A 57,671-nucleotide genomic window follows, 5' to 3' on the forward strand; every position below is an offset into this window, starting at 1 on the left:
GTACTTGTGGATCGGCATCCCGGAGGGGCGCTGCGTGTTCTGCATGGTGGTCACTCGCTTCGTTGCTGGTCTCGTGTCGGCCGACGACGGACTCCGCGACGAGGGGGGCCGGTGGTCAGGCCTCGTCGCGGCGGCGAAGGAGGAGGAGTGCAGCGTGCATCGGCACCCACGGTAGCACCGCAGCGGCCACCGTGGGCGATGACGCCCAGGTGGCCGCGACCGGGAGGCCCCACCCCTCAATCGACCGCGAGGGCCTCACGCGGTGTCACCCGCATCGCCCGACGCACCGGAGCGACGGTCGCCACGACGGCGAGGAGGAGCGCGCCGCCCACCACCACCGCCACGGTCACCGGTGGCAGGACGGGCGTCAGCGGGAAGTGCAGCGTTCCGAGCAGCGTCCGCGCCGCCAGCCAGCCGTAGACGACGCCGAGCACCAGTCCGGTGACGACGGCGGCGGCGACCATCTGGACGGCCTCGGTCACGATCATGCGCCGGACCTGTGACGCGGTCAGGCCGAGCACGCGGAGGAGGCCGAGCTCGCGGCGCCGCTGCACGACCCCGAGCGCCAGGGCGTTGACGACACCCACCGCGGCGAGGACGCCGGAGAACCCGACGAGTGCGCTGACGACCGCGTTGAGCTGGGCGAAGAAGTGGTCCTCGGAGCGGATGGTCGCCGCGGACGCCGCCGAGCCGCCACCGAGTTCCCGCACCGAGAGCGCCGAGACGTGCTGGAGGATCCCGAGCGCGACCGCGAACGTGACGAGCAGCGTCACGCCGATCACGAGTCCGATCACCGCGCGTGCGGTGCGTCCCGGGGCGCGGAGCGCGTTCCGCCCCGCGAGCAGCACGACCGGGTCACGGGATCCGATCCGTCCGGCCAACGCGAGGACCGGCGGCATGACGAGCGGTGCACCGACGACGACGCCCGAGAACGAGACGAACGCGCCGAATGTGCCCGGCAGCACGGCGAGCACGGTGACGCCGCCGAGCGCGACGGCGAGGAGCATGGACGCCGCGCCCACGACGAGCAACGTGATCGCGACCGCGCGGCGACCACGACCGGCGCGGAGGTCGGCGGCGGTGGGTTCGACCGTGTTCGACAGCGCCTGCAGGGGCGTCACGGCGAGCACGCGCCGGCTCCCCGCCCGGAACGCCGCCCAGGTCGCGACGACCACCGCGCCGACCGGGAGCACGATGCCCGCGGGCACGAGGTCGTACGTGGTGTCCGGCAGGAAGTGTCGGGCACGCAGCATCGCGACGACGACGGCGGCGACCCCCACGCCCAGGACACCGCCGAGGAGCGCTCCCACCACGCCGACCAGGACCCCCGACCGACCGATGCCACGCCGGAGGGCCGCCCCGGTCGCCCCGACGAGCCGCTGCAGGGCGAGGACCCGCGTCTGCCCGGCGATGATCGTGCTGCAGGTGTTCGCGGTGACGATCGAGCCGACGTAGACGGCGACCGCGAGGAACACCCACCCGACCACCGACAACACGGCCTGGACCGAGCCGACGTCCTCGAGCCCGATGGCGCGCAGTGCGTCGGCGACCACACCGGGCGTGATGACGAGCACCGTCCCGAACATCGAGGCGAGCGCCGCGACGAGCAACGTCGGGCGGAAGGCGCGCAGCGTGTCGAGTCCGCGAGCCGTCGGCCGTCGGGTCGCGCGTCGGATCGGCCGTGGCGTCCGGGACGCGGTGGCCGCGTCCGTACCGCTGGTCGAGCTCATGCCGCGGCCTCCATCCCGAGCATCGTCGTCGAGATCTCCGCCGGCGTCATGGACGGCCGGTCCCCGACCACCCGTCCGTCGGCGAGGAACAGGATGCGGTCCGCGTTGGCGGCCGCGACGGCGTCGTGCGTCACAAAGACGACGCTCTGTCCCCACTCGCCGACGGCACCGCGGAGGATCGCGAGGACGTCCCTCCCGGTGCGGGAATCGAGGGCTCCGGTCGGCTCGTCCGCGACGACGACGGCCGGACGGGTGGCGAGCGCGCGCGCGATCGCCACGCGCTGCTGCTGGCCGCCCGACAGCTCGTGGGGTCGGTGGTCGAGTCGATCCGCCAGGCCGAGGCGACCGACGAGGTGGTCGATGAAGTCCCGCTCCTCGGCGGTCGGACGGCGGCCTCCGAGCAGGAACGGCAGCTCGATGTTCTCGAGGACGTCGAGCGTGGGGACGAGGTTGAAGGACTGGAACACGAACCCGAGGCGGCGTCGGCGCAGGTCGGTGAGTCCGCGGTCGTCGAGGGTCGTGAGGTCGGTGCCGTCCACCACGACCCGGCCACTCGAGACCGAGTCGAGGCCCGCGGCGACGTGCATCAACGTCGACTTGCCGGAGCCCGAGGGACCCATCACCGCCGTGAACGCACCAGCGGCGATCGTGACGCTGACGTCGTCGAGCGCGACCACCGCGCGGCCGTCGCTGCCGTACTGCTTCCGGACGTGTTCCAGACGGATGATCGGTTCGTTCATGCCTCCGAGCCTGGCGGCCGGGAGGCCCGGCGCGCGTCCGTCCCGCGGCGCGCGCCCGTCATCCTCGCGGCTGATCCGACGGCTCTCGAGGGACCAGGCCGTGCTCGTGCGCGAACACGACGAGGCGCACACGGTCGCGGAGCCCGAGCTTCCCGAGGACACGGGAGACGTGGGTCTTCACGGTCGCCTCGCTGACGAACTCGTGCCGGGCGATCTCCGCGTTGCTCAACCCACGCGCGGCGAGGTCGAAGACCTCGCGTTCCCGCGGGGTCAGGTCGGCGAAGGCAGCCGGAGGTGCCGGCGGGGCGGACCGTTCCTGGAACCGGCGCAACAGGTCGCGCGTGGCCGCCGCCGCGAACACCGTCGTTCCTGCGTGCACGGTCCGGATCGCCGCGAGCAGGAACTCCGGGTCGGCGTCCTTGAGCACGAAGCCGCTCGCACCGGCACGGATCGCCCGCGCCGCCGCCTCGTCGAAGTCGAAGGTCGTGAGCACGAGCACCTGCGGGCCGGCACCCTGGGCACGCGCCTCGACGATGCGGGCGGTCGCCGTGATGCCGTCCATGACCGGCATCCGGACGTCCATGAGCACGACGTCGGGCCGCGTCCGTCGGACGAGCTCGACCCCGGCGGCGCCGTCGCCCGCCTCACCGACGAACAGCAGGTCGGGTTGCGACTCGACGAGCATCGTGATGCCCGTGCGGAACAGCGCCTGGTCGTCGACCAGAGCGACCCGGATCGGTGCGGTCATCGTGCGCCTTCCTCTCGGCCATGTCGGGGCAGCGGGACGGCCCCGGTGCTCCCGGCGGTGGGCAGCCGGACGGCCACCCGGAACTCACCGTTGGTCGGCCCCGCGGACATCGTCCCGCCGGACAACGCCGCGCGCTCCCGCATCCCGACCAGACCGTGCCCGACGCCCTGGCCGCCGTGGCCCTCGGGCGGGAGCCGGTTCGCCACCGCGACCTCCACGTGGTCGGGGGCGTATCGCAGCGCGAGTCGGACGGGTCCGCTCCGGTCGCCGTGCTTCAACGCGTTCGTCAGGCCCTCTTGCACGACGCGGTAGACGGCGAGCTGCGATGTGGTGGGCAGGTGCTCGGGTTCGCCCGCGCGCTCGACCTGGACGTCCAGGCCGACCTGCCGCATGTCCCGCACGAGCTGGTCGATGTCGTCCAGGGCCGGCGTCGGACCCGGTGCCTCGTCGTGCCGCAGTGCGCCGAGGAGTTCGCGGACGTCGCCGAGGGCACGGCGGGCGGTCGCGCCGATCGTCGCCAGGGCGGCGTCCGCGCTCTCCGGGGAGGACCGCATCGCGTAGCGGGCGCCGTCGGCCTGCGCGATCACGACCGCGAGCGAGTGCGCCACGATGTCGTGCATCTCGCGGGCGATGCGCACCCGTTCCTGCTCGACCGCCACGGCTCGGTCCGAACGGGCCGCGTCGCGCTCGGCGAGGAGTTGGGCCTCGAGACTGACGCGCGCCACGCCGCGGGCGCGGGCCACCGCGCCCGCGAGCCACGGCAGGACGAGCAACGCCACGATGACGACGAAGTAGCCCGTGCCCTGTGCCGCCTCGCGCACGAGCTGCGTGGGGTGCTCGATGAGCGAACCGACGAGGTCGTATCGCTGGAGGTACTCCTTGACCGTCAGGTACAGCGCGCCGACCACGGACCCCACCAGCGCCGACGTGAGGCCGAACCGACGCACCCGGGGTGAGCCGTAGAGGGCCGTCCCGTAGAGCACGCCGGGGATCATGAGGTCGGCGACGGCGACGTTCGCGCTGACGTACATCTGGACGAGTGCGCCCACCCACGCGATGGCGAGCCCACGCCCGGGCGCGAATCGTCGGAGCGCCAGGGCGAGTCCGAACAACCCGCCGAGCAGCCAGGTCAGACCCGACCACCGGTCGCCGCCCAGGACCGCGACGACCGCCGCGACGAGCGCCAGCACGACGTCGAACGCCATCTGGCTGCGCAGCATGGTCCGGAACACGCCGACAACGCTACGGCCGCTGACCGGCCCCACGCAGCCGTCGTCCGGGATGTCCCCCGCGAGGCGCTCCGGCGTCATCCGATCGGATGACGCCGGACTGGCGATCAGAACCCGAGACGACCGAGCTGCTTGGGGTCGCGCTGCCACTCCTTGGCGACCTTCACCCGGATGTTCAAGTAGACGTGTCGCCCGAGGAGCCGCTCGATCTCCGCGCGCGCCCGGGAGCCGACGTCCCGCAGGCGTTCACCCCCGCGCCCGATGACGATCGCCTTCTGGCTGTCCCGCTCGACGAAGAGGTTCACGTACACGTCGAGCGTGTCGTCGTCCTCGTCGTCCCGCTCGACCATGTCGTCGATCACCACCGCGAGGGAGTGCGGCAGTTCGTCGCGGACGCCCTCGAGCGCGGCCTCGCGGACGAGCTCGGCGACGCGGTCGCTCGCGGTCTCCTCGGTCACGGTCTCGGCGTCGTAGAGCGCGGGCGACTCCGGCAGCAGCCGCACGACCTCGTCCAGGAGTTCGTCGAGCTGGGTGCCGCGGATCCCCGACGTCGGCACGATTGCGTCCCAGTCGCGCAGTTCGGACACCGCGAGCAGTTGCGCCGCCACCTGCTCATGTGAGGCGCGGTCGGTCTTCGTGACGATCGCGATCGTGCGCGCGCGCGGGTGGGCGTCGAGCTGCGCGTTGATGAACCGGTCGCCGGGACCGATCGGCTCGTTCGCGGGCACGCAGAACCCGATGACGTCGACGTCACCGAGGGTCGCCTGCACGAGGTCGTTGAGGCGCTCCCCGAGCAGCGTCCGGGGCCGGTGGACCCCGGGCGTGTCGACGATGACGACCTGCCCGTCGGGCCGGTGCACGACGCCGCGGATCGCGCGTCGGGTGGTCTGGGGCTTCGAGGAGGTGATGGCGACCTTCTCGCCGACGAGGGCGTTCGTCAGGGTCGACTTGCCCACGTTCGGGCGGCCGACGAACGAGACGAACCCGGCTCGGAAGGGGGTCCCGGCGGCATCGCTGGTGGATCCGGTGGTGGTCATGCGGTGTGGTGTCCCGTCGTCGTGGGGGTCGGTTCGTCGTCGAGTGCCGGGGCGTCGTCCGGCGTCGGTGCCCGCTCGACGAGCAGGGTGACCAGGTCGCGACGTCGGCCTTCCACCCGCTCCGCGGTGAGCTCGACGCCGGACACCGTGGCGGTGTCCCCCGCGGTGGCCAGCTGGCCGAGCTCCTTGACGAGCAGGCCACCCGCCGTGTCGACGTCGTCGTCGTCGAGCTCCATCCCGAAGAGGTCGCCGAGCTCGTCGACCGGAAGCCGTGCCGAGATGCGCCAGACGCCCGGGCGGATCTCGGTGCGGTCCACGACGGTGCGGTCGTACTCGTCCGAGATGTCTCCCACGAGTTCCTCGATGAGGTCCTCCATGGTGACGAGTCCCGCGACGCCGCCGTACTCGTCCACCACGAGGAGCAGGTGGTTCTTCACCGCCTGCATGAACCGGAGGGTCTCGTCCGCCGGTTTCGACTCCGGCACGAACTCGGCGGGACGCAACACGGTCGTGACGTCAGCGGTGGCGGATCCCGCGCGCTCGTACAGGGCGCGGGCGACGTCGCGCAGGTGGACGACCCCGAGGACGTCGTCGCTGTCACGGCCGATGACCGGCATGCGGGACACCCCCGACCGCAGCGACCGCTCCATCACGGTGGCGAGGGTGTCGTCGACGTCGACGGTCGTCATGTCCGTGCGCGGGACCATGACCTCGCGGACGAGCGTGTCGCTGAACTCGAACACCGAGTGGATGAGCTCGCGGTCGTCCGCCTCGAGCACGTTGCTCTCGGCCGCCTCGTCGACGATGCTGAGCAGCTGCTCCTCCGTCGCGACGCTCGACCCTCCGCTCCGCCCCGGGGTCACGCGGTCCCCGATCGCGACGAGGACGGTCGCGAGCGGCCCGAGCACGATGCGGACCGCGTGCACGAGGCCGCCCGTCCACGCGATGAGCTGGCCGGCGTGGGCACGGCCGACGCTCCGCGGACTCGACCCCACGAGGACGAAGGAGACGGCCGTCATGACCGCCGCCGAGACGAGCAGCGCGACCCACCAGACCGCGAAGACGCGCACGAGCGCGACCGTGACGAGCACGGCCGCCGCCGTCTCGGCGAGGACGCGGAAGAAGTTGAGGGCGTTGAGGTGCGCTCCCGGGTCGTCGGAGATGGCCTCGACGGCCCGGCGGTACCGGCTGTGCTCGGCGATCTCGTCGAGGTCCGCTCGGGACATCACCGACAACGCGGCGTCCGAGGCGGCGAGCAGACCGCCGAGCACGACCAGTGCGGCCGCCACCGCGAGCAGCACGGCGACCAGGAGCACCGGGGTCACCGGCCTCGACGCTGCGCCGCGAAGGCGCTGAGGATCTCGCCCTGCAACCCGAACATCTCGGCCTTCTCGTCCGGCTCGGCGTGGTCGAAGCCGAGCAGGTGCAGCACACCGTGGCAGGTGAGGAGGAGGAGTTCGTCGAGCGTCGAGTGACCGGCCGTCCGCGCCTGCTCCGCCGCGACCTGGGGACACAACACGATGTCGCCGAGGAGTCCGGGAGGTGTCGGGTCGTCCTCGGTGCCCGGCCGGAGTTCGTCCATCGGGAAGCTCAGGACGTCGGTCGGGCCGGGCTCGTCCATCCACTGGACGTGCAGCTGTTCCATCGCGCCCTCGTCCACGAGCACGATCGCGAGCTCGGCGTCGGCGTGGACGTGCATGGCATCGAGCGCGAAGGCCGCGAGACGTTGGACGGCGTCCTCGTCGACCTCGACGCCGGACTCGTTGTTCAGCTCGATGCTCACCGGCTGCCTCCTCGGGCGCTGGTCGGGTACGGGCTCTGCTGGCGGTCCTGCGGCGGTCGCCCACGGCGCTCCGAGCGGTTCGTCCCGTCGGGGTTGCCCCGGTACGCAGTGCCACGACCGCCCGGTCGGTCGCCCGCCTGCTCGGCGAGGCGCTCCTCGTCGTAGCGCGAGTAGGCGTCCACGATGCGGCCGACGAGCGTGTGACGGACGACGTCGTCACTCGTCAGGCGCGCGAAGTGGATGTCGTCGACCTGGTCGAGGATCTGGGTCACGAGCCGCAGACCGCTCACCTGCGCGGGCAGGTCGACCTGCGTGATGTCGCCGGTGACGACCATCTTCGAGCCGAAGCCGAGCCGGGTGAGGAACATCTTCATCTGCTCGGGCGTCGTGTTCTGCGCCTCGTCGAGGACCACGAACGAGTCGTTGAGCGTGCGACCACGCATGTACGCGAGCGGTGCGACCTCGACCGTGCCGGACGCCAGGAGCTTCGGGACCAGCTCGGGGTCCATCATCTCGTTGAGGGCGTCGTACAGCGGCCGGAGGTACGGGTCGATCTTGTCGGTGAGGGTGCCGGGCAGGAACCCGAGCTTCTCACCGGCCTCCACCGCCGGGCGGGTCAGGATGATCCGGTTGACCTCACGTCGCTGCAGCGCCTGCACGGCCTTCGCCATGGCGAGGTAGGTCTTGCCCGTGCCGGCCGGTCCGATGCCGAACGTGATCGTGTTCTCGTCGATCGCGTCGACGTAGGCACGCTGGCCGTCCGTCTTGGGCCGGACGGACTTGCCGCGGCTCTGCACGATGGGGGTGCCGAACAGGTCGGTCGGCCGGCGGTCGTCCTCGATGACGCGGGCGGAGGTGGCGACGTCCGCCTGTCCGATGTCCTGGCCGCGACGCACCATGGTGATGAGCTCGTCGACGAGGACACGGGCGTGTGCGACGTCGCGCTCCGGACCGGTGAGGCTGACCTCGTTGCCGCGGACCAGCACGCGGACGGTCGGGTACTGCCGCTCGACCGTGCGGAGCAGGCGGTCCTGCGGCCCGAGGAGTTGCACCATGGCGATGCCGTCCACGGCGAGGTCGACGGTGACCTCGGGCTCGTCGGACGAGGATGCGGGGTGTGCGGTGCTGCTAACCGGCAAGGGTGCCTTCCTGGAGGTCGCCCGCGAGGACGTGGGCGTGGACGTGGAACACGGTCTGTCCGGCGGACGCACCGGAGTTGAACACGAGACGGAACTGGCCCCCCGCACGCTCGTCGGCGACGCGCTGGGCCATCGCGACGAGGTCCGCGAGCAGCGACGGGTCGCCGGCCGCGAGCTCCGCCACGGTGGCGTACTGCTCGGTCTTCGGGACGACGAGCACGTGGACGGGCGCCTTCGGAGCGATGTCCTCGATCGCGATGAGGCGGTCGTCCTCGGCGACGACGGTGGCGGGGATCTCGCGCGCGACGATCCGCGAGAAGACGCTCGGCGAGGTGCTCATCGCTCCATCGTAGGGCGTGCTGGCGACACCGTTCCGAGCTGTTCGCGCTGGGCTTGCGCTGCGCCGGGCGCCCCGACGGTGACAGCCGTCACCAGCGGCCGAGCCGCGCCTGGAGCACGGCGAGCGCCGCAGGCCCCGCGGTGCTCGTGCGGAGGACCGACGCACCGAGCCGGACCCGCGTGGCGCCCGCGTCGGTGAGGCGGTCGAACTCGGGGTCCGCGATGCCGCCCTCGGGACCGACGACGAGTGCGATCGCCCCCGCGCCCTCGGGAACGGCCACCGAACTGAGCGGCTGCTCCGCGAGCGGATCGAGCACGAGGACCGTCGTCGAGGGCGGGAGGCCCGCCCCGTCGGCCAGGGTCGCGGTCGTGACGAGCGGTCCGACGTCGGGCACCCGGGCCCGGAGCGACTGTTTCGCGGCCTCCCGGACGATCGCGCCCCAGCGGGCACGGCCCTTCTCGGTCTTCGGACCCTCCCACCGGGACACGCTCCGTGCGGCCGACCAGGGCACCACGCCGTCGACGCCGATCTCGGTCGCCGCCTGGACCGCCATCTCGTCACGGCCGCCCTTCGCGAGTGCCTGGACGAGCACGAGCCGTGGCGAGCCTTCAGGTTCGACGTCCACGGACCGGACCGCGAGCGTCAGCGCGTCGCGGCCGACCTCCGCCACCGCGCCGCTGACGACGGTGCCCCGACCGTCCCCGATCCGCAGCGCCTCGCCCTGGCGGATCCGCGCGACCGTGACGGCGTGCCGACCCTCGGCACCGTCGAGCGACACGACGTCGCCGGGACGGACGCCCGCGAGGTCGTCGACCAGGTACAGGGACGCCACGGATCAGAAGGTGAAGAAGCGGTCACGGAGCTTGCCGAAGAGCCCCTGCTGGAACCGGGCGAGCTGCGGCGCCGGCGCCTTCCGGGACTTGGCGAGTTGTTCGACGAGACCGCGTTCCTTGTGCGAGAGCTTCGTCGGCGTGACGACCTGGACGCCGACGCGCAGGTCGCCCCGACCCCCACCGCGCAGTCGCGTCACCCCGCGGTCCTTGATCGTCAGGACGTCGGCGCTCTGCACCCCCGGCCGGATCTCGAGCTCGACCGGCCCGTCGAGCCCGTCGATGGTCGTCGTCGTGCCGAGGATCGCGTCGGTCATCTGCACCTCGAGTGTCGCGAGGAGGTCGTCGCCGTCGCGGCTGTACACGTCGTGGTGCCGCACCTTGACCTCGAGGTACAGGTCGCCCGAGGGTCCGCCCGCCGGCCCGACCTCGCCCTGACCGGGCATCTGCAGCCGCAGACCGGAGTCGACGCCCGCGGGGATGTCGACGGGGAGCGTCCGGCGGGCGCGCACGCGGCCCTGGCCCTGGCAGGTCGGGCACGGGTTCGGGATCACGGTCCCGTACCCGCGGCAGGTGCCGCAGGGCGCGCTCGTGACCACGTTGCCGAGGAGCGACCGGACGGTCCGTTGCACGTGCCCGGTGCCCCCGCAGATGTCGCAGGTCACCGGGTGGGTCCCAGGCGCGCTGCACGAGCCGCCGCAGGTCTCGCACAGCACGGCCGTGTCGACCTCGATGTCCTTGTGCGTGCCGAACACGACCTCCTCGAGGTCGACCTCGACACGCAGCAGGGCGTCCTGGCCGCGCTCGGCGCGCGACCGTGGCCCGGTGCCGCGCGCACCGAATCCGCCACCGCCACCACCGAAGAAGGCGTCGAAGATGTCGCCGAAGCCACCGGCTCCGCCGCCGAAGGTGCCGTCCTGCGGACCGGCGTCGTAGCGGCGCCGCTGCTCCGGGTCACTGAGGACGTCGTAGGCGTGGGTGACGTCCTTGAACCGCTCTGCCGCCTCCGGGCTCGGGTTGACGTCCGGGTGGAGTTCCCGGGCCAGGCGTCGGTACGCCTTCTTGATGTCCGCGTCGGCGGCGTCGCGTGCGACGCCGAGGACCTCGTAGTGGTCTGCCACAGCACCTCAGTCTGTCGGAGTGGTCGGCGTCCGCCGCACGGTGGTCCCGATCCGGGACGACCGGCGGTCCGGACGGATGGTCAATTGTCGGCCAGGAGCCCCGAGAGGTACCTGGCCACCGCCCGGACGGCGGCCATGTTCGTGCCGTAGTCCATGCGGGTCGGGCCGAGCACGCCGAGCCGGGCGACCTCGCCCCCGGCCGCGGTGTACCCACCGGCCACGATGCTCGTCGCGTCGAGTCCCCCGGCGGTGCCGAGGTACGCGGCGTTCTCCTCGCCGATGCTCGCGGCGACGGCGACCGCGTCGAGCTGCATCTCGCCGAAGAGCCGGAGCAGGGTCACCTGTTCCTCGATCGCCTCGAGCACGGGGAACAGGCCGCCGGCGAAGTCGTCCTCGCTCTTCGCGAGGTTCGCCGCACCCGCCATGACGAGCCGGTCCTGGCGGTTGGCCCGGACCTGCTCGACGAGTGCCGCGACCACGACGGCGGCGAGTCCCTGCAGCTCGGGGCGCACGCGTTCGGGGATGCCGAGCAGCACCCGGGGGACGTCCTGCAGCAGCAGCCCGACGGCCGCGGAGCCGAGCACGGCGCGGAGTTCGGTGAGGGCGTCGTCCTCGACGCGGAGATCGGTCTCGAGGATGCGCTGCTCGACGCGTGCGGTGTCCGTGATGAGCACGCTCATGAACCGGGTCTCGCTGAGCCGGACGAGTTCGACGTGCCGTACCCGGGCGCGGATCATCGAGGGGTACTGCACGAGCGCGACCTGGTTCGTGAGCTGGCTGAGCAGACGTACCGTGCGACCGAGGACCTCGTCGAGGTCGTTCGACCGCCCGAGGAAGGTCTCGATCGCGTGCCGCTGGGCGCTCGACAGCGGGCGGGCCTCGGTCAGGTGGTTGACGAACACGCGGTAGCCCTTGTCGGTGGGCACCCGCCCCGACGACGTGTGCGGGGCGACGATGAGCTGTTCTTCCTCGAGGGCGGCCATGTCGTTCCGGATCGTCGCCGACGACACCCCGAACGCGTGCCGCTCGACGATGGAGCGGGATCCGACGGGCTCGCGGGACGCGACGTAGTCGCGCACGATCGCCTTGAGCACCTCGAGACTGCGTTCCGACACCATGACGCGCCCTCCCTCCTGCCACTCGTGCGCGATGTGCGCCCAGAGGGTCCGGCGGTGGTCGCACCGTCCGCTGTGCCACAGGGCTGGCACTCTCCGGGTCCGACTGCTGATCCTACGCCGAACCTCCGACCGACCGGGCCTCGAACCGGTCACAGCGAGCCGTTACGCTTCCGGCATGAGCACGACGCCGCCCTACGGACAGCAGCCGGACCCGCAGTGGGGGCACTACCAGCCGCCGCAGCCGATGCGCCCCGAGGACCAGCGCCTCTGGGCGACCCTCGTGCACGTCGGCGGGATCTTCTTCCAGTTCGTCGTCCCGCTGGTCGGGTACCTCGTGCTGCGCGACCGGGGACCGTTCGTCCGCGAGCACACGCGGGTCGCGTTGAACTTCCACATCACGATGGCGATCGCGTACGCGGTCGGCGTCATCACGTCGTGGCTCGGCATCGGCGTCCTCATCCTGTTCGCCGTCGCCGTGATCCAGGTCGTGTTCGGCGTCATCGCGGCCGTGCGCGCCAACGCCGGGCAGTTCTACCGCTACCCGCTCAGCATCGAGTTCATCCGCGCCTGACGACCACCGTCGATCACCTGCCGGCGGACACGGCCGGGAGGCCCGCCAGCAGCCCGCCGCTCCCCCGGCGGTCCGTCAGTCCAACAGCTCCCGCACCACGGCGTCGGCCAGCAGGCGCCCGCGCAGCGTGAGGTCGAGCCTCCCGGACAGCGCGGCGCGGCCGTCGACGAGTCCGCGCGCGATGAGCCCGGCGACGCGCCCACGCGCCTCGGGACGGAGCTCCGCGGTGGCCAGCTCGCCGCGCACGCGCGCAGCGAGCAGGACGCGCTCGACGTACCGGGTCTCGTCGTCGAGCGTCTCGCGGCCGGCCGCCGGTGATTCGCCCCCGAGCACGCGCGCGGCGTACGCGGCCGGGTGCTTGACGTTCCACCATCGGGTGCCGGCGACGGCCGAGTGCGCCCCCGGACCCACCCCCCACCAGTCGTGGCCCTTCCAGTAGGACAGGTTGTGGCGGCTCGCGTGCTCGGCACCGCGGGCCCAGTTCGAGACCTCGTACCAGCTGTACCCGGCGGCAGCAAGACGTGCGTCGGCCTCCTCGTACATGTCGGCGGCCAGGTCGTCGTCCGGCGCCGGCAGGAGCCCCTTCGCGACGGCGCGCCCCATGGCCGTGCCGTCCTCGACGATGAGCGCGTAGGCCGACAGGTGGTCCGGCCCGTACGCGATCGCCGCGTCGAGCGAACGGCGCCAGTCGTCGAGTGACTCCCCCGGCGTCGAGTAGATGAGGTCGAGGCTGACGTCGAGCCCCTCCGCCCGCGCCGCATCCACCACGAGCGGGACCCGCTCCGGGTCGTGCGTCCGGTCGAGCGTGGCGAGCACGTGGGGCACCGCGGACTGCATGCCGAAGCTCACGCGCGAGAACCCGCCGCGGCGCAGCGTCGCCAGGGACTCCGCGTCGACCGAGTCCGGGTTCGCCTCGGTCGTGACCTCGGCACCCGGGAGGATCCCCCAGGTGTCGTCGATCGCGCGAAGGATCATCACGAGGTCGTCCGCCGGCAGCATCGTCGGGGTCCCACCGCCGAAGAACACCGTGGACACCGGCCGACGCGCGACGCCCGACCGGTCGAGGACGGACGCCGCGAACCGGATTTCCTGGACCGCGTGACCCGCGTAGTCGTCGCGCCGGACGCCCCGCAGTTCCGATGCCGTGTAGGTGTTGAAGTCGCAGTAGCCGCAGCGGACACGGCAGAACGGCACGTGCACGTAGACGCCGAACGGGGTGTCTCCCGCGTCCGCCGAGGGGACGATCAGGCCATCCGCGGGGGCGGGATCGGCGATCGGCAGGGCGCTGGGCACGGACTCCATTGTCCCACCGCGCCGCCGTCCCCGGGTCACACCACCGGTCGCGCGGCCGGGACGGGGTCGACATGATGGTCCCATGCACGACAGCACCACCTCCGGGAGCACGGACCCGGAACCCAGCGCCGACAGCGTCGCCGGCACCATCGTCCTCTGGGACGTCGACGGGACCCTCGTCGAGAACGCCGCCGTCCCCGGGAGCCTGTACCACCTCGCACTGGAGCGCACCGTGGGCCGGGACCTCGAGCAGCTCGTCGGCCACCAGCACGGCCGGACCGACGCCGGGATCATCCTCGAGGCCCTCCGGGCCCACGGGCTCGACCCGGAGCTGTCCGAGACCGTCCGCGGACACCTGCAACGCCTGTCCGAGGAGCGCTACCGGTCGGGTGAGCGGCGGACGCCCGCGCCGGGTGTGATGGCCCTGCTGCAACGCATGACCGATCGTGGCTGGCGCTCCGCGCTTCTCACCGGGAACTCCGCGGGTCGGGCTCGCCTCAAGCTCACCAGCGCCGGGTTCGACCCGGACGCGTTCGACTGGGCGCACTCGTACTTCGGGGACGAGGACGTCGAGCGGCAGGCGCTGACGCGCCGGGCGGCCGCGGACCTCCGCGGGAACCGCGTGGTGGTCATCGGGGACACGCCCCGCGACGGCACCGCCGCCGACGCGGCGGGCATCCCGTTCATCGCGGTCGCCACCGGCGTGCACGACGTTGACGAGCTCGGCAGGACGAGCGCGGTCGCGGTCGTCGCGGACTGCGCGGAGGGTGCCGACACCCTGCTGGACGCCGTCGCCGCGCTCCGGCCCCTGGTCTGAACGACCCGGCGTGATCGTCAGTCGGAACCGAGCAATGCCTGCAGGTAGGCCTGGGCGAGTCGCCGCTGCTGGCGTCGGAGGAACGGGCCGAGGAACCGCCACCCGCGCGACGACGGCTGCGAGAACTGCCGCACCTGCAGCCAGACCGAGCCGTCCGTGGTGCGCTCGACGACGAAGGACTCCTCGCCCGACACCGGGTGCCCCTCGAGCGTGCCGTACGCGAAGCCCTTGCGGTCCGGTTCGTCGATCACCGAGACGACGCGGACCGGGGCGTGCACGACCCGCCCGTACGCGTGGATCGTCAGCGTCGCGGTCGTCCCCGCGGTCAGCAAGGGCGTGCCGTCCGGCGCGAACCGCTCGGTCGTCCCGCCGCCGATCGAGGCCGGTGTGACCGGACGACCCTCGTCGTCGAACTCGACGGGGGTGTAGCCGACCTCGTCGTCGTCGGGGACGTCGTCCACGCGGACCCGGATGCCGCTGCGCTCCTGGATCTGCCAGGTCAGGGTCTGGACCCACGCCGTCTCGAACCGCTGGTCGCCGTGGCCGATGCGCGTGCGGGACTCGCTCGGCGTGAACCCCTCGGGCGGGTAGGTCATGAGGTCCGGCGCCTGGGTCGCCCCGACGGCGCCGTAGGTCAGGGCGGTGGGGCGGTGGCTGCCGCGGGTGCTCATCCGCCCATCGTACCGAGCGTGGGATCGCTCCCCCCGGCGAGGACCCGCAGGTAGCGCGCCGTCGTGCGCCGCGACTCCCACTGCACGAACGGCCAGAGCAGCGCCCACAGTCGGTTCGCCGGTCGTGAGAACGACCGCACGACGAGCCAGACCGTGTCATCGGGACGGTGCTCGACGAGGAACGCGACCTCGCCCGACTCGGGGTGCCCGCGACGGGTGCCGTAGGCGAAGCCGCCGCGGGTCTCCTCGTCGACCACGCGGACGGCGCGGACCGGCGCGTGGGTGGTGACGCCGTACGCGCGGATGTGCAGGACAGCACGGTCTCCGGCGTGGAGGCGCGGGTGCGGTCGCCTGGGTCGGGACGGGTCGTGCGGACCGTCCGGGTCCTTCCCGGCCTCCCGGTGGTCCTGGGTCACCCGGTGGTCCTGGGTCTCCCGGTGGTCCTGGGTCTCCCGGTGGTCCTGGGTCTCCCGGACCTCCGGTTCCACCCGGATCCCGACGCGCTCCTGGATCTCCCAGCGGAGCACGGCGTCGACCGCGCGGTCGTGGCAGGCACGACCGCGCCCGATCCGCGCGGCGTCCTGCCGTGCGCGGTACCCCGCTGGCGGGGCCGTCACCAGGTCGGGGGCGAGCGATCCGCCCTCGGGCGCGTAGGTCAGGGCGTCGCGGTCAGCACCGGCACGTGCGGCGTGGGCGCTCCCCGGACCGTCGGCGGTCACTTCTTCTTGGCGTCCTTGGCCTCGGTGTCACCGGAGAGCGCAGCGATGAACGCCTCTTGCGGGACCTCGACGCGACCCACCATCTTCATGCGCTTCTTGCCCTCCTTCTGCTTCTCGAGGAGCTTGCGCTTGCGGGTGATGTCACCGCCGTAGCACTTCGCCAGGACGTCCTTGCGCATGGCACGGATCGATTCGCGCGCGATGATGCGCGCACCGATCGCGGCCTGGATCGGGACCTCGAACTGCTGCCGCGGGATGAGTTCGCGCAGGCGACCGGTCATGAGCACGCCGTACGCGTACGCCTTGTCCCGGTGGACGATCGCGCTGAAGGCGTCGACCTGGTCTCCCTGGAGCAGGATGTCCACCTTGACGAGGTCGGCCTCCTGGTCCCCCATGGGCTCGTAGTCGAGGCTCGCGTACCCCTGCGTGCGGCTCTTCAACTGGTCGAAGAAGTCGAACACGATCTCACCGAGCGGCATCGAGTACCGGAGCTCGACGCGGTCCTCGCCGAGGTACTCCATGCCGAGCATCGTGCCGCGGCGCGACTGGCACAGGTCCATGATCGCGCCCACGTAGTCCTTCGGCGCCAGGATCGCCGCGCGGACGACGGGCTCCTTGACGCTGGCGATCTTGCCCGACGGGAACTCCGACGGGTTCGTGACCTCGACGGTCTTCTTGTCCTCGGTCGTGACCTCGTAAACCACACTCGGCGCGGTGGTGATGAGGTCGAGTCCGAACTCGCGGGACAGCCGCTCCGTGATGATCTCGAGGTGCAACAGCCCGAGGAACCCGCAGCGGAACCCGAAGCCGAGCGCGACCGAGGTCTCGGGTTCGTAGACGAGTGCGGCGTCGGACAGCTTCAGCTTGTCGAGTGCCTCGCGCAGGTCCGGGTAATCGCTGCCGTCGATCGGGTACAGCCCCGAGAACACCATCGGCTTCGGGTCGGTGTAACCGGCCAGCGCCTCCGTGGCGGGCCTCGCGGCGCTCGTGACGGTGTCGCCGACCTTGGACTGCCGGACGTCCTTGACGCCGGTGATGAGGTACCCGACCTCGCCGACCGCCAGGCCCTTCGTCGGTACCGGCTCCGGGCTCGACACCCCGATCTCGAGGATCTCGTGGGTGGTGCGGGTCGACATCATCTGGATCTTCTCGCGGGGGCTGATCCGCCCGTCGACCATGCGCACGTAGGTGACGACACCGCGGTAGCTGTCGTAGACCGAGTCGAAGATCATCGCCCGCGGCTCGGCGTCCAGGCGACCGACCGGCGCCGGGATGCGTTCGACGACCCGGTCGAGCAGCTCCGCCACGCCCACGCCGGTCTTGCCGCTCACGCGCAGGACGTCGGCCGGGTCGCCGCCGATGAGCTGCGCCAGCTCGGCGGCGTACTTGTCCGGCTCCGCGGCGGGCAGGTCGATCTTGTTGAGGACCGGGATGATCTCGAGGTCGTTCTCGAGCGCGAGGTACAGGTTGGCCAGGGTCTGCGCCTCGATCCCCTGGGCGGCGTCGACGAGCAGGATCGCGCCCTCGCACGCGGCGAGCGACCGCGACACCTCGTACGAGAAGTCGACGTGGCCTGGAGTGTCGATCATGTTCAGGGCGAACGTCTGGCCGTCACGCTCCCACGGCATGCGCACGGCCTGCGACTTGATGGTGATCCCGCGCTCGCGCTCGATGTCCATCCGGTCGAGGTACTGCGCCCGCATCGCACGCTCCTCGACGACGCCGGTGATCTGCAGCATGCGGTCGGCCAGCGTCGACTTGCCGTGGTCGATGTGGGCGATGATGCAGAAGTTGCGGATCGCCCCGGCCGCCGTCGACGCGGGTTCGAGTGGTGCGGATGCTTGTGGGCTCACGGTTCCTCTGAGGTCGAGCGGTGGATCGGTCGATTGTTCCACGCGCAGCCGACCGATGCGGCCAGACCCGGCCGCGGCGACCGCGGCGAGGACGGGAGCGACCCTGCCGGCAGGGTCGTCAGCGCGGGTCCGGGAGACGACGGAGACCCTCGCGGAGCACCGCGGGGTCCGCGGCCAGGCACACGCGGATCCACCCCTCACCGGCCCTCCCGAACGCGCTGCCCGGCGCCACCGCGACGCGCTCCGTCAGCAGGAACCGCTCCGCCCATGCCGCGACGTCCCCGTCGGTCGCGTGCGCGACGTCGATCCACAGGTAGAACGCGCCCTCGGGGTCGTTGTACGTGATGCCCTTCGCGTCGAGGACCTGTCGCGCCACCTCGAGGTTCGCGCGGTAGTGGTCACGGGCCTCCTGGACGGCCGAGTGGTCCCCGACGATGGCCGCGAGGGCCGCGAACTGGTCGGGTTCGGCGACACAGCTCACCGTGGCCTCCTGCACCGTCCGCATGGTCCCCGCCATGCCCCTCGGCGTGACGAGGTACCCGACGCGCACGCCGGTCATCGCGTACGTCTTGCTCAGGGAGAACACGCTGAACACCCGGTCGTCCTCGTCGAGGGACGCGGGACTGACATGGCGGGCGCCGAACGTGAAGTACTCGTAGACCTCGTCACTGATGACCCAGAGGTCATGCCGACGGGCGAAGGCGAGCAGCCGCTGCACGGTCTCCGCGCCGACCACCGACCCGAGCGGGTTCGACGGCGAGTTGAGCAGGAGCACGCGCGTGCGGTCGGTCACGCTCGCCTCGAGGGCGTCGAGGTCCGGCTCGAACCCGTGCGCCGGTGCGAGCTCGTACGGCACCGGGACCGCACCGAGCATGTGGGCGTTCATGGTGAAGGTCGTGTAGCCGGGGTCCGGCACGAGGACCTCGTCGCCCGGCGCGAGCAGCAGTGCCATCGCCTGGTGCAGGGCCTGGGTCGCCCCGACCGTCACCCAGACCTGCTCGATCTCGGCGTCGATCCGGTTCTCGCGGGACAGCTTCTCCTGGAGGGCCCGCCGCAGTGGCGCGATCCCGCCGTTCGGCGTGTAGTTGGTCCGGTCCTCGGTCCACGCGCGTCGCGCCGCGTCGCCGATGTGCCGGGCCACGGGCACGTCGGGCTCGCCGACCACGAGCATGATGGCGTCGTCGAGGAGCAGAGCCTGCTCGTAGATCCGCCGGATGCCGGAGTCGGGCACGGTGCTGATGTGCGGCGCGAGCGATGGCATGGCGCAACGCTAGTCGAGGGGTGGCGCGTTGATCGCTCCTCGTGGTCCTGGTAACATTGCTCGCTGGCTTGCGTGTTCCATCTCCCACAGGTGGAGCGCGATCCGCGATCGGACCCTCTATCCCTGTGATCGCGTTCACCCGTCCGAGACACACAGAAAGCAGAACCGCATGGCGAACATCAAGTCGCAGATGAAGCGCATCAAGACCAACCTGAAGGCCCAGGAGCGCAACAAGGCCTACAAGAGCGAGCTCAAGACGTACATCCGCCACACGAACGAGGCCATCGCCGCCGGCGACAAGGACAAGGCCACCGCCGCCCTCGTCGTCGCGACGAAGAAGCTCGACAAGGCCGTGAGCAAGGGCGTCATCCACAAGAACCAGGCCGCGAACCGCAAGTCCGCGATCTCGAAGAAGGTCGCCGCGCTCTGATCTGAGCGCTGGCCGAGCCGCACCTCGCCGAACGCCCCCGACACTTCGGTGCCGGGGGCGTTCCGCGTGTCCGGCGCGGCGCAGCTCGGGCTTGGGGGTCAGCACGGCGCAGGGGTCGGCACTGCGCAGGGGCCGCACTGCGCAGGGGTCGGCACCCGGCGGATCCGGCCTGCGGGATCAGCACCCGGCCGACCATGCCCGGCCCGGTCAGGTCCCCTCACCGCGGCGGGCGATGACGCGAACCATCACCTCGAGCGCGTAGTGGGCGTCGCGGGACCCGCCCTTCACCGCCGTGTCGGCGGCCGCGATGCTGAGGATCGCGTTCGCGAGGCCGGCCTCGCTCCAGCCCTGGACGTCTCGCTGCGCCCGCTGCACCTGCCACGGTGCCAGCCCGAGCGCCGATGCCGCCTGCCCGCTCGACCCGCGGAAGGAACTGACCTTCGCCATCGTGCGGATCTTGCTCGCGAACGCCGCGACGATCGGCACGGGGGCCTCGCCGGTCGCCAGGGCGTGCCGGAGCTGCACGACGGCCGGCCCCGATCGACCGGCGAGCGCGATGTCGGCCACCTTGAAGGCGTTCGTCTCAACCCGGCCGCCGTAGTACCGGTCCACCGTCCGGTCCGTGATCTCCTGGTCGTCGTCGGCGAGCAGCTGACGACAGGCGGCAGCGAGTTCGGCGAGGTCGTCCGCGAACGCCGCGACGAGGGTGCGGACCGCGGACGGGCTGATCTTCCGGCGCGCGGCGCGGAACTCGGCCTGGACGAAGTCGATCCGGTCGGTCTCCTTCTTCAGTTCGTCGCACTGGACCTCGATCCCGCCGCCGGTGCCGCCACGGATCGCGTCGAGTAGTTTCTTCCCGCGGACGCCGCCGCCATGCCGGAGCACGAGCGTGACGTCGTCGGCCGGGGCCTGGAGGTAGGAGAGGGTCTCGGTGATGAACGCGTCCGTGCACTTCTCGACCTGGACGACGCGCAGGAGGCGGGGTTCGCCGAACAGCGAGGGGCTGGCGAGGGTCGCGAGCAGCCCAGGCGCGTACTGGTCGGCCTCGAGATCGTGGACCTCGAGTGCAGGGTCCTCGGCGAGCAGGAGATCGCGCAGCGAGGTGATCGCTCGTTCGGCGAGGAAGGTCTCGGGTCCCGTCACGAGGACGACCGGTGCCGGCCGGATCGCCGACCACGGGACCTGGTCGATCGCCGCGGCTGCGCGCGCTGGTCTCTTCGCCGCCATGGTGTGCCTCCCGCTCGGGACGTTGGTGGACCCGACCGTGCCCGACCCGGTCCACGCCGGGCTCCGACCCGACCGACCTCCAGCAGTGTACGGGCGACCGGCGACACCCCCGCAGTGGGATCGCCTCGGTCGGGCCGCTCGCGCCAGACGCGGAGGTCGCCGCCCGACGGGGAGAGCACGACCGTACCGTTCTGATCGGTGCGGAGCGCCGCCGTGCCCGCTGCCTCCAACATCGCGAGCGCGCGGTCGGTGGGATGCCCGTAGGGGTTGTCGGCACCCACGCTCACGATGCCCACCCGAGCCGACACCGCTCGGTACAGCGCCGGGTCCTGGTCGGCGGAGCCGTGGTGCGCGACCTTGACGACGTCGACGGGTGGCCAGCCTCCGGCTGCCGTCACCATGGCGAGCAGCCGTCGCTGCGCCGCCTCGCCGAGGTCGCCGAGGAACAGCGACGACAGGCAGTCGGAGCAACGCCGGGACGGCTCGAACAGGACCGTGACGCTCGCGTCGTTCCCGCCCTCGGTGGTCGACGGAGGGGGCCACACCACCCGCCACGGCAGATCCCCGAGCGTGCCGGCGGTGCCTGCGCCCGCCGTGACCACGTCGGCACCCGCGCGCCGCAGGGTGGCGACGACGTCGGCGTCCGCCGCGCGGCCGAGCGGGCCGACGAGGGCGGTCCCGACACGGTCGGCTACCACCCCGACCGCACCCACGTGGTCGCGGTCGTAGTGCGAGGCCACGAAGAGGTCGATCCGGTCGATCCCCAGTAGGTCGAGGCAGCGCTCGAGCCGCTCCGGCTCGTCGCCCGTGTCGACGAGCGCGACCGCATCGTCCCGCCGCACCAGGACCGCGTCGCCCTGGCCGACGTCGCAGGCCGCGAGCGACCAGTCGGCGGGGACGCTCCCCCGGACGACGGCGTCGGGCACGACGACGACCGAGACGCCGATCACCCCGACCACCACCGCCGCGGCCACGGGGACCGCCCGTGCAGCACGGCGCACGAACACGGCCGCCACGACCGCCGCGCTCACCAGTGCGGCCGTCGCGGCGCCGAACGGGCCGGCCGGCCAGGGGACCACCGCGAACGGGAGTGCCGCGGCCGCCCGCGCGACGACGGCGATGACCGCGGCGGGTGCCCACGCGGCGGCCGCGAGGAACCAGGCACCGGTCGACCAGATGGGCGCGAGCGCGCACGCCGCCAGCCCGAGGACGGTCGCGACGGGAGCCAACGGCTCCGTGACCAGGTTCGTGAGCACGGCGTACGTCGGGATGGACGGCGCGAGCACCACGGTGACGGGCCAGCACGCGGCCTGCGCCGCGACCGGTACCGCGAGCGACGCCGCGACCACTGGTCCGAGTCGTCCGGCGAGACGCGACGCCAGGACCGGGGCGACCACCACGACCCCCGCGGTGGCCAGGACGGAGAGCGCGAACCCGAAGGACCGGGCGAGCCACGGGTCGACGACGAGCATGCCGATGGTCGCCAGCGCCACGAGCGGTGCGCCCTGCACGGGTCGTCCACGCAGGTGCACGACGAGCACGACGACCGCCATGATCGTCGCGCGCACGATGCTCGGATCCGGTCGCACGAGCAGGACGAATGCGCCGAGCACGACGACCGAGACCACGACACGCGCCAGCCGCGGGGCGCGTGCGGCGCGGCCGACGAGCATCACGAGTCCGACGAGCACCGCGCAGTTCGAGCCGGAGACGGCGGTGAGGTGCGTCAGTGCGGTCACCTCCATCGCATCCGCGGTCCGGTCGTCGATACCGCTCCGGTCCCCGATCGCGAGCCCGCGCAGCAGGCCGGCTCCGGGGCCGGGCAGTCTCCCGGTGACCTCGGCGAACGCGCGGCGGGCGATCGTGCTGGCCAGGAGCAGCGCCGCGGGAGCGTGGACGACCTCGGGGTCGCCCCGGGTGAAGAGCAGGACGGACGCGGTCGCACCCGGCGTCCCGGCGACCAGCTCCGCCTGCACACGCACCGTGGCACCCGCGACGAGTGGGACGGCGACGTCGCTGGCACCCGGGCCGTGCTCCGTCGAGCCCGGCTCCGCGAGGACCACGCGGGCGGGGACGCGGAGGCCGGTGGTCGTGCTCGTCTCGCCACCCGCGCGGTGTTCCATCCGGACGAGGCGCCCGGGGACCGTTCGCTCACCCGGTTCGCCGTCGCGCTCGAGCACGACCTCGGCGACCACGGCCGCCCCGTCGTCGATCGCTCGGATGGCTTCCGGACGCCGGACGGCGTCACGCACGTCGACGGCGACCGCGACGAGGGCCACGAGCAGCAGGGCGGGCGCGACGAGGCCGACGACGCCGAGCGGTCCGCTGTGCGCTCGGGGTGGCGGGCCCGCCCGCCCGCGACGGACCGCCTGGAGGACGACCAGGACCGCTGTGGCCGCGGCGACTCCCGCGGCCACGGCGACCGGGACCGCGTGCGCGGGACTGGCGACCAGGACCACCGCGACCACCCAGGCCACGGCCACCGGCACGACGAGGCGGAGATCGGGACGCGGCGCACCGAGCGACGTCACACCCGCACCCGGTCCCGGAGGTCCGCGAAGGTCGCGTCACCGATCCCGCTGACGTCGAGCAGGTCCTCGACGCTCGAGAACCGGCCGTGCTCGGTCCGCCACGCGACGATCCGGTCGGCGAGCGCCGGTCCGATGCCGGGCAGGGTCTCCAGGGCGGTGGCATCGGCGGTGTTGAGGTCCACCAGGGTCGGGCCCTCCCCACGACCGACGGACGCACTCCCGCCCCCCACGACGGGTCCCGGAGCCTCGGGGACGTCGTCCTCGCCGTCACGCGGCACGTACAGTTGCTCGCCGTCCACCAGCGGCCGGGCGAGGTTCACCCGGCTCAGGTCTGCGTGGTCGGCCGCCCCGCCGGCCTCGGTGACCGCGTCGTCGACGCGGGCACCGACCGGGAGCTCGACGAGGCCCGGCGTGGCGACGGCTCCGAGCACGTGGACGACGACGGTCGCGGGCGTCGCCGCTGGGGGGACCACTCCCGTGGACGCCGTGGCGGGCGCCGACACCGAGACCGCATCGGCGGAGCGCTGGACCGTCGTGGCGTGGTCGGTCAGTGCGCCCACCGCCAACAGCACGAGCGCCACGACCGTCACGGCGATGGCGACGACCACGAGGGCGCGCGGCCGGATCCAGGTGCGGACCGGTGCGGTGTCGTCGAACTCGTCTCCCGTCATGCTCCGACGCTAGGGGCGCTCCCGACGCCGAACGGCCCCGCCGGTGCGTCCTGTGTCGGGACGCCCCAGCGGGGCCATTGTGGAGGAGTGGGCGCGGAGGGCAGTCAGCCCCGGATCGCGATGTTGACCAGCTTCGGCGCGCGGACGATCACCTTGACGATCTCGCGCTCACCGATGAACCGCTGCACCGATGCGGAGGACCGGGCCAGCGCCTCCAGGGCGTCCGCGTCGATCGACGGCGGCACCTCGAACGTGTCGCGCACCTTGCCGTTGACCTGCACGACCGCCGTGACGCTCTCCTGCACGAGCAGGGTGGGATCGGCCTTCCGCCAACCGTGTGTCGCCACCGACGGCTCGTACCCGAGCCGCTCCCACATCTCCTCGCCGGTGTACGGCGCGAAGACACTCAGACCGAGCGCGACGGTCTCGGTGGCCTCGCGCACCGCGGGGTCTGCCGGCCCGACACCCGAGTCGATGGCCTTGCGCGTGACGTTGACCAGGTCCATGAGCCGCGCGATGACGACGTTGAACTTGAAGGACTCCATGAGACCGGGCGCGTCGGCGAGGAACCGGTGGGTGACGCGGCGCAGCGCACGGTCGCCCTCGGCCCACACCGCGTTCGGAGCCGACGTCACGTCCACCGCCAGGCGGTAGGCGCGAGCGAGGAAGCGCGCGCTCGCGGCGGGCGAGACGTCCTCCCAGTTGATGTCGTCCTCCGGCGGACCGGCGAAGCCCATCACCAGACGGATGGCGTCGACCCCGTGCGCGTCGAGCTCGTCCCCGAGGCTGACGCCGCCCTTCGACTTCGACATCTTCGACCCGCCGGACAGCACCATGCCCTGGTTGAGCAGCGCGTTGAAGGGCTCGGTGAAGTCGATGTACCCGAGGTCGAACAGGACCTTCGTGACGAACCGCGCGTAGAGCAGGTGCAGGATCGCGTGCTCGACGCCGCCGATGTACTGGTCGACGGGCGCCCACTTGCGCGCCTCGGCCGGGTCGAACGCCTGGGTGTCGTCGTTCGGGCTCAGGAACCGCAGGAAGTACCACGACGAGTCCACGAAGGTGTCCATCGTGTCGGCGTCGCGCTTGGCAGGAGTGCCGTCCACCGGGTTCGGCACGTTCACCCAGTCCTCGGCGCCGCCGAGCGGGCTCGTGCCCTTCGGCTTGAGGTCGAGTCCCTCGCTCGGCGGGAGCAGCACGGGGAGCTGGTCCTCGGGCACCGGGTACTCGGTGCCGTCGTCGCCGTGGATGATCGGGATCGGCGTGCCCCAGTACCGCTGGCGGGAGATGAGCCAGTCGCGCAGTCGGTACGTCTTGGCGGCGCGACCGGTGCCCTTCTCCGAGAGCAGCCGGATCGCAGCCTGGATCGCGTGCTGCTTGCTCATGCCGTCGAGCGGACCGGACGCGATCATCCGCCCCTGTCCGGTCAGCGCGACACCGGTCGATGCCGGGTCGAGTGGCGGCAGGTCGAAGTCCTCGAGGGTCGCGCCCTCGGGGATCACCGGGAGGGCACCGGTGACGGCCGCGTTCGTGTCGACGACCACCTTGACCGGGAGGCCGAACACGCGTGCGAAGTCGAGGTCGCGTTGGTCGTGGGCCGGCACCGCCATGACCGCACCGTGGCCGTAGTCCGCGAGCACGTAGTCGGCCGCCCAGATGGGCAGGCGCTCCCCCGTGACCGGATGCAGGGCGAACCGGTTGAGCGGGACACCGGTCTTCGGCCGGTCGGCGTTCTGCCGGTCGATCTCGCTCGTCGCCTGGGTCTCGGTCAGGTACTCGGCGAAGGCCGCCTGCGTCGCGTCGTCCGACGACGCGACGAGTTCGGCGGCGAGGTCACTGTCCGGGGCGACGACGAGGAACGTGACGCCGAAGACCGTGTCGGGTCGCGTCGTGAAGACGGTGACGGGTTCGTCCCGCCCCTCGATCACGAAGTCGACGTCGGCGCCGACGGATCGACCGATCCAGTTGCGCTGCATGGCGATGACCTTCGCCGGCCAGGTGCCCTCGAGCTGGTTGAGGTCATCGAGCAACCGGTCCGCGTAGTCCGTGATCCGGAAGTACCACTGCGTCAACTTCTTCTTGACGACCACGGCGCCCGAGCGGTCGGACGTGCCGTCCGGCAACACCTGCTCGTTCGCCAGGACGGTCTGGTCCACCGGGTCCCAGTTGACCCAGCTGTCCTTCCGGTACGCCAGGCCCTTCTCGTACATCTTGAGGAACAGCCACTGGTTCCACTTGTAGTACTCGGGGTCCGACGTGTGCAGCTCGCGCGTCCAGTCGAAGGACGGGGCGTAGCGCTTGAACGAGGCCTTCTGTTGTTCGATGTTCGCGTACGTCCAGGCGCGGGGGTCGATCCCGCGCTTGATGGCCGCGTTCTCGGCGGGCAGGCCGAACGAGTCCCACCCGATCGGGTGCAGCACGTTGAAGCCCTGCTGCCGCCAGTACCGGGCGACGAAGTCGCCGAGTGCCCAGTTCTCGGCGTGACCCATGTGCAGGTCTCCGGACGGGTAGGGGAACATCTCGAGGATGTACTTGCGCGGGCGGCGGTCCTCCGGGTCCGTCGTGAAGAGCCCGAGGTCCGACCAGATGCGCTGCCACTTGTCCTGGATGCGCCGGGGGTCGTAGGCGTGCGGGTCCTCGACGTGTTGCTCGATGGTCACGGAACTCTCATTCGGTCGGGAGGGACGGGTCACCGCACACGAGCGGGTGACCGACGATCAAGGGTACCGAACCGAGCCGGGCCGCACGCCGCACGGGGACGGATGCCGGGCACTCGCCCGACGTCCGTCCCCGTGTCGGTGGTCAGTTCGCCGCGCTGCTCAGAGCAGTCCCTTGTCGGTGAGGAACTTCTTGGCGATCTGCGCCGACTTCTCCTTGTCCACGGTGCTCTCGGTGTTGAGCTGGATCAGCGCGGACGTGGTCAGGGCCTTGTCGACCTTCTCGATGTCGGTGGCGGCCTTGCCGGTCACCTTCTTCGAGACGATCGGCGTCACGTTCTGCGGCAGGATCAGGTGCTTCGGGTCCTTGAGGGTGACGAAGTCGTTCGCCTTGATGCTCGGGTCGGCGCTGTAGATGTCGGCGAGCTGCACCGTGCCGTCCTTGAGCGCCTTGACGGTGAGCGCGCCGCCCGAGTCCTCGATCGCGGTGAACCCGACGGTGGCACCGTAGGTGGACTTGAGGCCGTTCGGCCCGTAGGGACGGGTCTGGAACTCGGAGTTCCCCCCGACGGTCAGCTTCGTGGAGACGTCCTTCAGGTCGGCCAGGCTGGTCACGTGGTTCTGCTGCGAGAACTGCTTGGTGACCGTGTAGCTGTCCTGGTCCGTCGCCGCCGCTGCGGGGAGCGCACGGATCCCGCTCGGCAGGGCGGACTTGAGACCCGCGGCGATCTCCGCGGGGCTCGACGCCGTGGACTTCTTGTCGTAGTACTGGAGCAGGTTGCCGCTGTACTCGGGCATGACGTCGATCGCGCCCTTCTGCATCTGCGGCAGGTAGACCTCACGTTGCCCGATGTTGAAGTTCCGCTTCACGTCGTAGCCGTCGTGCTCGAGCACCTGCGAGTACAGCTCGGCGATGATCTCGTTCGAGTAGTACTGCTGCGAGCCCACGACGATGGTCGAGGACCCGGCGGCGGACGACGCGCTGCTGCCCGCGATGGGGCTGCTCGAGGAGCAGCCGGTGAGCGCCGCGACGGCGCCGACGGCCAGTGCGGCCGCGATGCCGAGGCGGAGTCTGGTTGCTGTGGTCACGAGGGGTTTCCTTCCGGGAGGGGATTGTGGGAGGACGCGTGCGTCACCCGGGAACGCGAGCCCGAACGGCCGGCGACGCCCGCGGGCACCACCGCCCGCTGGAACCCGGCGAAGAGGATCTCGAAGACGATGGCGAGTGCGATCACGAGGATCGACGAGCCGAGCATCTCCGCGTAGTCCTGGATCTTGAGGCCGAGGAACAGGTAGCCGCCGAGACCGCCGGCCCCGACGTACGCCGCGAGGGTCGCCGTCGCGACGACCTGGAGGACCGCGGCCCGGATGCCCCCGATGAGCAGCGGCAGGCCGAGCGGGATCTCGACCTTCCAGAGGATCTGCCACTCGGTCATGCCCATGGCACGGGCCGCGTCCACGGTCACCGGGTCGACGGCCTCGATGCCGGCGTAGGCGCCGGCGAGCACCGACGGGATCGCGAGCACGACCAGGGCGATGAGCGGGGCGGACAGTCCGACGCCGAGCGCGATGCCGAGCAGCGTCAGCACGCCGAGCGTCGGCAACGCACGGATGCCGCCGGAGAGGGCGATCGCCACGCTCCGCGCGCGACCGGTGTGTCCGATCGCGAACCCGATCGGGATCGCGATGACCGCGGCGATCCCGACCGCGAGGAGCGTGATCCACACGTGTTCCCAGAGGCGCGTCGGGATGCCGGTGGGTCCGGGGTAGTTGGTGGGGTCGAACACCCACGCGAACGCCTGGCCGATGATCACGAGGTCACCTCCGCGACCGGTGCGGTGGATCGGGCGGCGCGCCGTCGCGTGGCGCGGGGCATGGACCGGGTCCATGGGAGCACCAACCGCCCGAGCAGCACGAGCAGGCCGTCGAGCACGAACGCCAGGACCAGGACCAGGACGATCCCGGACCCGATCTCCTCGGGGATCGTGCGCTGGATGCCGTCCGTGAACAGCGACCCGAGGCTCTGCACCCCGAGCACCGCGCCGACCGTCGTCAGCGAGATCGTCGACACCGAGACGACCCGGAGGCCGGCGAGCAGCACCGGTCCCGCGAGCGGCAGGTCGACCCGGAAGAACCGCTGCACCGGCGAGTACCCCATGGCGACGGCGGCTGCCTGCGTGGCCGGGTCGACGGACGACAGCGCGTCGGCCGTCGACCGCACCATGAGCGCGAGCCCGTACAGCGTCAGCGCGACGACGATGTTGACGGGGTCCTGCAGGTCGGTGCCGATCACCGCCGGCAGCGCGATGAACAACGGAAGGGACGGGATCGCGTAGAGCAGGCTGGCGACGGCGACGATGCCGCCGCCGGCCCCCCGGGCGAGCCTCCGGGGCGCCCCGCCGTCCGTCGAGGGGCTGCGCAGTTTGACGACGAGCCACCCGATGGGGATCGACAGGAGGAAGCTGACGACGATCGCCGGCAATGCGGTCGCCAGGTGCGCCAGCGTGTCCGACCAGATGATGTCGAGGTTCGACCACACCCAGGTCACGACGCGCTCCCACCCTGCGCCGCAGCACCCGCCGCGGGGTACGCGGCGGCCTCGGAGACGGATGGGACGGGTCCGGTGAGCACACCGGCGGCACGACCGTCGGCGTCGACCACCACGGGACCACCGGGTGTCTGCTCGATGCGGAGGGCGCGGCGGCCGCGACCGGCACCGACGAAGTCGGCGACGAAGTCATCGGCGGGCGACGACATGATCTCGGCCGGCGTTCCCTGTTGCGCGATCACCCCGCCCTTGCGGAGGATGACGACCTGGTCGCCCAAGCGGAAGGCCTCGTCGATGTCGTGGGTCACGAACACGACGGTCTTGCCGAGTTCTCGTTGGAGCCGGATGAGCTCGTTCTGCAGATCCGTCCGCACGAGGGGGTCGACCGCGCCGAACGGCTCGTCCATGAGGAGGATGTTCGGGTCGACGGCGAGGCCACGGGCGACCCCGACACGCTGCTGCTGACCCCCCGAGAGCTGCGAGGGGTACCGGTCGGCGAGGCCGCGGTCGAGTCCGACGGTGTCCATGAGCTCGAGCGCACGCTCCCGTGCGCGGGCCTTGGGGACACCGGTCAGCAGCGGCACGGTCGCGATGTTGTCGACGACCTTCCGGTGCGGCAGGAGTCCGCTGTTCTGCATCACGTACCCGATGCGGCGGCGGAGTCCGACCGGCGGGACCGCCGCGACGTCCTCGCCGTCGATCTCGACACTGCCCGCGGTCGGGTCCACCATGCGGTTGATCATCCGGAGCAGGGTGGTCTTGCCGCAGCCGCTCGACCCGACGAAGACCGTCGTGGTCCGGGACGGGATCACCAGGTCGAAGTGCTCGACTGCGATGGTGCCGTCCGGGTACTGCTTGCGCACCGATCGGAACTCGATCATGGATGCTTGGCCCTTCCGGTTCCTGGGTGCGTCTGGTGGACGCGTGCCCGTCGATCTCCCGCCGATGGGTGGAGGTCGTCCCGCCCACGTACTGAAGCATGCTTCGGCGCGATGGGCAATCACGGATTGCGTACGCGGACATCCGACGCCCTGCTCCGCCGGATCGACCGATCGAGCGGGGTACGAGCGCACCGCACCGGAGGGGTACGGACGGTCAGGAGCGTACCCGGGTCCGCCGACGCTCGCGTCGGGACGATGACGAATCGTGACGTGGCGGACGACGACGCCCGCCCCCGAGAGCGGGAGCGGGCGTCGTCCGGTGGCCCCGGGTCAGGCGTCGGCGAGGACCGATCGCAGGTACGCGCGGGACATCGCCCGGAACTCCTCGACGAGTGCGGCGTCCCCGGCACCGGGCACCCGGTGTGCGCGGGCGAGGACCGCGTGCCCGGCCTCGGTCAGGACGGTCCACGCCCGACTCATCCGCTCGGAGTCCGGGAACCCGAAGCGCTCGCGGAAGATGACGGCGACCGCGCCGCCCAGTTGGGACATCCGGTCCTCGGTGCCGTCGTCGCCCTCGGTGACGTCACCGAAGCGGACCGCACGGAACCCCGGCTCCGTACGGTACATCTCGACCGTCATGTCGATGAGCGCGTCCGCGCCCTGCTCCCACGTCGTCGCGCCGCTCGCGTCGATCGACGAGACGAACCGCTCGGCGAGCCGTTGGGCGCACCGGATCGCGAGCGCCTCCACGACCGCGATGCGATCCGGGAAGTACCGGTAGACCGTCCCGATCGAGGCTCCGGCCCGCTCGGCGACCATGGCGGTCGTCAGGCGCTCGAGCCCGATCTCGTCGATCACCGCGGCCGCAGCGTCGAGGAGCCCGGCGAGGCGCGCCGAACTGCGGGCTTGGACCGGCTCGTTCCTGAGCAGTGATGATCCCCCCGGCAGTGCGTTCGATACCTCGGTGACGAGCACGTGTTCTCCTCCTCGCGCGAACGCGATGCTGGTCGACGGCCCGAGCGGCCGATGGCGGCGGGACGAACGGGCGTCCGCGCCGCGACGGGCGACGGACCCGCCGACGTGTTGATGTGACGGTCACAATGGTCGCACCGAGCGCCTGGGTCGACGCTGCGTTTCGACTCCTCGGAGGCAACGCGTGTCGTGGGACGCCCGTCCGGCCAGGGCAGGACGGGAGGGGCGACGCGACCGGCACGGTGCACGCACCGACCGACGGATCACCCGCGTCCCCGTGCGCGGCGTCATGACATCACCCGACCGCGGCCGATGGCGGCGGCGACTCGGCAGAGGGTCGGCCGACCGACCGGCGCCCACCGGGGCGTGGAATGATGGTGCGATGCCCGATCGGACGATGCCGGATGCCGCGCTGGTCGACCCGATCCTGCACCGCGCCGCCCGCGTCGAGGACGCGGTCCAGGAGTTCCGGGAGCGGCGGGCACGTGCTCGCGGTCTCGTGCCGACGGTCGTCCCGTACACCGGGTACGGGGCGCCGGGATGGGTCCGGGTCCTCTGTCGGGTCCTGCTCACGCGGCGTGGCCTCGCCTCCGACGCCAGCTACGAGGGCGTCCGCGGTTGGCGCAGCTTCACGAGCGTGGCCGTCGACGACGTCGAGGTCACCGTCACCGCCGGGGGTGCCACGCACCGCGTGCAGGCCGACCGGGGCGGCGTGGTCGACACGCGTGTCCCGCTCGACCTCGAGCCCGGCTGGCAGACCGTCACGCTCGCCGCTGGCGGTTCGCGTCCCGTCCACGCGCCGGTGTTCGTCGTGGATCCGTCGACCCGCTTCGGCGTCGTCTCGGACGTCGACGACACGATCATGGTGACGAGCCTCCCCCGCCCATTCCTGGCGGCATGGAACTCGTTCGTCCTCACGGAGCACGCCCGCCGCCCCGTCCCCGGGATGTCCGTGCTGTACGAGCGGATCCTGGGTCAGCACCCGGGCGCTCCGGTGGTCTACCTGTCGACCGGCGCCTGGAACGTCGCGCCGACGCTCAACCGGTTCCTCACTCGCAACATGTACCCGCCCGGCGCCCTGCTCCTCACGGACTGGGGTCCGACGCACGACCGCTTCTTCCGCAGCGGACGGCTCCACAAGCAGGAGAACCTCCGACGGCTCGCCGCCGACTTCCCGGACGTCCAATGGCTGCTCGTCGGCGACGACGGCCAGCACGACGAGGAGCTGTACGGCGAGTTCGTGGCGGAGCACGAGGGCAAGGTCTCCGGGGTCGCGATCCGCCAGCTCTCGACGAGCGAGGCCGTTCTCGCCGGCGGCCGCTCCCGGGCTCAGGAACGCAGCCGCAATTCGGCCGCTCCGTGGGTCTACGCCCCGGACGGCGCCGGGCTCTGGGAGGCACTCGCCGACGTCGGGATCACCCGGCGCTGACCCGTGTCGGCGTGCCGATCCGGACGTCCGGACACCGGCTCCCCTGCGGGAGTGCACAGCCGACTCCCTCCCGCCGGACGCGGGACCCGCAGGGTGACAGGCTGGACCGATGGCGCTCCACATCGAGGACTACGCACTCATCGGCGACTGCCACACCGCCGCGCTCGTCGGCCGGGATGGCAGCATCGACTGGCTGTGTCTGCCCCGGTTCGACAGCGCGTCCGCGTTCGCCGCGCTCCTCGGCGACGAGGACGACGGTCGCTGGCTGCTCCGACCGGACGACGACACCGCGACCGCCACACGCCGCTACCTCGACGACACGTTCGTCCTCGTGACGACCTGGACGACCTCCACCGGCGTCGTCGAGGTGACCGAGTTCATGCCGTCCGGGGACCGGCGCGCCGACCTCGTGCGACGGGTCCGCGGGGTGCGCGGATCGGTGGCGATGCGGCAGGAACTGCGGATCCGGTACGGCTACGGAGCGACGGTGCCGTGGATGCGGCAGATCGGCCACGACGACGCGCACGTCCTGCTCGCCACCGCGGGGCCGGACTCGATCGTCGTCCGTGGACCGCGCCTCCATGCGGAGGGCCACCGTCACGAGAGCCGGTTCACCGTCGAGGCCGGCAGCACGGTCGACCTCACGCTGACCTGGTACCCGTCCCATCGTGAGCCGCCGACGCCCCCGCAGGTCGACGCCGTCCTCGACGAGACCGTCGGCTGGTGGCGCCACTGGGCCGCCGGCGACGCCACCGATGGCCGCTACGCCGACGCCGTGCACCGCTCGTTGCTCGTGCTCCGTGCGCTGACGCACGAGGACACCCGCGGGATCGCCGCGGCAGCGACCACGAGCCTCCCGGAGGACCCGGGCGGCGAACGCAACTGGGACTACCGGTACGTGTGGCTGCGCGACGCGTCGCTGACGCTCGCGGCGCTCCTCGCGCACGGGTTCCGCGACGAGGCGGACGGCTGGAAGCACTGGTTGCTCCGCGCGATCGCCGGTGACCCCGCCGACGTCCAGATCATGTACGGCCTCGCCGGCGAGCGGGAACTCCCGGAGCGCACCCTCGACCACCTCGCGGGGTACGAGGACTCCCGCCCGGTCCGCGTCGGCAACGGCGCCTACACGCAGTATCAGGGCGACGTCTTCGGCGAGGTCCTGGCGGCGCTGCACGACGCACGCGAGCTCGGCGTCGAGGAGAACGCGGACAGCTGGTCGCTGCAGCGCGCACTCCTGGCCTACGTCGAGGAGCACTGGCAGGACCCCGACAACGGCATCTGGGAGATGCGTGGGCCGCGCCGCCACTTCACGCACTCACGCGCGATGATCTGGGCCGCGTTCGACCGCGGTGTCGCCGCCGTCGAGGAGTTCGGACTCGAGGGGCCGGTCGAGCGCTGGCGCGGGTTCCGTGACCGGGTCCGCGAGGAGATCGAGACGCAGGGCTACGACCCGGTGCGGAACACCTTCCGGCAGCACTACGACACCGACGAGGTGGACGCCTCGCTGCTCGTCCTCCCCCAGATCGGTTTCTGCAAGCCCGACGACCCCCGCATGCTCGGCACCGTCGCCGCGATCGAGCACGACCTCCGCACCGGACCCGACGGACTGCTGCTCCGGTACCGCACCACCGCGGGCTTCGACGGCCTGTCTGGATCGGAGCACCCGTTCCTCGCCTGCTCGTTCTGGCTCGTCGAGCAGTACGCGGCGTCGGGCCGGATCGAGGACGCCGAACGCCTCATGGACACGCTCGTCGGGTTCGCGAACGACGTCGGGATGCTCTCGGAGGAGTACGACGTCGAGCACGGCCGGCAGATCGGCAACACACCCCAAGCGCTGTCGCACCTGACCCTCGTCACCGCCGCCGACGCGATCCGCCGGGCGCGCGGCGAGGCCGGGCCCGGCATCCGCACCCGGGAGGCCCAGAACGACGGCACCACCCGCAGCACCACCGGTGTGGGCGAAGCCGCGGTCGCGTCGGACGACGATCGACGTCAGGGGATCAGGACGAGGACTCCCAGTCGGCGGGGCCACGCGAGCCGGCACGGTAGTCGTCGAGCGGGACCTCGCGACGCTTCCAGGCGTCCACGACGGGCTGGACGATCTCCCAGCAGCGGACCGCGACGTCGCCGCGGATCGACAGCAGCGGGTCGTCGTGGAAGATCCCGCTCAGGACCTCACCGTAGGGCGTGAGCTCGCCACTGTCGAACGACGACGACAGGACGATCTGCCCCATCTCGAACGGGTTGCCCCCACCGTTCGCCGACAGGCTCAGCTCGATCTCGTCCGGGTTGAGGACGATGCGCAGCGTGTCCGACACCGGCTGTCCCTCGAGGCCGGACGGGAGTCGCGGCACCGGCTTGAAGGTGACGAGGACCTCCTTACGGCTCGCACCGAGCGCCTTGCCCGAACGAAGCGTGAAGGGCACGCCCTGCCAGCGGGCGGTGTCGACCTCGACGTTGATCTCGGCGAGGGTCTCGGTCTGGCGCTCGGGGTCGACGCCGTCCTCGTCCGCGTACGACGGCAGCTCCTTGCCGTCGATCGTGCCCGCGACGTAGCGCGCACGCCGGCTCGCCTTGAGCGGGTCGTCGTCGACGAGGTGGGTCGACCGCAGCACCCGGGCGAGCGACGACCGCAGCTCGACGGCGTCAACCGCAGCGGGCGCGTCCATCGTGACGAGCGCGAGGATCTGGAGCAGGTGGCTCTGGATCATGTCGACGAGCGCACCGGCGTCGTCGTAGTACTGCGCGCGGCCCTCGAGGCCGAGGGTCTCGTCGTAGAGGATCTCGACCTTCTCGATGTTGTCCGCGTTCCAGATCGGCTCGAACATCCGGTTGGCGAACCGCAGACCGATGATGTTGAGCACGGTCGACCGGCCGAGGAAGTGGTCGGTGCGGTGCACGCGCTCCTCGGGGACGAGCTGGAGGACGGTCTCGTTCAGCGCCCGAGCCGATTCGACGTCCGTGCCGAACGGCTTCTCGAACGCCAGGGTCGTGCCCTCGGGGAGTTCGAGCTCCGCCAGGGCGTCACAGATGTCCGACGCGATCTGCGGCGGCAGCGCGAAGTACAACACCGGCTCGCCCTCGGCGGCGTCGAGCATGGCCTTGAGGTGGGCCGGGTCCTTCGGGTCGCCCTGCATGAAGACCGTCGACTCGAGCGTCGCGTCGACCTCGGGCCCCGAGACGTGCTGCGAATCGAAGGCGTCCTTGACGACCTTGGTCCAGGCTTCCTCCGAGCGGGCGCTCCGGCCCGTGCCGATGAGCTTGACGGGGACGGAACGGGCGCTCTGGAGGAACGTCCCGAGGCCGGGGAGCAGCAGCCGGGCGGCGAGGTCGCCGGTTGCGCCGAAGACGATGAGAGTGCGCTTGTCGGTCACCAGGGGTGACTCCTTTCGGATGGATGTGCGGGTGTCGACCGCGTCCGATCGGACCGGTCGGGATCGGCCCGGACGCACGTCGGGCGGCACCGGTGAGGGTGCCGCCCGATGAGCGTCAGGTGCGGATCAGTGTCCGAAGTTGCCGCGGTAGTACTCGTAGGTCCAGCCGACGAGCGCCACGATCCCGATGGAGGCGCCGATGGCGAAGATCCACCACCCGGCTGCGACGCCGAGGAAGCAGATCGCCGCCGCGGCCGCGAGCGTGATCGGCCAGTAGGACCAGGGGCTGAAGTGACCGAGTTCGGCGTCACCGTCCTCGATGTTCGCGTCGGTGCGGTCCTCGGGCAGTACGCCGTCCTGCGCTGCGAACGTCCGGCCCAGGTAGAAGGCGATGAACACCCCCAGGATCCCGGTGAGACCGATCGAGACCGTGCCCACCCACTCGATCTGGTTGGTGGCGAGGATGCCCCAGATCGTGTACGCCGCGTCCGCCACGAAGAAGAAGATCGCGAGGATCCAGAACAGGTTGGTACTAGCGCGCATGGTTCCTCAGAACTTCTGGTCGGTCTGGTTCGGGTTCCGGGTCTTGCCTGTCGCCGCGTCGTGCGTCTGCGCGTCCGGAGCGTCCATCGCCGGACCGACACCGATCGGGATCCCCGCCTCGGGGTGGTTCAGATCGAACGCCGGCGACTCCGACCGGATGCGCGGGATCGAGGTGAAGTTGTGCCGCGGCGGCGGGCAGGAGGTCGCCCACTCGAGCGAGCGGCCGTAGCCCCACGGGTCGTTCACGGCGACGCTGGGCGCGTGCCGCGCGGTGACGTAGACGTTGTAGATGAACGGCAGGAACGAGACGCCGAGGATCATCGCGCCGATGGTCGACAGCTGGTTCATCCAGGTGAAGCCGTCCTGCGGCAGGTACGTGGCGTAGCGACGGGGCATGCCGATGACGCCGAGCCAGTGCTGGATGAGGAACGTCGTGTGGAACCCGATGAACAGCAGCCAGAAGTGGATCTTGCCGAGGCGCTCGTTGAGCATCTTCCCGGTCCACTTGGGCCACCAGAAGTAGAAGCCCGAGAACATCGCGAACACGACCGTGCCGAACACCACGTAGTGGAAGTGCGCGACGACGAAGTACGAGTCGGACACGTGGAAGTCGAGCGGCGGCGAGGCGAGGATCACGCCCGTGAGGCCACCGAAGGTGAACGTCACGAGGAACCCGATGGCCCAGAGGATGGGCGTCTCGAACGTGACCGAGCCGCGCCACATCGTGCCGACCCAGTTGAAGATCTTCACGCCGGTCGGGACCGCGATGAGCATCGTCATGAGCGAGAACCACGGCAGGAGCACGCCGCCGGTGACGTACATGTGGTGCGCCCACACCGTCACCGACAGGGCCGCGATGGTGATCGTGGCGTAGACGAGCGTCTTGTAGCCGAAGATCGGCTTCCGGCTGAAGACCGGGAAGACCTCGGACACGATGCCGAAGAACGGCAGCGCGATGATGTAGACCTCGGGGTGGCCGAAGAACCAGAACAGGTGCTGCCAGAGCAGCGCACCACCGTTGGCAGGGTTGAACACCTGCGCACCGAACACACGGTCGAGGCCGAGTCCGAACAGCGCCGCGGCGAGCACCGGGAACGCCATCAGCACGAGCAGCGCGGTGATGAGGGTGTTCCAGGTGAAGATCGACATGCGGAACATGGTCATGCCCGGCGCGCGCATCGTGATGATCGTCGTGATGAAGTTCACGGCACCGAGGATCGTCGAGAAGCCGGTCAGGCCCAGGCCGAAGACCCACAACGTCCCGCCGAGACCTGGTGTGAACGTGGTGTCCGACAACGGCGCGTAGGCGAACCATCCGAACGAGGCGGCACCCTGCGGCGTGAGGAACCCGCCGACCGCGATGAGGCCGCCGAAGAAGTACAGCCAGAACGCGAAGCCGTTGAGGCGCGGGAAGGCGACGTCGGGCGCGCCGATCTGCAGCGGCATGATCGCGTTCGCGAACCCGGAGAACAGCGGCGTCGCGAACAGCAGCAGCATGATCGTGCCGTGCATCGTGAACAGCTGGTTGTACTGCTCCTTCGTCGCCACGACGTGCAGGCCGGGCTCGAAGAGCTGCGCACGGATCACGAGCGCCATGACCCCCGCCAGCAGGAAGTACAGGAACGAGGCGATCAGGTACATGTACCCGATCGTCTTGTGGTCCGTCGACGTGATCCAGTTGACGATGATGTTGCCCTTGCGGCCCACCCGCGAGGCCGCGAAGTCCGGCGTCGAGGTCGGGGCCGACTGGCCGACGAATGCGGAAGTGGTCATGGAGCGAGCCTTACTTCTCGGTACCGGCGGCCTGCGCGGGCGCCACGTTGTTCGGCTGGTTCGAGTCGGTGTTGTACTCGTTGCCGAGCAGACCGACCTTGCCCTGGTCGCGGAGGGACGCCAGGTACGCCTGGTACTTCGCCGGCGACACGACCTTCACCTGGAAGAGCATGAGCGAGTGGTACTCGCCGCAGAGCTCGGCACACTTGCCCTGGTAGGTGCCGGTCTTCTCCGGGATGAAGTACTCGTAGTTGGTCCGGCCGGGGATCGTGTCCTTCTTGTAGAGGAAGTCGACGACCCAGAACGAGTGGTCCACGTCGCGCGAGGACAGCTCGATCTCGACCTTCTTGCCCTTGGGCAGGTAGAGGGTCGGCAGCTGGTTGGTCTTGATGTCGCCGGTGCCGTTGTCTTCTTCCTGGGCCTGGATGCCCTGGTAGTAGACCGACTTCTTGGCGTCGTTCTGGTCGATGTAGTTGAAGTCCCACGCCCAGCGCTTGGCGTACACGTGGATGGTGGCGTCGGGGTGTGCGAACGGCTTCTCGATCGCGGCCTGGTCCTTGGCGGTGAAGGCGAAGAAGCCGAGCACCAGGATGAGCGGCACGATCGTGTAGAAGATCTCGATCGGCATGTTGTACCGGAGCTGCACCGGGAGGCCGGTCTGGCCCTTGCGGCGGCGGTAGACCACCGCGGCCCAGATGATCAGGCCCCAGGTGATGAGACCGACCGCGAGGAGGACGATCCAGCTCGTCACCCAGAGGCCGACCGTCGCACTCGTGTGGTTGGTCGTGTCCCGCGTGTGCTCGGTGCCCGGCAGCCAGCCGTTCAGCTGCTGCTGCGTGCAACCGGCCAGTGCGATGACCAGACCGACGGCCACCGGGATGGCCGCCCAACGTATACGGCGATTCGAACGCACTGTTACCTCTCGCGAAGACGGTTGTCGGGACGTGACCGCATCGAATCAGCTCGACGCAGGGCTCGTTCCCAGACTGGGTGGAACACTCCTAGCTTACTCGCAGCCAGGGTGCCGACGTGCACACGCGACACGCTCGCGGGCGGCTTCGGAAGCCCACAGGTGTCGCCCAACGCAGCACGAGGGACGCCGGTCGCCCGGTCGTCCCTCGCTCGCCGCGGTGCCCCGGCAGGGCCGGTGCCCTGCGTGCGCCGCGATCGGTGCTGGTCAGTGGAAGCTGTCGCCGCACGCGCAGCTGCCCTGCGCGTTCGGGTTGTCGATGGTGAAACCCTGCTTCTGGATGGTGTCCTCGAAGTCGATGGTCGCACCGTCGAGGTAGGGCACGCTCATCCGGTCCACCACCACCTCGACCCCGTCGAACTCGGCGGTGGCGTCACCCTCGAGCAGGCGCTCGTCGAAGTACAGCTGGTAGATGAGGCCCGAGCAGCCGCCCGGCTGGACGGCCAGACGGAGCCGGAGATCGTCGCGGCCCTCTTGCTCGAGCAGGCTCGCGACCTTCGCCGCAGCCGCGTCGGACAGCAGCACGCCGTGGGACGGTGCCGCGGCCGGCTTCTCGATCGTCGTGGTGGTGTCGGTCATCGCCGTCTCCCTCCGCGCGGTGCAGGTCACCGCGGCTCGTTCCGATTGTAGGCGCGCGCACCGACGCCGTACACCGGGTCGGGCCTCCCGGGTCGTGCGGACCGGACGGGAGGCCCGACGGCGGGCCGCTCAGACGGAGCGGGTGCCGAGGCGGGCCAGCAGGATCGTCTCGGCGGCGATCGCGCGGTGCAGGACGCCCAGGTGCTGCGACTCGTTCGGGCTGTGCGCGCGGGTGTCCGGGTCCTCGACGCCGGTGACGAGGATCTGCGCGGCGGGGAACTCGGCGGCGAGGTCCGACACGAACGGGATCGAGCCGCCGATCCCCTGCTCGACCGGCTGCGCACCCCACCCCTCGGTCATGGCCGTCCGGGCCTCGCGCACGGCCCAGCCGCTCGTGTCGACGAGGAACCCGTCGCCGGTGTCGACGTCGGTGATGTCGACCCGCGCGCCGAACGGGGTGTTGGCCCGGATGTGCGCCTCCACGGCCGCGAAGGCGTCGGTCGCCGACTGCCCGGGGGCGACCCGGATGGAGACCCGCGCGGAGACCGTCGGCAGGAGCGTGTTCGACGCGTTCGCCACGCTCGGCACGTCCATGCCCGTGACGGTCACCGAGGGCCCGGACCACATGCGGCCGAGCAGCGGGCCCTCCCCCACGGGCCGGACGCCGTCGACGAACGCCGCCTCGGCCGCGAGTTGCTCCTCGCTCCGCGCGGGCACCGGACCGTCGTACCGCGTGAGCCCGGGCACCGCCACGGTGCCGGCGTCGTCGTGGAGCGACGCGAGGAGGCGCACCATGGGCATCATCGCGTCCGGCACGGCACCGCCGAACATCCCGCTGTGCGACGCGTGCTCGAGCGTCGTCACCGTCAAGCGGAAGGTCACGTTGCCGCGCAGGCTCACCGTGATCGCCGGGACGTCGGTGGACCAGTTGTCACTGTCCGCGACGACGATCACGTCGGCCGCGAGGTGCTCGCGCTGCTCGCGGAGGAACGTGGTGAACGAGCGCGACCCGAACTCCTCCTCGCCCTCGACGAAGAGGACGATGCCGAGGTCGAGGTCGGCGTCGTCGACGACCGCACGCAGGGCGCGCAGCGACGCGATGTGCGTCATCACGCCGGCCTTGTCGTCCGAAGCGCCCCGCCCGTGCAGACGCTCCCCGCGGAGGGTCGGCTCGAACGGCGGCGTCTCCCACAGCGCCTCGTCACCCTGCGGCTGGACGTCGTGGTGCGCGTACAGCATCACGGTCGGTCGGCCGTTCCGCGCGCGCCGCACCGCGAGCACCGCCGGCTGTCCGAGCGCCGCGCCCCCGTCCGTTCCGGCCGTCGCGTCGGCGCCCTCGCCCTCGGCGCCCGCGATCGCGGAGCGGACGACCCGGACGTCCTCGAACACGCCCGTGGAGCGCGCGAGGTCGGCCACGGCCTCGGCACTCGCCTGGACCGCGGACGGGTCGAACGCGGACCACGACACGGAGGGGATCCGGATGAGCGCCGACAGGTCGGCGATGGTGGTCGGCAGGCCGCCCTGGACCGCGTCGCGCAGCGCGGCGAGCAGGGTCGGATCGGTCTCGGGCGCGTGCTGTGCGGAGTCGGTCATGCGGGTAATCTTGTCAGTCCGAGCAACGATCGAGGACACCGTGGCCAAGGCGCAACCCAAGACGAACACGACGGTCAACCCGTCCGACGAGGAACTCCTCGCGGCGGGCGCCCCCGCCCGGGGCAAGGGGCGACCCACCCCGAGCCGTCGGGAGCGTGAGGCCGCGAACCGGCGCCCGATCGTCGGCGCGACCCCGGCGGACCGCAAGGCCGCGCGGGCACGCCTGACGGACGACCGCGAGCGTGCTCGCGTCGGTCTGGCGAACGGCGAGGAGCGCTACCTCCCGGCCAAGGACCGCGGTGAGCAGCGCCGGTACGTCCGCGACTACGTCGACGCCCGATGGAGCGTCGGCGAGGTGATGCTCCCCCTCATGGCGGTGTTCCTCATCGTCTCGCTGGCCGTGACGGCGATCGAGGGCATCGCGTTCGTCCTCATCTGGCTCTTCGTCGCGCTGTTCCTGCTCGACGCCGTCGTCACGTTCCTCGCGCTGCGCCGTCGCATCACCGCGAAGTGGGGGTCGGGGTCGCTGCAGCGTGGCACGTTCCTCTACGTGGTGACCCGCCAGTTCCAGATGCGGTTCCTCCGACTGCCGAAGCCGCAGGTCAAGCGCGGTCAGTACCCCGTCTGACGACCAGACGGACGGGAGGCCCGGTGCACGCTCGCACCGGGCCTCCCGTCGTTCCTGCGGCCGATCAGGCGCGCGCCGCGGCAGCCGCGCGCCGCGCCGCACGCCGGTGGCGACGCCGACGCAGTCGGTTGATGCGCATGGCCCACGTCGGTCCCTCGTAGAGGAACGCCGTGTAGCCCTGCACGAGCGTCGCGCCGGCCTCGATGCGGGCCTCGACGTCGGCCTCGGTCGTCACCCCGCCGACCGCGATCACGCAGAAGTCGTCCGGTACCGCAGCGCGCACGCGACGCAGGACCGCGAGGGACCGCTCCGCGAGCGGCGCGCCCGAGAGACCACCCACGCCGAGGGCGGCGGCGACGTCCTCGGCGGCGCGCAGCCCCGTGCGTTCGACCGTCGTGTTGGTCGCGATGACACCCGCGAGCCCGAGCTCCACCGCGAGTGCCGCGATCGCGTCGATCTGCTCGTCAGTCAGGTCCGGTGCGATCTTCACGAGCGTCGGCACGCCCCGGGCAGCGCCGTGCACGGCCGAGAGCAGCGGCCGGAGTTGGTCGATCTCCTGCAGACCGCGGAGCCCAGGGGTGTTCGGCGAGCTGACGTTCACGGCGAGGTAGTCGGCGAACGGCGCGAGCATGCGGGTCGACTCGAGGTAGTCGTCGACGGCTTCGGCCACCGGGACGACCCTGCTCTTGCCGATGTTGACACCGATGACGGGGCGGCCCGGGAAGCGACGCGCGCGTTCGAGGCGCCGGGCGGCCCGCGCGGCACCGCCGTTGTTGAACCCCATCCGGTTCACGAGCGCTCGGTCGGCGACGAGCCGGAACAACCGGGGCCGTTCGTTCCCGGGCTGCGGTCGGGCGGTGAGCGTGCCGACCTCGACGTGCCCGAACCCCAGGAGCCCGAGCCCGATGACGCCCTTGGCGTCCTTGTCGAACCCCGCCGCCATCCCGAAGCGCGACGGGAAGTGGATGCCCATCGTCGTGACGCCGTCTGCGGCACCGGGCCGTCCGTAGCGCTCGGCCAGTCCCGCGAGCACGGGGAGCCGGGGCAGGACACGGATCACGCCGAAGGCCAGGTGGTGCGCGCGTTCTGGGTCCATCCGGGCGAACACCACCCGGAACACGACCTTGTACCCGGCCCGGAGGAGGACTTCGGCGACGCCGCTCATCCGGCGCTCGTCGCGCTGCGGCCCGCCGCCGCGTCGGCGTCGGCGTCGGCGTGGTGGTCGATGCGCAGTTGCTTGATGGCGTCGTCGAAGTCGTCGAGCGACTCGAACGCCTGGTAGACGCTGGCGAAGCGCAGGTACGCGACCTCGTCGAGCTCGCGGAGCGGATCGAGGATCGCGAGCCCGATGTCGTTCGCGTCGATCTGGCTCGCACCGGACGAACGGACGATCTCCTCGACGCGCTGGGCGAGCACGGCGAGGTCGGCGTCGGTGACGGGGCGACCTTGGCACGCCTTGCGGACGCCCGAGATGATCTTCTCGCGGCTGAACGGCTCGAGCACCCCGTTGCGCTTGACCACGTTGAGGCTCGCGGTCTCGGTGGTCGAGAACCGGCGCCCGCAGTTCGGGCACTGGCGACGACGGCGGATCGACGTGCCGTCGTCACTGGTCCGGGAGTCGACGACGCGCGAGTCCGGGTGGCGGCAGAAGGGGCAGAACATGTCGCAGACGATCGTACCGGGTGGTCAGGAGCGGGCGAGGCGTGCGGCCACGGCGGCCCCGTGCGCCGGCAGCTGCTCCGCCTCGGCCAACGCCACGATGCGCGGACCGACTTCGGCGAGGGCCTCCGCGTCGTAGCGCACGATCTGCTGCGGGCGCAGGAACGTCGCCGCCGAGAGGCCGGCGCCGAACCGGGCCTGCCCGCCCGTCGGGAGCACGTGGTTCGACCCCGCGAGGTAGTCGCCGAGACTGACCGGAGCGGACGGCCCGACGAACACCGCACCGGCGCTGTCGATCTCCGCGAGCACGGCGTCGTCGTCCTCCGTCTGGATCTCGAGGTGTTCCGGTCCGTACGCGTTGCTGACCGCGGCGGCGTCCGTCAGCGAGCCGACGAGCACGACGGCCGACTGCGGGCCGCCGAGCGCCACGCGCACGCGGTCCGCGGTGGCCAGCCGGGCGAGCTGTGCCGGGATCGCGGCGTCGACCGCGTCGGCCAGGGCCTCGGACGTCGTCACGAGGACGCTGCCCGCCTGCTCGTCGTGCTCGGCCTGGCTCACCAGGTCGGCGGCGACGTACTCGGCGTCGGCGGAGGCGTCGGCGATGACGAGGATCTCGGTCGCGCCGGCCTCGGCGTCGATGCCGACGAGGCCGCGGACGAGCCGCTTCGCCGCCGCGACGTAGTTGTTACCGGGACCGGTCACGAGGTCGACCGGCTCGAGCCCGATCTCCGGCACACCGTGCGCGAGTGCCCCGATCGCACCCGCACCGCCCATCGCGTAGACCTCGTCGACGCCCAGGAGGCCCGCGGCCCCCAGGATCGTCGGGTGCACGCCGTGTCCGTGGTCGCGTTGGGGCGGGGACACGAGGGCGATCGACCGCACCCCGGCCACCTGGGCCGGCACGACGTTCATGACCACGCTCGACGGGTACACGGCCTTGCCGCCCGGCACGTAGAGGCCGACCCGACGCACGGGGCGCCACCGCTGGTGGACCTCGGCTCCGTCGGCGAGCGTGGTGATCGCGGCCTGGGGCACCTGGGCGGTGCTCGCCGCACGGACGCGCCGGATGGCCTCGTCGAGCGCGTTCCGGACCACCGGGTCGAGTCCGGCCACTGCTGCGCCGATCGCTGCCGCTCCCACGCGGACGGCGCCGGGCGCGCCCCCGTCGAACCGCTCCGCCTGCTCGCGGAGCGCGGCGGCACCGCGGTCACGGACGTCGTCCACCAGGTCACGCGCCGCGGTCGTCGCACTCGCGACGTCACCCGCGGCCCGCGGCATCAGTCGGAGGAGTTCGGCGCGGTCCGGCAGTCCGCCGCGGAGGTCGATTCGTCGCATCATGGCCAGCCCAGCCTACCGAGGCCGACCCGGTCACCGACGGCGCAGGTCACACGAGACAGGACGGTCCGAGCAGGCTCTTCAGCTCGCCGAAGAGATCCGGCGTCAACGCGACCGGGAACGGGATCTCGAAGGTGCGCGCGGCGTCCTCCTTGAGGAGCCGGAGTCGCACCTCGGTGTCCCCGTGATGACGGCCGAGCACCTTCGCCAGCTCGGAGACGGTCTCGGTCGTCGCACGCCGTTCCGGCAACGACAGCGTGAGCGGCCCCGAGCCCATGGCGTCGCCGACGTTCGGCGCGAACATGCTCACCGCGTGCAGGCTCTTGCCGTCGTCGCGCACGCTCACCCGACCCCGCAGGACGACGATGGCGTCCGCCTGGAGCATCGGGCCGAACTCCTGGTAGGTCTTGCCGAGGAACATGACGCCGATCTCGCCGGCGAAGTCCTCGATCTGCACGATGCCGTACGGGTTGCCCGAGTTCTTCGACACCCGGTGCTGCACGCTCGTCAGGAGTCCGGCGACCGTCACGGTCTCGCCGTCGATGTGGTCCTCGGCCGCGACGATGTCGGCGATCGACATCGACGCGTGCTTGGCGAGCTCGACCTCGAGGCCGGCGAGCGGGTGGTCGGACACGTAGAGACCGAGCATGTCGCGCTCGAAGGCGAGCTTGTCACGCTTCGACCACTCCGGCCGCTCGGGCACCTGTGACACGGGCGCGGCGGTCTCGGCGACCTCCGCGAACAAGCTGTCGAAGTCGAACCCGACGTTGCCGTTCGCCTCGTCGCGCTTGATCTTGACCGCGGCCTCGACCGCACCCTCGTGGATCTCGACGAGCGCACGCCGGGTGTCACCGAGCGAGTCGAACGCACCGGCCTTGATGAGGGACTCCACGGTGCGCTTGTTCGCGGCGGTGATCGGGATCTTGCGGAGGAAGTCGTGGAAGGACTCGAAGCGCCCCTTCTGCCCACGGGCCTCCACGATCGCGTCGACGACGTTGAAGCCGACGTTGCGCACGGCGCCCATGCCGAACCGGATGTCCTCGCCGACGGCGGCGAAGAACCCGATCGACTCGTTGACGTCGGGCGGCATGACCTTGATGCCCATGCGCCGACACTCGTTGAGGTACAGCGCGAGCTTGTCGCGGGCGTCGCCGACGCTGGTCAGCAGCGCCGCCATGTACTCCGCCGGGTAGTGCGCCTTGAGGTACGCCGTCCAGTAGGACACGACCCCGTACGCCGCCGAGTGCGCCTTGTTGAACGCGTAGTCGGAGAAGGGCAACAGGATGTCCCACAGCGTCTTGATGGCCGCGTCGGAGTAGCCGTTGTCCTTCATGCCCTGCTCGAAGCCCGCGTACTGCTTGTCGAGCTCGGACTTCTTCTTCTTGCCCATCGCCCGCCGCAGGATGTCGGCCTGACCGAGCGAGAATCCGGCCACCCGCTGCGCGATCGCCATGACCTGCTCCTGGTAGATGATCAGGCCGTAGGTCGTGTCGAGGATGTCGGCGAGGGGCTCGGCGAGCTCCGGGTGGATGGGCGTGATCTCCTGCTCGCCGTTCTTGCGCAGGGCGTAGTTCGTGTGCGAGTTCGCACCCATCGGCCCCGGGCGGTACAGCGCGATGAGCGCGGAGATGTCCTCGAAGTTGTCGGGGCGCATGAGCCGGAGGAGCCCACGCATCGGACCGCCGTCGAGCTGGAAGACGCCGAGCGTGTCACCGCGCTGCAGCAGCGCGTAGGCCTCGGGGTCGTCGAGGGTGAGCGACTCGAGGTCGAGGTCGGTCCCCCGGTTCATCTTGATGTTGTCGATGGCGTCGCTGATGATCGTGAGGTTGCGGAGCCCCAGGAAGTCCATCTTGATCAGCCCGAGCGACTCCGCAGCCGGGTAGTCGAACTGCGTGACGATCTGGCCGTCCTGCTCGCGCTTCATGATCGGGATGATGTCGATGAGCGGATCGCTCGACATGATCACGCCGGCCGCGTGCACACCCCACTGTCGCTTCAGGCCCTCGAGCCCCAGGGCGGTGTCGAAGACCGTCCGGGCCTCGGGGTCCGACTCGACGACGGCGCGGACGTCCGCGGCCTCCTTGTAGCGCGGGTGGTCGCGGTCGAAGATGCCCGTGAGCGGGATGTCCTTGCCCATCACGGGCGGCGGCATCGCCTTCGTGAGCTTCTCGCCCATGCCGAACGGGAACCCCAGGACGCGCGAGGAGTCCTTGAGGGCCTGCTTCGCCTTGATCGTGCCGTACGTGACGATCTGCGCGACGCGCTCGTCGCCGTACTTCTCGGTGACGTACTTGATCGCCTCACCGCGGCGACGGTCGTCGAAGTCGACGTCGAAGTCGGGCATCGAGACGCGGTCCGGGTTGAGGAACCGCTCGAAGATCAGACCGTGTGCCAGTGGGTCGAGGTCCGTGATGCGCATGGCGTAGGCGGCCATGGACCCGGCACCGGAACCGCGGCCCGGCCCGACGCGGATGCCGTTGTCCTTCGACCAGTTGATGAAGTCCGCGACGACGAGGAAGTACCCCGGGAACCCCATCTGCGTGATGATGCCGACCTCGTAGTCGGCCCGCTTCCGCACGGCGTCCGGGATGCCGTCCGGGTAGCGGTAGTGCAGCCCCTTCTCGACCTCCTTGACGAACCAGGACTCCTCGTTCTCGCCCTCGGGCGTCGGGAACCGCGGCATGTAGTTCGCCGAGGTGTCGAACTCGACGTCGCACCGCTCGGCGATCGTCAGGGTGTTGTCGCAGGCGTCCGGGTGGTCGCGGAACAGGTGCCGCATCTGTGCCGGGGTCTTGAGGTAGAACTCGTCGGCGTCGAACTTGAACCGGTTCGGGTCGTTCAGCGTCGACCCGGACTGCACGCAGAGCAGCGCCGCGTGCGAGGTGGCGTCGCCCGCGTGCGTGTAGTGCAGGTCGTTCGTGGCGACGAGCGGGAGGCCGAGGTCCTTCGCGAGGCGGATCAGGTCCGTCATGATCCGACGCTCGATGCCGAGCCCGTGGTCCATGATCTCGCAGAAGTAGTTGTCGGCGCCGAAGATGTCACGGTAGTCGGCCGCGGCCCGGACGGCCTCGTCGTACTGCCCCAGGCGCAGCCGCGTCTGGACCTCGCCCGAGGGGCACCCGGTGGTCGCGATGAGGCCCTTGGCGTACGTCGACAGGAGCTCGCGGTCCATGCGCGGCTTGAAGTAGTAGCCCTCGATCGAGGCGCGGGAGGACAACCGGAAGAGGTTGTGCATGCCCTCGGTGGTCTCGGCGAGCAGCGTCATGTGCGTGTACGCGCCGGCACCGGAGACGTCGTCGCCGCCGCCGTCGCCCCATCGGATCCGGGTCTTGTCGCTCCGGTGGGTGCCGGGCGTGATGTAGGCCTCGGTCCCGATGATGGGCTTGACCCCGGCACCACGAGCCGTCTTCCAGAAGTCGAACGCGCCGAACATGTTGCCGTGGTCCGTCACGGCGACCGCCGGCATGCCCTGCGCGGCGGTCTCGCCGACGAGCTGTCCGATCCGCGCCGCGCCGTCGAGCATGGAGTACTCGCTGTGCACGTGCAGGTGGACGAAGGAGTCGCTGTCCGCCACGGAACCTCCGGCGATCGATGCTCTGACCTGGTCCGGGAATCGTAACGGGCACGGACGACATCGCGTGGTCGGGCCGCGCGGGTTCAGCCCTCGCGGACGAGTTCCAGGGCGTGTCGCAGGTCGTCCGGGTACGCCGCCTCGAACTCGACCCAGACGCCCGTGCGGGGGTGCTCGAAGCCGAGCCGGACGGCGTCGAGCCACTGCCGCGTCAGCCCGAGTTCCGCGCTGAGCACCGGGTCGGCGCCGTACGTCGTGTCCCCGACGCACGGGTGCCGGGTGGCCGCCATGTGGACGCGGATCTGGTGGGTCCGGCCGGTCTCCAGGTGGACCTCGAGCAGTGTCGCCGCACGGAACGCCTCGAGGGTCTCGTAGTGCGTCACGCTGGGCTTGCCGTCCGCGACGACCGCGAACTTCCAGTCGCTCGAGGGGTGGCGGCCGATGGGGGCGTCGATGGTGCCGGAGGTGGGATCGGGATGCCCCTGCACGAGCGCGTGGTAGACCTTGTCGACCGTCCGCTCCTTGAACGCGCGCTTGAGCGCCGTGTACGCCAGCTCCGTCTTGGCCACGACCATGAGGCCGCTCGTCCCGACGTCGAGCCGGTGCACGATGCCCGCGCGTTCCGCCGCACCCGAGGTCGCGATCGTGAACCCCGCCGCCGCGAGGCCGCCGGGCACCGTCGGCCCGTCCCAGCCCGGCGACGGGTGCGCCGCGACACCGACCGGCTTGTCCACGACCACGATGTCCTCGTCGTCGTACACGATCGTCATGCCGGGCACCGCCATCGGGACGACCCGCGGCGACTCCTTCGGCGACCACTCGACCTCGAGCCAGCTGTCGGCGTGCAGGCGGTCCGACTTGTCGACGACGACCCCGTCGACCCGGACGCCGCCGGCGGCGACGACGTCCGCGGCGAACGACCGGCTGAACCCCAGCAGTTTGGCGATGGCCGCGTCGACACGCTCGCCCGCGAGCCCGTCAGGCACGGGCAGGCTGCGCGACTCGCTCACGTCGCGTCGTGCCCGAGCGACGGCCTGGAGGCCCGGTCCCCGTCCGCCGGTCCGCCCGCGGTCGCGTCGGGTGCGGCCCCCACGGCGGACGTCGCCTCGCTCGTGACCGCGGTGGCTCCCCCGTCCGTGGCCGGCGCCGCCCCGGGGACGCGCCCCTGGGCCTCCCGGTCGTCCGTGCCGGCACGGTCGTCGGCGCCGGCGCGGGCGGCCTGGGTCCGCTTGGACGGCGTCCGCGTGCCGTCGAGGTTCACGCCGAGCAGCGTGAGCACGACGAAGATCGCCATGCTGATGCAGATGAACGAATCGGCGATGTTGTAGATCGCCGGCATCATCCACGGGGTGTAGATGAAGTCGACCACCTGGCCGCGCCCGAAGCCCGGCGGCCGCGTCAGGCGGTCCGTCAGGTTCCCGAGGGCACCGCCGAGCAACATGCCGAAGAGCACGGCCCACCAGAGGGAGCGGATGCGCCGCGCCGTGATCACGATCGCGACGACCACCGCGGCGGCGACGATCGAGAAGATCCAGGTCTGACCCGTGGCGAACGAGAACGCGGCGCCGGGGTTCGTGACGTAGTGCAGCTGCAGGAGCCCGCCGAGCACCGGCACGGTCGCGCCGTAGGTCAGGTGGGCGACGACGAGGGCCTTGACGACCTGGTCGAGTGCGTAGACGCAGACAGCGGCGAAGGCCAGTGCCGCGATCGCGCGGACACTGACCTTCGCCGGACGTTCGGCTGGTGCAGCCGGGTGGGGCTGGGGCAACGTCAGTTGGACCCGAAGCCCTGCGCCGACGCCGGCGCGGGCTGGAACCCGCTGGGCTGCTCGTTGCTCGCGCTGTCGAGTTCCTGCAGCTGGCCCTGGATGTAATTCTTGAGCTGCGCGCGGTACTCACGCTCGAACGTGCGGAGCTCCTCGATGCGACCTTCGAGCTGCTTGCGCTCCTGCTCGTAGGTCGACACACGCTGCCGCTGCTGCTGCTCCGCGTCGGCGAGGATCTGGCGCTGCTGCGCCTCGGCCTCGGAGACGAGACGCGCGGCGGTGGCGTGACCCTCGGCGATGAGGGCGTCACGCTTCTCGACGCCCTCGCGGACGTGCTCCTCGTGCAGGCGACGGGCGAGCTGCAGGAGGCTCGAGGTGCCTTCGGTCTCGTCGTCGGTCGTGGTCGTCGTGGGGGCGGCGGCGGCGACGGGCGCCGGAGCGGGGGTCGGCTCCGGCGCGGCGGCGACGGGCGCCGGCTCCGGGGTCGGCTCCGGCTGCGGGGCCGGCGCGGGCGTCTCGGCGGCGCGGGCCTCGGCAGCGCTGAGGCGCTGGCGCAGCTCCTCGTTCTCCTGCCCGAGACGACGCAGTTCCACGACGACCTCGTCGAGGAAGTCGTCGACCTCGTCCTGGTCGTAGCCCTCGCGGAACTTCGTCGGCTGGAACCGCTTGTTGACTACGTCTTCCGGCGTCAAAGCCATTGCCGTCACCTCAATAGAACTGCTGATCGTGTGGAACCGAACGGTCACGACCGAACCTACCAGCCGTGACCTCCGGTGCGGATGCGCGCATGACGCGCATCGGGTCCCGACCACCGTACACCGCCGGTCGGCCGCACCCCCTGCGGCGCCCGGTGTGGCGCGGGTCGGACGCGCGGTCAGGCGATGGCGAAGCGCTCCGTGACACCCATCAGGATGATCACGAGGAGCATCACGATGCTCCACCCGAAGTCGAGCGCGACCGCGCCCATGCGCATCGGCGGGAGCACCCGTCGGACGGCGCGGATCGGCGGATCGGTGGCCCCGAACACGACCTCGGCGATGACGAGCACGGCACCCCGGGGCCGCCAGGACCGGTTGAAGGTCCGCAGCAGGTCGAGCACGAACCGCGCCCACATCATGAAGAAGTAGATCAGGAGCAGCAGGTGCAGGATGCTCGCGACGAGGGACACCATCGGGGCTGATCAACTCGCTCGGTCGGGGCGGGCGCCGGGGCCGGTGTGGACCCGGCGGAGGATGCGCGGGGAGCGGTCCTCAGGACTGGGCGAAGAAGGACGCCTCGATGTCGGACTCTACCTCAGCGGGCTCGCCGCTCACCGCGACGTGCGCCGGCGACAGCAGGAACACCTTGCTCGTGACGCGCTCGATCTTGCCGTAGAGGCCGAGCGACAGGCCACTCGCGAAGTCGATCATGCGACGCGCGTCGCCCTCGGTCATCTGGGTGAGGTTGATGATCACGGGGATGCCGTCGCGGAAGCTCTCGGCGATGGACTGCGCGTCCTTGTACTCGCGGGGGTGGACGGTGAGGATCTCGTTCATTTCCTGGACCGGGGTCGCCTTCTGTGCGTGGGCGCGTCGGAGCGGGGTCACCTGCGCGCGCTGCTGGTTCTGGGTCGCGACGGACGCGACGGGTGACTGGGTGGGCGCGGGCGGAGCCGCCTGGACGGCGGGCTGGGTCGCGACCGCGGTCGGCTGGGAGGGCGCGGCCTGGGCGGCCGGCTCGTCGTACTCGACGTCCTCGTCGGCGAGGCCGAGGTACACCATCGTCTTGCGCAGCGGGTGGGCCATGGTTCCTCCGGGTGGTGGGTGCTCGTGCGTGTCCAGTGCGAGATTAACGAGGAGCCGGGCGGTTTCCGGTGATTGCCGTCCCGATCCGAAGGTGTGTCGCGCCCTCGAGCACGGCGTCGGGGTAGTCGCCGCTCATGCCGGCGGAGATCGCGGTCGCCGACGGCGCCACCGCACGCACGCGCTCGGAGATCGCGCGGAGCCGGGCGAACGCCCGACGGGGCTCCTCGTCGAGCGGAGCGACGGCCATGACGCCGCGCAGGCGGACGCCGCCGGATGCCAGCACCTGCTCGACGAGTGCGTCGACCTCGGACGGCTGAGCGCCACCGCGTGCGGGATCGGTGGTCAGGTTCACCTGGACGAAGCCGTCGATCACCCGCGGGTGCGGCTCGCCCTCCGTCGGTGCGAGCGCGTCGACGACACTGGCCCGGTCGAGCGACTGCACGACGTCCGCGTAGCGACGGACCTGCCGCGCCTTCTTGCTCTGGAGCTGGCCCACGAAGTGCCAGCGCAGCGACAGGTCGGCGAGCTCGGCCGCCTTGGCCTGCGCCTCCTGGTGCCGGTTCTCCCCCACGTCGGTGACGCCGAGTGCGGCCAGGGACCGGACGAGTGCAGCCGGGTGGTACTTCGTGACGACGACGAGCGTCAGCTCGTCGACGCCGCGCCCCGCGGCTCGCGCGGCGTCGGCGATGCCGTTGCGGACGGAGCCGAGCCGTTCCTCCAGACCGGGTTCCCCGGACGGGAGGGGCGGCTCGGCCCCGTCCACCCGACTCACTTCAGGAAGTCGGGGACGTCGAGCTCGTCGTCGTCGTCGTCGAACGCCGGGTCGGCTGCGCGCTGCACGGGCGGCTCGTGCTCCTGCGTCGCCCAGGAGGCGACCGGAGCGGTCTCGTCGTGCGCGTGGCTCGCCGCGACCGGGGCGGTCGTGTCCGGGTCGACGTAGCTCGACCGGCGGTCCTTCTGCTGCTGCCCGGACGGCTCCCCGCCGTCGAAGCCCGCGGCGATGACCGTGACCCGGACCTCGTCGCCGAGGGTGTCGTCGATGACCGCACCGAAGATGATGTTCGCCTCGGGATGGACGGCCTCCTGCACCAGGCGGGCGGCGTCGTTGATCTCGAAGATGCCGAGGTTCGACCCACCCTGGATCGAGAGCAGCACGCCGTGCGCGCCGTCGATCGAGGCCTCGAGGAGGGGCGACGCGACCGCGAGCTCGGCGGCCTTGATCGCACGGTCCGCGCCGCGTGAGGAACCGATGCCCATGAGTGCCGACCCGGCCCCCTGCATGACGCTCTTGACGTCGGCGAAGTCGAGGTTGATGAGTCCCGGGGTCGTGATGAGGTCGGTGATGCCCTGGACACCGGCAAGGAGCACCTGGTCGGCGGTCGCGAACGCCTCGACCATGCTGATACCGCGGTCGCTGATCTCGAGCAGGCGGTCGTTCGGCACGACGATGAGCGTGTCGACCTCGTCCTTGAGCGTGGCGACGCCGTTCTCGGCCTGCGCCTGACGGCGCTTGCCCTCGAACCCGAACGGCTTCGTGACGACACCGATGGTGAGCGCACCGATCGACTTCGCGATGCGCGCGACGACCGGCGCGCCGCCCGTCCCGGTGCCACCGCCCTCACCCGCGGTGACGAACACCATGTCGGCGCCAGCGAGGGCCTCCTCGATCTCCTCCGCGTGGTCCTCGGCGGCGCGACGGCCGACCTCCGGGTCGGCACCAGCACCGAGCCCACGGGTGATCTCGCGGCCGACGTCGAGCTTGACGTCGGCGTCGCTGAGCAGGAGCGCCTGGGCGTCCGTGTTGATCGCGATGAACTCGACACCGCGGAGACCCAGTTCGATCATGCGGTTGACGGCGTTCACGCCGCCGCCGCCGACGCCGACCACCTTGATGACGGCGAGGTAGTTGTGGTTCGTGGTCACGTTGGTCCGGCCTCCGGTAGTGCTCTCCGAGAGCAAGCCTCAACCTCTGGTTGAAGTTCAGGGATTTTGCTGGTATGGGTACTGCTGACGACGCTAGGGGTGCCCCTCCGAACGAGGGACGACGCCACGCCGCGTGTCGCAGGAGCGACCCGCGAATCGGCGTGCACGCCCATCATCCCGCGGATCGCTGCTGCCGCACGATCCCGTTGTCGGGCGCCGAGACGTCGTACTCCACCTTGCCCGAGGGCGCCTGCGACGTCATCAGTGCCGCGAGGAGCCGGGCCTTCGCGGCGGAGTCGTCGGGACTCCCCCAGACGACCTTCGCACCGGAGTGCAGGGTGAGCGTCACGTCGTCCGACGTGCTCGCGGTCACCTGCGTCACCGTGGAGCGCACCGAGGTGGGCAGCGCCAGCACGACCTCGGTCATCGACCGGAAGGCCGTGCTGCCGAGCTGGGACGGCTGCACCGCCGCGAGCGGCATCCCGGCGGGCTGTTTCGGGTCGGACTCGACGACGATGCCCGCGGGGTCGACGAGGTCGTACCCGGACCCGGTCTTCACCGCCACGATCGGCTCGCGTTCGGTCACCGTGATGACGAGCGTGTGCGGCGGAGCCTCCTCGGTCACGTAGCTCGCGATGAGCGGGAACCCGGCGAGCTGCCGCTTGATGGCACCGAAGTCGATCCGGGCGAGCGGCGTGCCGAGCTGGCCGTCCACCGCGTGGAGCACCTGCTGCCGGTCGACCCGGTCGGTGCCCCGCACCTCGATCGTCCGGAGCGCCATGAGCGGTGAGTACACGGCCACGACGACCGACAGCACGAGCACGAGCAGCACCGCGCCGGATGTGAGCCACGCTGCACGCCGGTGGCGGCTCCGCCGCGTGAACCGACGGACCTCCTGGCGCTCCACCAGACGACGACGGCGGCGGGCCGCGCGGGCCTCGCGAGCGGTCTCGGCGGCGCGGACGCCCGCGCCCAGCGGCCGCTCGTGGTCGACGTGCGGATCCTCGGCGGCCTCGGCGGCCTCGGCGGCCCGTGCGGCACGCGCGGCGGCGCGCTCCTGCGCCACGGGGTCGACGAAGTCCTCGTCCGGGCTCAGAGCACGGAACCGGCCGGCCAGTGCGGTGATGCCCGCGCCGAGCCGCTGACCCGTCGCACCGGTCAAGAGGCTCCGCGCACCATCCGACGGCGCACGGCCCGACGGCGCACGGCCCGGCGTCGCGTCACCCGGCGTCGCACCACCGCGAGCGCTCGCGTCCGTGTCCGACGCGGCACGGTCCTCACGCGGCGGCGCCGGACGCTCCGGGACGGGCAGCGAGCCCGGGTCGAACCCCTCGGGACGCTTCACCGTGCCGGGGCCTCCGCCGCGACTCGGCCGCCGTGCAGGTCGGCGAGCACCTGCGGGATGATCCGGTAGACGTCGCCACAGCTCAGCGTCATGACGATGTCGCCGTCCTCGGCGAGGTCGGCGGCACGGGCCGCCGCCTCGGACCAGTCCGGCAGGTAGTCGACGCGCGACTGGTCGGTGAACCGCTCCTGCACGAGCGCTCCGGTCACCCCGGGCTCCGGGTCCTCACGAGCGCCGTAGACGTCGAGCACGACCGTGTGGTCCGCGAGCTCCTCGTAGACGCGGGCGAAGTCCCCGGCCATGAGCCGGGTGCGGGAGTACAGGTGCGGCTGGTGGATCGCGATGACGCGGCCCTCGCCGACGACGCTCCTCGCGGCGCGCAGTGCCACCGCGACCTCGGTCGGGTGGTGCGCGTAGTCGTCGTAGACGCGGACGCCGCGCTCGGTGCCGTGCAGTTCGAACCGCCGCTCCGTCCCCCCGAAGGCCTCGACGCCACGGACGGCGTCGGCCGCGTCGACCCCGAGGCCGACGAGCACGGTCACGGCCCCCGCCGCGTTGATCGCGTTGTGCCGCCCGGGTACCCGCAGCGCCAGGGGGTGTGCGACGCCCGCGACGTGGACCACGGCCTGCACGCCCGCGGTCTCGACGACATCGGTCACGCGGACGTCGGCGTCGTCGGCCTCACCGAACGTGACGATGGACGGTGCGTGCGCGGTCGCCCGGACACCGGCCGTGACGCGTCGCGCTCCGGCGTCGTCGCTCGAGATCACCACCCGCTCGGACGCGCGCGAGGCGAACGTCACGAACGCGTCGATGAACGCGTCCTCACTGCCGTAGTGGTCGAGGTGGTCGGCGTCGACGTTGGTGACGAGGGCGATCGCGGTGTCGTAGAGCAGGAACGAGCCGTCGGACTCGTCCGCCTCGACGACGAAGGTGTCACTCGCACCGCTGCCCGAGCTGACACCGAGGGACTGGATGACGCCGCCGTTGACGAAGTTCGGGTCGAGGCCGAGCTCCACCAGGGCCGTGACGATCATGCCGGTCGACGTCGTCTTGCCGTGCGCGCCCGCGACCGCGACGAGCCGCCGGCCCGCGATGAGCGCTGCGAGGGCCTGCGAGCGGTGCATGACCGGCAGACCGCGACGCCGGGCCTCCAGGAGTTCCGGGTTGTCGGGCCACAACGCACTCGTGACGACGACCGTGTCGGCGTCACCGACGTTCGCGGCGTCGTGGCCGATGCGGACGTCGGCACCGAGTTCGCGCATGCGTCCCGTCGTCGCGGACTCCCGGGAGTCCGACCCGGTGACCCGGTGCCCGGCGGCGAGGAACATCCGTGCGATGCCGCTCATGCCGGAACCGCCGATGCCGATGAAGTGCACGGTGCCGAAGTCGTCGGGGATCGGTTGCGACAGGTCGGGCTTGATGGTCATGGTTCCTCCGTCCGTCCCGCGTCGCGCCCTCGGAGCGCGTCGATCACGAGGTCCGTCATGCGATCGGCGCCGTCGCGGTGTCCGACGCTGCCCGCGCGCACCGCCATGTCCGCGATCCGCGCCCGGTCCTGGAGGATCCCGAGCAGGTCGAACGTCACCCACTCGGGCAGGAACGCCTCGTCCGCCACCAGGACCGCGCCGCCGGCCTCGACGACGTCGCGGGCGTTCAGCCGCTGCTCGCCGTTGCCGACGGGATACGGCACGAGCACGCTCGGCAGGCCGACGGCGGTGAGCTCGCAGACCATCCCCGCGCCCGATCGGGAGACCACGAAGTCCGCGGCGGCCATGGCGAGGTCCATGCGGTCGCAGTACGGCAGGACGTGGTACCCCTCGAGCGACGAGGGGCCGATGTCGGACTTCGCGCCCACGATGTGCAGGATCTGCCAGCCCACCCCGAGCACGGCGGCCGCGGCGCGGTGGACGGTCTCGTTGATCTGTCGCGCGCCCGAGGAGCCGCCGGTCACGAGCAGCACCGGGCGCGCGGGGTCGAGACCGAACGCGGCCAGCCCCTCGGCGCGGGCGGCGCGTCGGTCGAGCGTCTCGATCTCGCGCCGGAGCGGCATGCCGACGAGGCGGGCGTGCGGGAGGCGCGTGTTCGAGAACGTGGTGCCGACGTGGTCGGTGAAGCGCGCGGCGAGGCGGTTGGCGAGCCCCGCACGGGCGTTCGCCTCGTGCACCACGAGCGGGACGCCCGTCCGCCGTGCGGCGATGTAGGCCGGCGCGGCGGCGTACCCGCCGACGCCGAACACGACGTCGATGCCGCGATCCCGGATCAGGGCCTCGGTGTGGGCCACGGTGCGCCGGAAGGCGCCGGGGAACCGGACAGCCGCCGCGTTCGGACGGCGCGGGAACGGCAGGCGCGGGATGGTCGCCAACTCGTAGCCGCGCAGGGGGACGAGCCGCGCCTCCAGGCCCTCGGCCGTGCCGAGCACGAGCACGTCGTCGTCCGGACGACGCTCGCGCAGCCGGTCGGCGACGGCGAGGAGCGGGTTG

At 71.4% G+C, this 57,671-nt stretch carries 52 protein-coding genes and 1 pseudogene (2 of these 53 running past the window's edge); 6 read left to right on the plus strand and 47 right to left on the minus strand.

The features are described 5' to 3' along the window. From leuA to hrcA, 13 genes are all read right to left on the minus strand, one after another. Positions 1–45 carry the start of a 2-isopropylmalate synthase gene (gene leuA, locus DEI92_RS05080; RefSeq protein WP_111012855.1) on the minus strand. Its footprint begins 1,725 nt before the window's first position, so the window shows 45 of its 1,770 coding nt (coding positions 1–45); its start codon is at positions 43–45; the stop codon falls past the left edge of the window. A 191-nt stretch (positions 46–236) separates the two neighbouring features. Next, a complete protein-coding gene (locus DEI92_RS05085; RefSeq protein ID WP_111012600.1) occupies positions 237–1,730 on the minus strand; it encodes an ABC transporter permease in 1,494 nt (497 codons plus the stop codon). Further along, the gene (locus DEI92_RS05090) at positions 1,727–2,470 is read right to left on the minus strand and encodes an ABC transporter ATP-binding protein (RefSeq protein ID WP_111012601.1); all 744 of its coding nucleotides are present in this window, start codon (positions 2,468–2,470) and stop codon (positions 1,727–1,729) included. The genes DEI92_RS05085 and DEI92_RS05090 overlap by 4 nt, the downstream gene beginning before the upstream one ends. Before the next feature lie 58 nt (positions 2,471–2,528). Then, on the minus strand, positions 2,529–3,218 hold the full coding sequence (locus DEI92_RS05095) for a response regulator transcription factor (RefSeq protein ID WP_111012602.1): 690 nt from the start codon (positions 3,216–3,218) through the stop codon (positions 2,529–2,531). Further along, complete coding sequence (locus DEI92_RS05100; protein ID WP_181434649.1) at positions 3,215–4,450, minus strand: sensor histidine kinase; 1,236 nt, start codon at positions 4,448–4,450, stop codon at positions 3,215–3,217. The genes DEI92_RS05095 and DEI92_RS05100 overlap by 4 nt, the downstream gene beginning before the upstream one ends. Positions 4,451–4,554: 104 nt before the next feature. Beyond that, complete coding sequence (era, locus tag DEI92_RS05105; RefSeq protein ID WP_111012604.1) at positions 4,555–5,484, minus strand: GTPase Era; 930 nt, start codon at positions 5,482–5,484, stop codon at positions 4,555–4,557. Continuing rightward, positions 5,481–6,809 carry a hemolysin family protein gene (locus tag DEI92_RS05110; protein ID WP_258370073.1) on the minus strand — a complete coding sequence of 443 codons (1,329 nt, stop codon included), beginning with the start codon at positions 6,807–6,809 and terminating at the stop codon, positions 5,481–5,483. The genes era and DEI92_RS05110 overlap by 4 nt, the downstream gene beginning before the upstream one ends. Further along, positions 6,806–7,267 (minus strand): rRNA maturation RNase YbeY, encoded by a 462-nt coding sequence (ybeY, locus tag DEI92_RS05115; RefSeq protein ID WP_111008674.1) that lies wholly within the window; start codon positions 7,265–7,267, stop codon positions 6,806–6,808. The genes DEI92_RS05110 and ybeY overlap by 4 nt, the downstream gene beginning before the upstream one ends. Then, positions 7,264–8,322: a PhoH family protein gene (locus tag DEI92_RS05120; protein ID WP_181434700.1), complete on the minus strand. Its 1,059-nt coding sequence runs from the start codon at positions 8,320–8,322 to the stop codon at positions 7,264–7,266. The genes ybeY and DEI92_RS05120 overlap by 4 nt, the downstream gene beginning before the upstream one ends. A gap of 73 nt (positions 8,323–8,395) precedes the next feature. Then, positions 8,396–8,746, minus strand: a complete 351-nt coding sequence (locus DEI92_RS05125) for a histidine triad nucleotide-binding protein (RefSeq protein WP_111008673.1) — start codon at positions 8,744–8,746, stop codon at positions 8,396–8,398. Between the two features lie 88 nt (positions 8,747–8,834). After that, on the minus strand, positions 8,835–9,578 hold the full coding sequence (locus DEI92_RS05130) for a 16S rRNA (uracil(1498)-N(3))-methyltransferase (RefSeq protein WP_111012606.1): 744 nt from the start codon (positions 9,576–9,578) through the stop codon (positions 8,835–8,837). A 3-nt stretch (positions 9,579–9,581) separates the two neighbouring features. Beyond that, complete coding sequence (dnaJ, locus tag DEI92_RS05135) at positions 9,582–10,697, minus strand: molecular chaperone DnaJ (RefSeq protein WP_111008671.1); 1,116 nt, start codon at positions 10,695–10,697, stop codon at positions 9,582–9,584. An 80-nt stretch (positions 10,698–10,777) separates the two neighbouring features. Then, positions 10,778–11,815, minus strand: coding sequence for a heat-inducible transcriptional repressor HrcA (gene hrcA, locus DEI92_RS05140; RefSeq protein ID WP_111008670.1), 1,038 nt, complete (start codon positions 11,813–11,815; stop codon positions 10,778–10,780). 175 nt (positions 11,816–11,990) lie between these two features. Here hrcA and DEI92_RS05145 point away from each other — a divergent pair, with 175 nt between their 5' ends. Beyond that, positions 11,991–12,386, plus strand: coding sequence for a DUF4870 domain-containing protein (locus DEI92_RS05145; protein ID WP_111012607.1), 396 nt, complete (start codon positions 11,991–11,993; stop codon positions 12,384–12,386). 75 nt (positions 12,387–12,461) lie between these two features. Here DEI92_RS05145 and hemW read toward each other — a convergent pair whose 3' ends face one another. Beyond that, a complete protein-coding gene (gene hemW / locus DEI92_RS05150; RefSeq protein ID WP_181434650.1) occupies positions 12,462–13,679 on the minus strand; it encodes a radical SAM family heme chaperone HemW in 1,218 nt (405 codons plus the stop codon). Positions 13,680–13,761: 82 nt separating this feature from the next. Between hemW and DEI92_RS05155 the strand changes: the two genes are divergently transcribed. Next, complete coding sequence (locus DEI92_RS05155; protein ID WP_111008667.1) at positions 13,762–14,496, plus strand: HAD family hydrolase; 735 nt, start codon at positions 13,762–13,764, stop codon at positions 14,494–14,496. Between the two features lie 17 nt (positions 14,497–14,513). On the opposite strand, the gene DEI92_RS05160 is transcribed toward DEI92_RS05155, so the two are convergent. From DEI92_RS05160 to DEI92_RS05175, 4 genes are all read right to left on the minus strand, one after another. Continuing rightward, positions 14,514–15,167 (minus strand): DUF1990 family protein, encoded by a 654-nt coding sequence (locus DEI92_RS05160; protein ID WP_111008666.1) that lies wholly within the window; start codon positions 15,165–15,167, stop codon positions 14,514–14,516. Further along, entirely contained in the window at positions 15,164–15,886 is a 723-nt protein-coding gene (locus DEI92_RS05165; protein ID WP_181434651.1) for a DUF1990 family protein, read from the minus strand. Before DEI92_RS05165 ends, DEI92_RS05160 begins: the two co-directional genes overlap by 4 nt. Continuing rightward, positions 15,883–17,739, minus strand: a complete 1,857-nt coding sequence (gene lepA / locus DEI92_RS05170) for a translation elongation factor 4 (RefSeq protein WP_111008664.1) — start codon at positions 17,737–17,739, stop codon at positions 15,883–15,885. Before lepA ends, DEI92_RS05165 begins: the two co-directional genes overlap by 4 nt. Positions 17,740–17,857: 118 nt before the next feature. Then, positions 17,858–19,000 (minus strand): pyridoxal phosphate-dependent aminotransferase, encoded by a 1,143-nt coding sequence (locus DEI92_RS05175; protein WP_111012608.1) that lies wholly within the window; start codon positions 18,998–19,000, stop codon positions 17,858–17,860. Between the two features lie 169 nt (positions 19,001–19,169). On the opposite strand from DEI92_RS05175, the gene rpsT reads away from it, so the two are divergent. Further along, entirely contained in the window at positions 19,170–19,430 is a 261-nt protein-coding gene (rpsT, locus tag DEI92_RS05180) for a 30S ribosomal protein S20 (protein ID WP_111008662.1), read from the plus strand. 207 nt (positions 19,431–19,637) lie between these two features. Here rpsT and holA read toward each other — a convergent pair whose 3' ends face one another. The 9 genes from holA to DEI92_RS05225 all read right to left on the minus strand — a co-directional run bounded on the left by holA (position 19,638) and on the right by DEI92_RS05225 (position 30,920). Then, complete coding sequence (gene holA / locus DEI92_RS05185) at positions 19,638–20,657, minus strand: DNA polymerase III subunit delta (protein WP_111012609.1); 1,020 nt, start codon at positions 20,655–20,657, stop codon at positions 19,638–19,640. Next, positions 20,570–23,188, minus strand: coding sequence for a ComEC/Rec2 family competence protein (locus tag DEI92_RS05190; RefSeq protein ID WP_111012610.1), 2,619 nt, complete (start codon positions 23,186–23,188; stop codon positions 20,570–20,572). The genes holA and DEI92_RS05190 overlap by 88 nt, the downstream gene beginning before the upstream one ends. Beyond that, on the minus strand, positions 23,185–23,859 hold the full coding sequence (locus tag DEI92_RS05195) for a ComEA family DNA-binding protein (protein ID WP_111012611.1): 675 nt from the start codon (positions 23,857–23,859) through the stop codon (positions 23,185–23,187). Before DEI92_RS05195 ends, DEI92_RS05190 begins: the two co-directional genes overlap by 4 nt. 104 nt (positions 23,860–23,963) lie before the next feature. After that, the gene (leuS, locus tag DEI92_RS05200; protein WP_111012612.1) at positions 23,964–26,519 is read right to left on the minus strand and encodes a leucine--tRNA ligase; all 2,556 of its coding nucleotides are present in this window, start codon (positions 26,517–26,519) and stop codon (positions 23,964–23,966) included. A gap of 159 nt (positions 26,520–26,678) precedes the next feature. After that, positions 26,679–27,605: an ABC transporter substrate-binding protein gene (locus DEI92_RS05205; protein WP_111012613.1), complete on the minus strand. Its 927-nt coding sequence runs from the start codon at positions 27,603–27,605 to the stop codon at positions 26,679–26,681. After that, complete coding sequence (locus DEI92_RS05210; RefSeq protein WP_111012858.1) at positions 27,602–28,330, minus strand: ABC transporter permease; 729 nt, start codon at positions 28,328–28,330, stop codon at positions 27,602–27,604. Before DEI92_RS05210 ends, DEI92_RS05205 begins: the two co-directional genes overlap by 4 nt. Continuing rightward, positions 28,327–29,064: an ABC transporter permease gene (locus DEI92_RS05215; protein ID WP_111012614.1), complete on the minus strand. Its 738-nt coding sequence runs from the start codon at positions 29,062–29,064 to the stop codon at positions 28,327–28,329. Before DEI92_RS05215 ends, DEI92_RS05210 begins: the two co-directional genes overlap by 4 nt. Continuing rightward, complete coding sequence (locus tag DEI92_RS05220; RefSeq protein ID WP_111012615.1) at positions 29,061–29,945, minus strand: ABC transporter ATP-binding protein; 885 nt, start codon at positions 29,943–29,945, stop codon at positions 29,061–29,063. Before DEI92_RS05220 ends, DEI92_RS05215 begins: the two co-directional genes overlap by 4 nt. A gap of 330 nt (positions 29,946–30,275) precedes the next feature. After that, entirely contained in the window at positions 30,276–30,920 is a 645-nt protein-coding gene (locus DEI92_RS05225) for a TetR/AcrR family transcriptional regulator (RefSeq protein ID WP_181434655.1), read from the minus strand. A gap of 379 nt (positions 30,921–31,299) precedes the next feature. Between DEI92_RS05225 and DEI92_RS05230 the strand changes: the two genes are divergently transcribed. Further along, positions 31,300–32,346 carry an App1 family protein gene (locus tag DEI92_RS05230; RefSeq protein WP_111012617.1) on the plus strand — a complete coding sequence of 349 codons (1,047 nt, stop codon included), beginning with the start codon at positions 31,300–31,302 and terminating at the stop codon, positions 32,344–32,346. A gap of 109 nt (positions 32,347–32,455) precedes the next feature. Then, positions 32,456–34,198 (plus strand): annotated as a pseudogene (locus DEI92_RS05235) (glycoside hydrolase family 15 protein); the annotation flags it as partial. Between the two features lie 148 nt (positions 34,199–34,346). On the opposite strand, the gene DEI92_RS05240 reads toward DEI92_RS05235, so the two are convergent. The 6 genes from DEI92_RS05240 to DEI92_RS05265 form a co-directional block, all read right to left on the minus strand. Next, complete coding sequence (locus DEI92_RS05240) at positions 34,347–35,723, minus strand: glucose-6-phosphate dehydrogenase (protein WP_111012859.1); 1,377 nt, start codon at positions 35,721–35,723, stop codon at positions 34,347–34,349. Between the two features lie 123 nt (positions 35,724–35,846). Then, positions 35,847–36,263, minus strand: a complete 417-nt coding sequence (locus DEI92_RS05245; RefSeq protein WP_111008651.1) for a cytochrome c oxidase subunit 4 — start codon at positions 36,261–36,263, stop codon at positions 35,847–35,849. Between the two features lie 6 nt (positions 36,264–36,269). Beyond that, a complete protein-coding gene (gene ctaD / locus DEI92_RS05250) occupies positions 36,270–38,036 on the minus strand; it encodes a cytochrome c oxidase subunit I (RefSeq protein ID WP_111012618.1) in 1,767 nt (588 codons plus the stop codon). 10 nt (positions 38,037–38,046) lie between these two features. Further along, the gene (gene coxB, locus DEI92_RS05255; RefSeq protein WP_111008649.1) at positions 38,047–38,949 is read right to left on the minus strand and encodes a cytochrome c oxidase subunit II; all 903 of its coding nucleotides are present in this window, start codon (positions 38,947–38,949) and stop codon (positions 38,047–38,049) included. Positions 38,950–39,213: 264 nt separating this feature from the next. Then, positions 39,214–39,585 (minus strand): iron-sulfur cluster assembly accessory protein, encoded by a 372-nt coding sequence (locus tag DEI92_RS05260; protein ID WP_111008933.1) that lies wholly within the window; start codon positions 39,583–39,585, stop codon positions 39,214–39,216. A 129-nt stretch (positions 39,586–39,714) separates the two neighbouring features. Further along, entirely contained in the window at positions 39,715–41,178 is a 1,464-nt protein-coding gene (locus tag DEI92_RS05265) for a dipeptidase (RefSeq protein ID WP_111012619.1), read from the minus strand. A 10-nt stretch (positions 41,179–41,188) separates the two neighbouring features. On the opposite strand from DEI92_RS05265, the gene DEI92_RS05270 reads away from it, so the two are divergent. Next, a complete protein-coding gene (locus tag DEI92_RS05270) occupies positions 41,189–41,806 on the plus strand; it encodes a DUF3043 domain-containing protein (RefSeq protein WP_258368406.1) in 618 nt (205 codons plus the stop codon). Positions 41,807–41,870: 64 nt separating this feature from the next. Here DEI92_RS05270 and DEI92_RS05275 read toward each other — a convergent pair whose 3' ends face one another. The 14 genes from DEI92_RS05275 to DEI92_RS05340 all read right to left on the minus strand — a co-directional run. Continuing rightward, complete coding sequence (locus tag DEI92_RS05275; protein ID WP_111012620.1) at positions 41,871–42,971, minus strand: quinone-dependent dihydroorotate dehydrogenase; 1,101 nt, start codon at positions 42,969–42,971, stop codon at positions 41,871–41,873. Then, entirely contained in the window at positions 42,968–43,468 is a 501-nt protein-coding gene (gene nrdR, locus DEI92_RS05280; protein ID WP_111012621.1) for a transcriptional regulator NrdR, read from the minus strand. Before nrdR ends, DEI92_RS05275 begins: the two co-directional genes overlap by 4 nt. Positions 43,469–43,492: 24 nt before the next feature. Then, positions 43,493–44,803 (minus strand): histidinol dehydrogenase, encoded by a 1,311-nt coding sequence (gene hisD / locus DEI92_RS05285; protein WP_111012622.1) that lies wholly within the window; start codon positions 44,801–44,803, stop codon positions 43,493–43,495. Positions 44,804–44,849: 46 nt separating this feature from the next. Then, the gene (gene dnaE, locus DEI92_RS05290) at positions 44,850–48,323 is read right to left on the minus strand and encodes a DNA polymerase III subunit alpha (RefSeq protein ID WP_375342533.1); all 3,474 of its coding nucleotides are present in this window, start codon (positions 48,321–48,323) and stop codon (positions 44,850–44,852) included. 134 nt (positions 48,324–48,457) lie between these two features. Beyond that, entirely contained in the window at positions 48,458–49,381 is a 924-nt protein-coding gene (locus DEI92_RS05295; protein ID WP_111008642.1) for an RluA family pseudouridine synthase, read from the minus strand. Next, a complete protein-coding gene (lspA, locus tag DEI92_RS05300; protein ID WP_258370074.1) occupies positions 49,378–50,139 on the minus strand; it encodes a signal peptidase II in 762 nt (253 codons plus the stop codon). Before lspA ends, DEI92_RS05295 begins: the two co-directional genes overlap by 4 nt. A 2-nt stretch (positions 50,140–50,141) precedes the next feature. Continuing rightward, positions 50,142–50,834: a DivIVA domain-containing protein gene (locus DEI92_RS05305; protein WP_111008641.1), complete on the minus strand. Its 693-nt coding sequence runs from the start codon at positions 50,832–50,834 to the stop codon at positions 50,142–50,144. Positions 50,835–51,010: 176 nt separating this feature from the next. Continuing rightward, positions 51,011–51,307, minus strand: a complete 297-nt coding sequence (locus DEI92_RS05310; RefSeq protein WP_111012624.1) for a YggT family protein — start codon at positions 51,305–51,307, stop codon at positions 51,011–51,013. Between the two features lie 79 nt (positions 51,308–51,386). Next, complete coding sequence (locus DEI92_RS05315) at positions 51,387–51,920, minus strand: cell division protein SepF (protein ID WP_111008639.1); 534 nt, start codon at positions 51,918–51,920, stop codon at positions 51,387–51,389. 43 nt (positions 51,921–51,963) lie between these two features. Beyond that, the gene (locus tag DEI92_RS05320; protein WP_258368404.1) at positions 51,964–52,692 is read right to left on the minus strand and encodes a YggS family pyridoxal phosphate-dependent enzyme; all 729 of its coding nucleotides are present in this window, start codon (positions 52,690–52,692) and stop codon (positions 51,964–51,966) included. Next, positions 52,689–53,843 (minus strand): cell division protein FtsZ, encoded by a 1,155-nt coding sequence (ftsZ, locus tag DEI92_RS05325; RefSeq protein ID WP_111008637.1) that lies wholly within the window; start codon positions 53,841–53,843, stop codon positions 52,689–52,691. The genes DEI92_RS05320 and ftsZ overlap by 4 nt, the downstream gene beginning before the upstream one ends. Positions 53,844–54,015: 172 nt before the next feature. Next, positions 54,016–55,188: an FtsQ-type POTRA domain-containing protein gene (locus DEI92_RS05330; RefSeq protein ID WP_111012625.1), complete on the minus strand. Its 1,173-nt coding sequence runs from the start codon at positions 55,186–55,188 to the stop codon at positions 54,016–54,018. Next, the gene (gene murC, locus DEI92_RS05335) at positions 55,185–56,618 is read right to left on the minus strand and encodes a UDP-N-acetylmuramate--L-alanine ligase (protein WP_111012626.1); all 1,434 of its coding nucleotides are present in this window, start codon (positions 56,616–56,618) and stop codon (positions 55,185–55,187) included. Before murC ends, DEI92_RS05330 begins: the two co-directional genes overlap by 4 nt. Further along, positions 56,615–57,671, minus strand: the 3' portion of a protein-coding gene (locus DEI92_RS05340; RefSeq protein WP_111012627.1) for a glycosyltransferase. The gene runs 44 nt beyond the window's last position; 1,057 of the gene's 1,101 nt are visible here — the last part of the coding sequence; the start codon falls outside the window, past its right edge — the gene reads right to left on this strand; it ends in the stop codon at positions 56,615–56,617. Before DEI92_RS05340 ends, murC begins: the two co-directional genes overlap by 4 nt.

It is taken from the genome of Curtobacterium sp. MCBD17_034 (assembly GCF_003234515.1).
Classification (GTDB): Bacteria; Actinomycetota; Actinomycetes; order Actinomycetales; family Microbacteriaceae; genus Curtobacterium.

Coding starts and splice junctions, on each gene's coding strand:
- DEI92_RS05085 (WP_111012600.1), bottom strand. CDS start 1,730: ATGAGCTCGACCAGCGGTACGGACGCGGCCACCGCGTCCCGGACGCCA.
- DEI92_RS05090 (WP_111012601.1), bottom strand. CDS start 2,470: ATGAACGAACCGATCATCCGTCTGGAACACGTCCGGAAGCAGTACGGC.
- DEI92_RS05095 (WP_111012602.1), bottom strand. CDS start 3,218: ATGACCGCACCGATCCGGGTCGCTCTGGTCGACGACCAGGCGCTGTTC.
- era (WP_111012604.1), bottom strand. CDS start 5,484: ATGACCACCACCGGATCCACCAGCGATGCCGCCGGGACCCCCTTCCGA.
- DEI92_RS05120 (WP_181434700.1), bottom strand. CDS start 8,322: ATGGTGCAACTCCTCGGGCCGCAGGACCGCCTGCTCCGCACGGTCGAG.
- DEI92_RS05125 (WP_111008673.1), bottom strand. CDS start 8,746: ATGAGCACCTCGCCGAGCGTCTTCTCGCGGATCGTCGCGCGCGAGATC.
- hrcA (WP_111008670.1), bottom strand. CDS start 11,815: ATGGTGTCGGAACGCAGTCTCGAGGTGCTCAAGGCGATCGTGCGCGAC.
- DEI92_RS05145 (WP_111012607.1), top strand. CDS start 11,991: ATGAGCACGACGCCGCCCTACGGACAGCAGCCGGACCCGCAGTGGGGG.
- DEI92_RS05155 (WP_111008667.1), top strand. CDS start 13,762: ATGCACGACAGCACCACCTCCGGGAGCACGGACCCGGAACCCAGCGCC.
- DEI92_RS05160 (WP_111008666.1), bottom strand. CDS start 15,167: ATGAGCACCCGCGGCAGCCACCGCCCCACCGCCCTGACCTACGGCGCC.
- DEI92_RS05175 (WP_111012608.1), bottom strand. CDS start 19,000: ATGCCATCGCTCGCGCCGCACATCAGCACCGTGCCCGACTCCGGCATC.
- rpsT (WP_111008662.1), top strand. CDS start 19,170: ATGGCGAACATCAAGTCGCAGATGAAGCGCATCAAGACCAACCTGAAG.
- holA (WP_111012609.1), bottom strand. CDS start 20,657: ATGGCGGCGAAGAGACCAGCGCGCGCAGCCGCGGCGATCGACCAGGTC.
- DEI92_RS05195 (WP_111012611.1), bottom strand. CDS start 23,859: ATGACGGGAGACGAGTTCGACGACACCGCACCGGTCCGCACCTGGATC.
- DEI92_RS05220 (WP_111012615.1), bottom strand. CDS start 29,945: ATGATCGAGTTCCGATCGGTGCGCAAGCAGTACCCGGACGGCACCATC.
- DEI92_RS05230 (WP_111012617.1), top strand. CDS start 31,300: ATGCCCGATCGGACGATGCCGGATGCCGCGCTGGTCGACCCGATCCTG.
- DEI92_RS05245 (WP_111008651.1), bottom strand. CDS start 36,263: ATGCGCGCTAGTACCAACCTGTTCTGGATCCTCGCGATCTTCTTCTTC.
- ctaD (WP_111012618.1), bottom strand. CDS start 38,036: ATGACCACTTCCGCATTCGTCGGCCAGTCGGCCCCGACCTCGACGCCG.
- DEI92_RS05260 (WP_111008933.1), bottom strand. CDS start 39,585: ATGACCGACACCACCACGACGATCGAGAAGCCGGCCGCGGCACCGTCC.
- DEI92_RS05265 (WP_111012619.1), bottom strand. CDS start 41,178: ATGACCGACTCCGCACAGCACGCGCCCGAGACCGATCCGACCCTGCTC.
- DEI92_RS05275 (WP_111012620.1), bottom strand. CDS start 42,971: ATGAGCGGCGTCGCCGAAGTCCTCCTCCGGGCCGGGTACAAGGTCGTG.
- nrdR (WP_111012621.1), bottom strand. CDS start 43,468: ATGTTCTGCCCCTTCTGCCGCCACCCGGACTCGCGCGTCGTCGACTCC.
- hisD (WP_111012622.1), bottom strand. CDS start 44,803: ATGATGCGACGAATCGACCTCCGCGGCGGACTGCCGGACCGCGCCGAA.
- dnaE (WP_375342533.1), bottom strand. CDS start 48,323: ATGCTCGACGGCGCGGCGCGGATCGGACAGCTCGTCGGCGAGACCGCC.
- DEI92_RS05305 (WP_111008641.1), bottom strand. CDS start 50,834: ATGGCTTTGACGCCGGAAGACGTAGTCAACAAGCGGTTCCAGCCGACG.
- DEI92_RS05310 (WP_111012624.1), bottom strand. CDS start 51,307: ATGGTGTCCCTCGTCGCGAGCATCCTGCACCTGCTGCTCCTGATCTAC.
- DEI92_RS05315 (WP_111008639.1), bottom strand. CDS start 51,920: ATGGCCCACCCGCTGCGCAAGACGATGGTGTACCTCGGCCTCGCCGAC.
- murC (WP_111012626.1), bottom strand. CDS start 56,618: ATGACCATCAAGCCCGACCTGTCGCAACCGATCCCCGACGACTTCGGC.